At 69.6% G+C, this 57,671-nt stretch carries 51 protein-coding genes and 1 pseudogene (2 of these 52 cut by a window edge); 23 read left to right on the top strand and 29 right to left on the bottom strand.

Annotation, left to right across the window (positions count from 1 at the left end; genetic code table 11):
* From AC1P0E_RS15245 to AC1P0E_RS15295, 11 genes are all read right to left on the bottom strand, one after another.
* A protein-coding gene (locus AC1P0E_RS15245; RefSeq protein WP_482742700.1) for an ABC transporter permease crosses the window boundary here: on the bottom strand, positions 1–469 show its 5' portion. 317 nt of this gene lie to the left of the window's left edge; the window shows 469 of its 786 coding nt (coding positions 1–469); its start codon is at positions 467–469; its stop codon lies off the left edge, out of view.
* An 8-nt stretch (positions 470–477) separates the two neighbouring features.
* Positions 478–1,209 (bottom strand): ABC transporter ATP-binding protein, encoded by a 732-nt coding sequence (locus AC1P0E_RS15250; protein WP_482742701.1) that lies wholly within the window; start codon positions 1,207–1,209, stop codon positions 478–480.
* A gap of 49 nt (positions 1,210–1,258) precedes the next feature.
* Positions 1,259–3,421: a peptidase domain-containing ABC transporter gene (locus tag AC1P0E_RS15255; protein ID WP_482742702.1), complete on the bottom strand. Its 2,163-nt coding sequence runs from the start codon at positions 3,419–3,421 to the stop codon at positions 1,259–1,261.
* Positions 3,418–6,195: a type 2 lanthipeptide synthetase LanM gene (lanM, locus tag AC1P0E_RS15260; protein WP_482742703.1), complete on the bottom strand. Its 2,778-nt coding sequence runs from the start codon at positions 6,193–6,195 to the stop codon at positions 3,418–3,420. Before lanM (AC1P0E_RS15260) ends, AC1P0E_RS15255 begins: the two co-directional genes overlap by 4 nt.
* A gap of 99 nt (positions 6,196–6,294) precedes the next feature.
* A complete protein-coding gene (locus AC1P0E_RS15265) occupies positions 6,295–6,495 on the bottom strand; it encodes a class II lanthipeptide, LchA2/BrtA2 family (RefSeq protein WP_482742704.1) in 201 nt (66 codons plus the stop codon).
* A 67-nt stretch (positions 6,496–6,562) separates the two neighbouring features.
* The gene (lanM, locus tag AC1P0E_RS15270; RefSeq protein WP_482742705.1) at positions 6,563–9,586 is read right to left on the bottom strand and encodes a type 2 lanthipeptide synthetase LanM; all 3,024 of its coding nucleotides are present in this window, start codon (positions 9,584–9,586) and stop codon (positions 6,563–6,565) included.
* A 63-nt stretch (positions 9,587–9,649) separates the two neighbouring features.
* Positions 9,650–9,835 carry a plantaricin C family lantibiotic gene (locus AC1P0E_RS15275; protein WP_482742706.1) on the bottom strand — a complete coding sequence of 62 codons (186 nt, stop codon included), beginning with the start codon at positions 9,833–9,835 and terminating at the stop codon, positions 9,650–9,652.
* 432 nt (positions 9,836–10,267) lie between these two features.
* Positions 10,268–11,446: a cytochrome P450 family protein gene (locus tag AC1P0E_RS15280; protein ID WP_482742707.1), complete on the bottom strand. Its 1,179-nt coding sequence runs from the start codon at positions 11,444–11,446 to the stop codon at positions 10,268–10,270.
* A complete protein-coding gene (locus AC1P0E_RS15285) occupies positions 11,443–12,666 on the bottom strand; it encodes an MAB_1171c family putative transporter (RefSeq protein ID WP_482742708.1) in 1,224 nt (407 codons plus the stop codon). The genes AC1P0E_RS15280 and AC1P0E_RS15285 overlap by 4 nt, the downstream gene beginning before the upstream one ends.
* Complete coding sequence (locus AC1P0E_RS15290) at positions 12,663–13,097, bottom strand: regulator component (protein ID WP_482742709.1); 435 nt, start codon at positions 13,095–13,097, stop codon at positions 12,663–12,665. The genes AC1P0E_RS15285 and AC1P0E_RS15290 overlap by 4 nt, the downstream gene beginning before the upstream one ends.
* 263 nt (positions 13,098–13,360) lie before the next feature.
* On the bottom strand, positions 13,361–13,816 hold the full coding sequence (locus AC1P0E_RS15295) for a helix-turn-helix domain-containing protein (protein ID WP_482742710.1): 456 nt from the start codon (positions 13,814–13,816) through the stop codon (positions 13,361–13,363).
* Positions 13,817–14,230: 414 nt separating this feature from the next.
* Between AC1P0E_RS15295 and AC1P0E_RS15300 the strand changes: the two genes are divergently transcribed.
* The 13 genes from AC1P0E_RS15300 (at position 14,231) to AC1P0E_RS15360 (ending at position 29,404) form a co-directional block, all read left to right on the top strand.
* The gene (locus tag AC1P0E_RS15300; RefSeq protein ID WP_482742711.1) at positions 14,231–14,512 is read left to right on the top strand and encodes a hypothetical protein; all 282 of its coding nucleotides are present in this window, start codon (positions 14,231–14,233) and stop codon (positions 14,510–14,512) included.
* Positions 14,513–14,664: 152 nt separating this feature from the next.
* Complete coding sequence (gene eccD, locus AC1P0E_RS15305) at positions 14,665–16,020, top strand: type VII secretion integral membrane protein EccD (protein WP_482742712.1); 1,356 nt, start codon at positions 14,665–14,667, stop codon at positions 16,018–16,020.
* Between the two features lie 53 nt (positions 16,021–16,073).
* Entirely contained in the window at positions 16,074–17,279 is a 1,206-nt protein-coding gene (locus AC1P0E_RS15310; RefSeq protein WP_482742713.1) for a MinD/ParA family ATP-binding protein, read from the top strand.
* A gap of 45 nt (positions 17,280–17,324) precedes the next feature.
* Positions 17,325–21,299, top strand: a complete 3,975-nt coding sequence (gene eccCa / locus AC1P0E_RS15315; RefSeq protein ID WP_482742714.1) for a type VII secretion protein EccCa — start codon at positions 17,325–17,327, stop codon at positions 21,297–21,299.
* A gap of 113 nt (positions 21,300–21,412) precedes the next feature.
* On the top strand, positions 21,413–22,831 hold the full coding sequence (locus AC1P0E_RS15320; RefSeq protein ID WP_482742715.1) for a DUF6177 family protein: 1,419 nt from the start codon (positions 21,413–21,415) through the stop codon (positions 22,829–22,831).
* 309 nt (positions 22,832–23,140) lie between these two features.
* Positions 23,141–23,587, top strand: a complete 447-nt coding sequence (locus AC1P0E_RS15325) for an RDD family protein (protein ID WP_482742716.1) — start codon at positions 23,141–23,143, stop codon at positions 23,585–23,587.
* Between the two features lie 198 nt (positions 23,588–23,785).
* Entirely contained in the window at positions 23,786–24,118 is a 333-nt protein-coding gene (locus AC1P0E_RS15330) for a hypothetical protein (protein ID WP_482742717.1), read from the top strand.
* 52 nt (positions 24,119–24,170) lie between these two features.
* Entirely contained in the window at positions 24,171–24,482 is a 312-nt protein-coding gene (locus AC1P0E_RS15335) for a pore-forming ESAT-6 family protein (protein ID WP_482742718.1), read from the top strand.
* A gap of 174 nt (positions 24,483–24,656) precedes the next feature.
* Positions 24,657–25,094, top strand: coding sequence for a DUF6507 family protein (locus AC1P0E_RS15340; RefSeq protein WP_482742719.1), 438 nt, complete (start codon positions 24,657–24,659; stop codon positions 25,092–25,094).
* Positions 25,091–27,655, top strand: a complete 2,565-nt coding sequence (locus AC1P0E_RS15345) for a hypothetical protein (protein WP_482742720.1) — start codon at positions 25,091–25,093, stop codon at positions 27,653–27,655. Before AC1P0E_RS15340 ends, AC1P0E_RS15345 begins: the two co-directional genes overlap by 4 nt.
* Before the next feature lie 8 nt (positions 27,656–27,663).
* Entirely contained in the window at positions 27,664–28,308 is a 645-nt protein-coding gene (locus AC1P0E_RS15350) for a hypothetical protein (protein WP_482742721.1), read from the top strand.
* Between the two features lie 30 nt (positions 28,309–28,338).
* The gene (locus tag AC1P0E_RS15355) at positions 28,339–28,572 is read left to right on the top strand and encodes a hypothetical protein (protein ID WP_482742722.1); all 234 of its coding nucleotides are present in this window, start codon (positions 28,339–28,341) and stop codon (positions 28,570–28,572) included.
* A complete protein-coding gene (locus AC1P0E_RS15360; RefSeq protein WP_482742723.1) occupies positions 28,544–29,404 on the top strand; it encodes an immunity 49 family protein in 861 nt (286 codons plus the stop codon). Before AC1P0E_RS15355 ends, AC1P0E_RS15360 begins: the two co-directional genes overlap by 29 nt.
* 217 nt (positions 29,405–29,621) lie before the next feature.
* Here AC1P0E_RS15360 and AC1P0E_RS15365 read toward each other — a convergent pair.
* Positions 29,622–30,148: pseudogene (locus AC1P0E_RS15365) on the bottom strand (ATP-binding protein).
* 167 nt (positions 30,149–30,315) lie between these two features.
* On the opposite strand from AC1P0E_RS15365, the gene AC1P0E_RS15370 reads away from it, so the two are divergent.
* Both AC1P0E_RS15370 and AC1P0E_RS15375 read left to right on the top strand, forming a co-directional pair.
* Positions 30,316–31,230 (top strand): helix-turn-helix domain-containing protein, encoded by a 915-nt coding sequence (locus tag AC1P0E_RS15370; protein WP_482745767.1) that lies wholly within the window; start codon positions 30,316–30,318, stop codon positions 31,228–31,230.
* Positions 31,193–31,321, top strand: a complete 129-nt coding sequence (locus AC1P0E_RS15375) for a DUF397 domain-containing protein (RefSeq protein WP_482742724.1) — start codon at positions 31,193–31,195, stop codon at positions 31,319–31,321. The genes AC1P0E_RS15370 and AC1P0E_RS15375 overlap by 38 nt, the downstream gene beginning before the upstream one ends.
* A 466-nt stretch (positions 31,322–31,787) precedes the next feature.
* Here the strand turns inward: AC1P0E_RS15375 and AC1P0E_RS15380 are convergent, their stop codons facing one another.
* On the bottom strand, positions 31,788–32,171 hold the full coding sequence (locus AC1P0E_RS15380) for a nuclear transport factor 2 family protein (protein ID WP_482742725.1): 384 nt from the start codon (positions 32,169–32,171) through the stop codon (positions 31,788–31,790).
* Positions 32,172–32,240: 69 nt separating this feature from the next.
* On the opposite strand from AC1P0E_RS15380, the gene AC1P0E_RS15385 reads away from it, so the two are divergent.
* Both AC1P0E_RS15385 and AC1P0E_RS15390 read left to right on the top strand, forming a co-directional pair.
* The gene (locus AC1P0E_RS15385) at positions 32,241–34,058 is read left to right on the top strand and encodes a S9 family peptidase (protein ID WP_482742726.1); all 1,818 of its coding nucleotides are present in this window, start codon (positions 32,241–32,243) and stop codon (positions 34,056–34,058) included.
* A gap of 294 nt (positions 34,059–34,352) precedes the next feature.
* Positions 34,353–35,189, top strand: coding sequence for an SURF1 family protein (locus AC1P0E_RS15390; RefSeq protein WP_482742727.1), 837 nt, complete (start codon positions 34,353–34,355; stop codon positions 35,187–35,189).
* 107 nt (positions 35,190–35,296) lie between these two features.
* On the opposite strand, the gene AC1P0E_RS15395 is transcribed toward AC1P0E_RS15390, so the two are convergent.
* The 7 genes from AC1P0E_RS15395 to AC1P0E_RS15425 all read right to left on the bottom strand — a co-directional run bounded on the left by AC1P0E_RS15395 (position 35,297) and on the right by AC1P0E_RS15425 (position 41,806).
* Positions 35,297–36,670: a hypothetical protein gene (locus AC1P0E_RS15395; RefSeq protein ID WP_482742728.1), complete on the bottom strand. Its 1,374-nt coding sequence runs from the start codon at positions 36,668–36,670 to the stop codon at positions 35,297–35,299.
* Positions 36,667–37,326 carry a SigE family RNA polymerase sigma factor gene (locus AC1P0E_RS15400; protein ID WP_482742729.1) on the bottom strand — a complete coding sequence of 220 codons (660 nt, stop codon included), beginning with the start codon at positions 37,324–37,326 and terminating at the stop codon, positions 36,667–36,669. The genes AC1P0E_RS15395 and AC1P0E_RS15400 overlap by 4 nt, the downstream gene beginning before the upstream one ends.
* A gap of 267 nt (positions 37,327–37,593) precedes the next feature.
* The gene (locus AC1P0E_RS15405) at positions 37,594–38,652 is read right to left on the bottom strand and encodes an aspartate-semialdehyde dehydrogenase (protein ID WP_482742730.1); all 1,059 of its coding nucleotides are present in this window, start codon (positions 38,650–38,652) and stop codon (positions 37,594–37,596) included.
* A 7-nt stretch (positions 38,653–38,659) separates the two neighbouring features.
* The gene (locus AC1P0E_RS15410; RefSeq protein WP_482742731.1) at positions 38,660–39,931 is read right to left on the bottom strand and encodes an aspartate kinase; all 1,272 of its coding nucleotides are present in this window, start codon (positions 39,929–39,931) and stop codon (positions 38,660–38,662) included.
* A gap of 195 nt (positions 39,932–40,126) precedes the next feature.
* A complete protein-coding gene (locus AC1P0E_RS15415; protein ID WP_482742732.1) occupies positions 40,127–40,807 on the bottom strand; it encodes a DUF5063 domain-containing protein in 681 nt (226 codons plus the stop codon).
* Positions 40,800–41,399 carry a recombination mediator RecR gene (gene recR / locus AC1P0E_RS15420; protein WP_069927754.1) on the bottom strand — a complete coding sequence of 200 codons (600 nt, stop codon included), beginning with the start codon at positions 41,397–41,399 and terminating at the stop codon, positions 40,800–40,802. Before recR ends, AC1P0E_RS15415 begins: the two co-directional genes overlap by 8 nt.
* Positions 41,400–41,470: 71 nt before the next feature.
* A complete protein-coding gene (locus tag AC1P0E_RS15425; RefSeq protein ID WP_138896391.1) occupies positions 41,471–41,806 on the bottom strand; it encodes a YbaB/EbfC family nucleoid-associated protein in 336 nt (111 codons plus the stop codon).
* Between the two features lie 330 nt (positions 41,807–42,136).
* Here AC1P0E_RS15425 and AC1P0E_RS15430 point away from each other — a divergent pair, with 330 nt between their 5' ends.
* Positions 42,137–42,889, top strand: a complete 753-nt coding sequence (locus AC1P0E_RS15430; RefSeq protein WP_482742733.1) for an SLATT domain-containing protein — start codon at positions 42,137–42,139, stop codon at positions 42,887–42,889.
* A 264-nt stretch (positions 42,890–43,153) separates the two neighbouring features.
* Here AC1P0E_RS15430 and AC1P0E_RS15435 read toward each other — a convergent pair whose 3' ends face one another.
* From AC1P0E_RS15435 to AC1P0E_RS15450, 4 genes are all read right to left on the bottom strand, one after another.
* Complete coding sequence (locus tag AC1P0E_RS15435) at positions 43,154–43,804, bottom strand: hypothetical protein (protein ID WP_482745768.1); 651 nt, start codon at positions 43,802–43,804, stop codon at positions 43,154–43,156.
* A 94-nt stretch (positions 43,805–43,898) separates the two neighbouring features.
* A complete protein-coding gene (locus AC1P0E_RS15440) occupies positions 43,899–46,325 on the bottom strand; it encodes a dolichyl-phosphate beta-glucosyltransferase (RefSeq protein WP_482742734.1) in 2,427 nt (808 codons plus the stop codon).
* On the bottom strand, positions 46,322–47,002 hold the full coding sequence (locus AC1P0E_RS15445; RefSeq protein WP_482742735.1) for a GntR family transcriptional regulator: 681 nt from the start codon (positions 47,000–47,002) through the stop codon (positions 46,322–46,324). Before AC1P0E_RS15445 ends, AC1P0E_RS15440 begins: the two co-directional genes overlap by 4 nt.
* Before the next feature lie 103 nt (positions 47,003–47,105).
* Positions 47,106–48,464, bottom strand: a complete 1,359-nt coding sequence (locus AC1P0E_RS15450) for an aminotransferase class III-fold pyridoxal phosphate-dependent enzyme (protein WP_482742736.1) — start codon at positions 48,462–48,464, stop codon at positions 47,106–47,108.
* 151 nt (positions 48,465–48,615) lie between these two features.
* Between AC1P0E_RS15450 and AC1P0E_RS15455 the strand changes: the two genes are divergently transcribed.
* From AC1P0E_RS15455 to AC1P0E_RS15465, 3 genes are all read left to right on the top strand, one after another.
* Entirely contained in the window at positions 48,616–49,215 is a 600-nt protein-coding gene (locus AC1P0E_RS15455; RefSeq protein WP_482742737.1) for a DJ-1/PfpI family protein, read from the top strand.
* Complete coding sequence (locus AC1P0E_RS15460; RefSeq protein ID WP_482742738.1) at positions 49,212–49,673, top strand: MarR family winged helix-turn-helix transcriptional regulator; 462 nt, start codon at positions 49,212–49,214, stop codon at positions 49,671–49,673. Before AC1P0E_RS15455 ends, AC1P0E_RS15460 begins: the two co-directional genes overlap by 4 nt.
* A gap of 81 nt (positions 49,674–49,754) precedes the next feature.
* Positions 49,755–51,629, top strand: coding sequence for a serine/threonine-protein kinase (locus AC1P0E_RS15465; protein WP_482742739.1), 1,875 nt, complete (start codon positions 49,755–49,757; stop codon positions 51,627–51,629).
* 87 nt (positions 51,630–51,716) lie between these two features.
* On the opposite strand, the gene AC1P0E_RS15470 is transcribed toward AC1P0E_RS15465, so the two are convergent.
* Complete coding sequence (locus AC1P0E_RS15470; protein ID WP_451506994.1) at positions 51,717–53,000, bottom strand: adenylosuccinate synthase; 1,284 nt, start codon at positions 52,998–53,000, stop codon at positions 51,717–51,719.
* Positions 53,001–53,165: 165 nt separating this feature from the next.
* Between AC1P0E_RS15470 and AC1P0E_RS15475 the strand changes: the two genes are divergently transcribed.
* Positions 53,166–53,993, top strand: a complete 828-nt coding sequence (locus AC1P0E_RS15475) for a diacylglycerol kinase catalytic domain-containing protein (protein WP_482742740.1) — start codon at positions 53,166–53,168, stop codon at positions 53,991–53,993.
* Positions 53,994–54,038: 45 nt separating this feature from the next.
* A complete protein-coding gene (locus AC1P0E_RS15480; RefSeq protein WP_482745980.1) occupies positions 54,039–54,380 on the top strand; it encodes a hypothetical protein in 342 nt (113 codons plus the stop codon).
* Between the two features lie 41 nt (positions 54,381–54,421).
* Here the strand turns inward: AC1P0E_RS15480 and AC1P0E_RS15485 are convergent, their stop codons facing one another.
* The 4 genes from AC1P0E_RS15485 to AC1P0E_RS15500 all read right to left on the bottom strand — a co-directional run.
* On the bottom strand, positions 54,422–55,633 hold the full coding sequence (locus AC1P0E_RS15485; RefSeq protein ID WP_482742741.1) for a cytochrome P450: 1,212 nt from the start codon (positions 55,631–55,633) through the stop codon (positions 54,422–54,424).
* A 9-nt stretch (positions 55,634–55,642) separates the two neighbouring features.
* Positions 55,643–56,236: a Uma2 family endonuclease gene (locus AC1P0E_RS15490; RefSeq protein ID WP_482742742.1), complete on the bottom strand. Its 594-nt coding sequence runs from the start codon at positions 56,234–56,236 to the stop codon at positions 55,643–55,645.
* A 91-nt stretch (positions 56,237–56,327) separates the two neighbouring features.
* Positions 56,328–56,996 carry a response regulator gene (locus AC1P0E_RS15495; RefSeq protein ID WP_482742743.1) on the bottom strand — a complete coding sequence of 223 codons (669 nt, stop codon included), beginning with the start codon at positions 56,994–56,996 and terminating at the stop codon, positions 56,328–56,330.
* A protein-coding gene (locus AC1P0E_RS15500; RefSeq protein WP_482745769.1) for a sensor histidine kinase crosses the window boundary here: on the bottom strand, positions 56,993–57,671 show its 3' portion. Its footprint extends 608 nt past the window's final position; only the last 679 of its 1,287 coding nucleotides appear in the window; its start codon lies beyond the right edge, outside the window — the gene reads right to left on this strand; the stop codon is at positions 56,993–56,995. The genes AC1P0E_RS15495 and AC1P0E_RS15500 overlap by 4 nt, the downstream gene beginning before the upstream one ends.

Here is a 57,671-nt window from a genome sequence, read left to right on the forward strand (position 1 = left end):
TCACCACCACGCTTCCCGACAGGGCACCGAGCACCGAGCCGTCCAAGAGGTACGGGTGTTTCCCGTGCCCCGACAGCAGCGCGGCCGCGACCAGCGCACTCGCGCCCACCGACGCGGCCCCGTACACGAACGCCGTACCGAGACCGACCAGCACCTTGGCGCCGTACACCCGCATCCGGCGGGGCTCGGAGAGCAGCGTGGCGGTGATGGTGCGGGAGTTGTACTCCTGGGTCACCAGGGCGACCCCGATACCCAGCGGGAAGACATAGGCGAGCGCGACCGGGAGGTTGTACGCGGGTACGACCTCGTCCGCCGAGTCGAAAGTGAGCGGACTTCTGGGAGCGTTGAGGCCACCGAAGACGACAAGCGCCGTGAGACCGGCGCTGCACACGACCATGGTGAGCAGCAGGATCCACCACAGCTTGGTGGTGGTGAGCTTCCGCAGCTCGGATGAGAGCTGCGATCCCATACCCACCTTCATACTTCCACTCCAATTCCGGCCTGTGTCAGGCGCATGAAGGCCGACTCCAAACGCTCGTCCCTCTCCAGCAGACCGCTGAGCGGTTCGGCGCACAGCAGTTGCCCGTGATGCATGAGCAGTACGTCGTCGACGATCTGCTCCATCTCGCCGAGCAGGTGGCTGGAGAGCAGCACCGTCCCGCCCTCCGCGGCGTAGGCCCGTAGGAACCCCCGCAGCCACAGCATTCCTTCGGGGTCGAGGCCGTTGCTCGGTTCGTCGAGGATCAGCAGCTCCGGGTCGCCAAGGAGCGCGGCGGCCAGCGAGAGCCGCTGTTTCATCCCCGTCGAGTAGCCGGAGACCGGACGGTCCGCGGCCCCTTCAAGGCCGACGTCCGCCAGCAGCCGCGCGATCCGCTCGGGTCCGCAGCCGGCGGCTCGGGTATAGCAGCGCAGATGGCCGCGGCCCGTTCGTCCGCCCAGGAACGCGCCGCCGTCGAGACCGACCCCGATCCTGCGGGTGGGTGTGGGCAGTTCGCGGTAGGGGCGGCCCCAGAGCAGCGCGGCGCCCTCGGTGGGCCGTATCAGCCCGAGCACCATACGCAGCGTCGTAGTCTTTCCGGCGCCGTTCGGGCCGAGAAAGCCGGTGATTCTGCCGCGTGCCACATCGAAGGAGACGCTGTCGACGGCTCTCCTGCCCTGGAACTCCTTCGTGAGACCCCGGACCGAGATCACGTACTTCCCTTTCTCCACGTGCTCCTCATCTCCTCATGTACGTCTCGCCCGACGGCGTTCAGACCGCTCAAACCGCGTTCAAGTCGACCTGCGAGCGGATCAGCTCCCGGTACAGGCCGGATTCCGCGAGCAGTTCGGCATGGCGTCCGGTCTGGACGACCCGGCCGTGCTCGAGGACGACGACGAGGTCGGCGCTGACGATCGTGGACAGCCGGTGCGCGATGATGATCCGCGTGCACTCCAGCCGGTCCAGCGCGCCGGCGATCCTGGACTCGGTGACGGTGTCCAGCGAGCTGGTCGCCTCGTCGAGTACGAGGACACGCGGCTGCCGGGCCAGTGCACGGGCCAGGGCGATGCGCTGGCGCTGGCCGCCGGAGAGGCTGCCGCCCATTTCCCGTACCGGCGTGTGATAGCCGAGCGGCATGGCGGCGACATCCTCATGGACATGTGCCTGGTGTGCGGCTTCGACCACCGCTTCCATGGTGACCTCGGGAACACCGAAGCGGATGTTCTCGGCGATGCTGCGGTTGCTGAGCACGATGTCCTGAGGGACGTACGCGACGTCCGCGTAGAACGTATCGGCGTCGATCTCCTGGATCGATACGCCGTCGTAGGCGATGTCTCCGGACCGGATCGGATACAGCCCCATCAGAAGCTTGCCCAGAGTGCTCTTCCCCGAGCCCGAGCTGCCCACGATCGCGACCCGCTCCCCGGGCCGGATGTCGAACGAGATGTCCTGCAGCGCGGGGGTCTTGGCGCCCGGGTAGGCGAACCCGACCTTGCGCAACGAGACCGCACCCCGCATCACTACGGGCCGGTCGCCGAAGGCGCCCCTGGACTCGGGCTGGTGGAGGATGTCGCCGACCCTCGCCACCTGCGTGTTCGCCGTGATCAGCTGGGTGAAGACACCGGACAGGGACATCACCATGCCCAGGCTGGTGGCGGTGAGCGTCTGCGCCGCGACCGCCGAACCGAGGTCGAGCGAACCGTTCAGGACCAGCCACAGCCCCACGGCCAGCACCAGCAGCGGCCCGAACACCTGGAACACGGAGTAGCCACTGGTGGCCACGCCCTGGAGGACGATCCGCCGCTGGGTCTGCTCCATGCCCGCCGAGTACACCTTCTTCCAGTCGTGGAAGAAGGTGTCGGTCATCCCGGAGACCTTCAGGGTCTCGATCGATGACAGCGCTTCCATCTGCAGCGATGAGGACTTGGCGGTCTCGCTGATCTCCCGCTCGGTGATCCGGCGGATCGGCCGGTACGTGGACACGGCGACCGCGAGCATGGTCAGGAAGATGGCGAAAGCCGCGGACCCCAGGATGAACGAGCGGTAGAACATATAGCTGAAGATGACGATCAGACTGCCGACATCGAGCAGGACGACCGGCAGCTGGCTGGAGATCATGTCCCGGACGGACGTGATGCTGGACAGCCGGTAGAACAGCTCGCCCTGTGAGCGGTTGGCGAAGTACTTGTACGGCAGATCGAGCAGTTTCTTGAACGTTCTGCCCATCATCGCCTCGCCCAGGCCGCGGATCACCGCGGCCAGGCACACCGTACGCAGCAGGGAGAGGACGAAGAAGACCGCCATCGGGACCGTGAAGGTCAGCAGGACCAGCGCGATCGGCGACTTCTCCAGATACCCGGCGTAGTCGTTGACCGCGTACTGGGTCGCGATCGGCATGAAGATGGTGAACGAATACAGCACCAGCGACATCAAGAACGCCTGGAGCAACGGCCGTCGCGCCCCGCTCAGCGACCGCAGGAACTCCCGCCACACGCTCGGCTCACGGTGGTGCACAGGCTGGTAATCGGCGGCGGGTGTGGCTTCCAGCGCCAGCCCCGAGTAGTGCTGCTCGAACTCCTCGACCGGGTACTTCCGTCGCCCGGCGGCCGGGTCCACGACGGTGACATGCCGGTCGGTGATCTCCTCCACGACAACGACGTGGCTGTCGTCCCAGTACGCGATGAGCGGGAGGGACAGCCGGTCGAGGCGGTTGGCACCGGCCCGGAAGGCCCGTACCTGGAAGCCGCGGCCGCGCAGGATGGTCGCTATTTCCTTGATGGTGAGCCCGTCGCGGCCCACCTCGTGCTCGCGCCGCAGCGCGGCGACCGAGTCGCGTGAACCGTACGCGGACAGCACCATCGCGATGCAGCACAGGCCGCATTCGGACTGGGCGAACTGCTGGACTTCCCGGACTCTCCGGGCCCTGCGGGTACGCACAGTCATGAGCGGCCTCCGAGGCAGCGAGGAAGGACGGCTTGGGGGTGGTCCAGCATCAGTTGCGCGTAATGCCAGCCGGAGAGGCCGAGAAAGAAGGAGGGCAGGTGCGGCTCGGTCCCGATGCCGCACGACCAGCCACCGTCGGCCGTTCCGTAGCGGTCGAGGAAGGCGGTGTGCAGCGCGGCGGCTTCGGCGCGCAGCTCCAGCCAGTCGAACCGGTCGGCCAGCTGGCACAGGACGGCGATCCGGCCGGCCAGGCCATGGCAGAAGCTGATGTCGTGGCCGAGATCGCCACCGACGATCCGCTCCACCTCGGGTGCCAGGACGGCCCGGATCCGCCCGGTGGACTCGCCGAGGGCGGTGAAGAGTTCACCGGCCGCGTACGCCACTCCCGCGTACCCCTTGCACCAGCCGTTGCCGCTCACCCGGTCGCGCAGACTCTCGTCCTGCCACCTGTTCCGTACGTAGGCATGGGCGAACCGCTCCAGATGGTCCCGGGCACCGCTGTCTCCGTCGAGTCCCTCGGCGACCATGGCGCTCATGGCGGTGATGCGCCCGAACCGGCCATGGGCGAGCCCCAGTTCACCGGCGTGCTCTCCCGGGGAGCCGTCCACGGCGACCAGGCGCCGCAGCAGCCGCTCGGGCGGGACACCGGTCAGCTCGGGTGCGCCGTACTTCTGATAGGCGGCGAGGTAGACGAGGTAGCCGCCGTACCCGTTGAGGTGGTCGAAGTCGGCCGCGGTGAGGCTGTCGACATCGAGGGGCCGGTCGGCGGGGCGGGATTCCGTGACGGTGAAGGGGGCGCCGGGCTCACGGAGGCGCCGGATCTCCCAGTCGGTGACGAGCTCGGAAAGGGCTCCCGTGAACGGCGACATCGCCAGCGGTGTCGCGTCACCCGCGAACCGCGGGTGCATGGCGGCCCGGGAGACCCGTTCGATGTCCACACCGAGCGGCGATGTGCCGGTGACCGCCTCGGTCTGTGCCAGACAGAGGAGCAGGCCGCCGCCGTCGTAGAGCGGTGCGTTGACCCCGCCCAGGCGCAGCCCGTCCCCTTGCAGCCGGGGCAGCAGCCAGGTCGGCGCCGACTTCTCACCGACGACGAGATCACGGAGGGTACTGTGCCAGGCCCTGGCATCGGCCAGGTCGGGGAACACCTCGCGGCGCGATGCCCGCCGTACGTCCCAGACGTCGTCCACCGAGCCGGCGAGCGCGTACCGCAGATAGCTGAGATCCCGCTGCGGCGGCCGGGCGAAGAAGGACCGGACGGCGGCCAGTGCGGCCTCCCGGGGAGTGCTGCCGGCGGCGCTGTGGATCTCCTCGTCCAGATCGCCCCGCAGCAGACCGGAGTCGCAGTCCACCGTGAAGAACGGCACGTCGAGATCGAGCAGGGCGGCTACCTCCTCGCGGTGCAGCGCGTCCGCCGACTCCTTGGCCGCGCCCCGGTAGTGCCGGGGCAGCTTCCCCAGCAGTTCGGCCCGCGCCGCAGCGCTGCCCAGGTGCACGGGGTGGGTGGAAGCCTCCAGGAAGCGCGCGTATACATACGTCGGCCGTACGACTTGGCGCACCGCCCAGTCACCAGAAGCCCGTACGGCCGCTTCGACGCCGCCGCGGTGGGTGGCGAGCAGCTCGCGCGCCTCGCTGTACCCGGCGGATATCTCGTCCACCCAGTCCCGGGGGTCCAGCGGTTCACCCGCCGCCTTGACCATGTTCGTGCCGTGCTCGACGACGACAGGGCTGCGGTCGAAACGGATGTCGTCCGTCCCCGCGTCGACGACCGTGTACGACTGGAGGTGCTCGGAGGCTCCCGGCCGCACGCAGCCGATTCCCGAGATGTCGATGTCCAGCTTCGCGCCCGCGTAACGGACGGGAAACAGCAGGGTGTTGAGCACCGAGCGCTCGATGTCCAGGTTGAGCGCGGCCCCCGCGGACGCGCTCTGCGCCGATGTGTCCGTGGGGCCGTTGGGCAGCGACACGAGGGTCTCCGTGTCGATCACGACGGGGCCCTGGGGTACGGCGATGATGTTCTCGTGGTGCAGATCGGTCGCGCCGATCATGCTGAGCAGCGCGGCGACCCGGCCGAAGCGCCGGAAGTACTCGGCGCCGCCCCGGGTGACGTCGTCGAGATCCGTGTGCTCGATGAACTCCTGCCACACATACGTCGGCCGGACGATCGACCTCGGGTGCAACGGGCCGAAGAACGAGCCGTCCTCGTCGAGGAGCGTGCTCAGGGTGACGAGCAGGCTCTGGCAGTTGTCCTGCTGCGGCTTGTACACGACCCGCGTTCCGTCGCCGAAGCCCACCAGGCAAACGGTCCGGCCGCCCCGGTGGGCGTCACCGAGGCCAGTGGTGAGCGAGGTGATACTCCCTCGTACGCCCAGGAGTTCGCCGAGCTGCTGCCGGTCCGCGGCCGCGGCGCCCAGGACCTCGCGGACGGTCCGCGCGGTGCGGGTGGTGACCAGACGCAGCAGCCGGTCCAGTTCGGGGAAACGGGCGAGCAGCGCGCCGCGGCCCTCGGTCCGGGCGACCCGGGCGTGGAACGCCTCGTACGTCCCGCCTTCCGCGTGGAAGGAGGCGATGAGGGTCCGTACGCCGGTCTCGACACAGACACCCATCAGTGAGCGCAGTACGGACTCGGCGACACCGTCGGCGTCGGCATCGGTCACCTCGTCCAAGAACCCGGCGATCTGCTGCGCGCAGTCCCTCAGGTACGGCGTGTAGAAGGCGCCGAAGACATCGGCCCGCTCCTCGGTGATGCGCTTCACCAGCTCTTGGGGGTGCACTGTCTGCTCTCGGATCGGGGGCGGTGGTGGGAGGGTGGTGGGGGCGGGTGCCCCGGAATTACCGGTTCCGGGGCACCCGCTCCGCGCCGGTTCAGACGATCAGCAGCGCTTGGTGCAACCACTGGTGGGGCAGCCGCCCTGCAGCGCGGCGCTGGCGCCGACGACGACGCCGGTGATGGCGGTGGCCGGGATGATGGTGGGCGTGATGCCCGCGGCCAGGGACTCCGGCGCGTCGGCGAGCTCGACAAGCTCGTCGGCGGAGACGTAGCCGGTGGCGTCGTTCATGGCGATGTTGCCCATGATGGTTCCTTTCACTTGGTGGTGCTCTTATCGGCAAGGCTCCTGACGGAACCTCGTTCGTGGTGCGCTAGGCGAAGCGCAGGATGGAGGGGTAGCCCTCCGGGTCCAGGTGGTGGAGTACGGACCAGGCAAGTCCGGCCTCCCCGACCATGAGGCTGTTGCTGTACGCGTACTTGGTGTCGGACCGCTGCTCGTACCTCTCGACGACCTCGCCGAAGAGGCGCGGAAAGAGGTCGGCGGCGTCGCCGGACACCCCAGGGAGTCTCTGTTCGGCCAGGGCCACGACCTCCGCGCTTCCCAGGTCGCCGTGGCAGTACGTCGGGTTGTTGCCGAAGCCGTGGCTGAAGGTGAGCCCCGCGAGCCGGGCCAGTACGTCGACGGGCACGGACTCGGGCGCGTGCTCCACGGCGGTCAGGGCACCGAGCAGCAGACCGGGCGCACCGTGGCACCAGCCGTACGAGCGCTCCGGCTCGTCCCACGCCCGTGGCCAGTCCCGGTCGCTCTCGTCGTAGGAGTCGAGCACCGCACCGACGATGCGCAGGCCAAGGTCGCGCACCGGCGCGTCGGCGAACTCGGTTCCGTACCGGATGAGTACGGGACCGATGCCCATCGCGCCGTGCGCATAGCCGGTGTACGAGGTGACCCGGGCGTCGGCCGCGTCCCGCAGACCGAGATCGATGCCGCCCAGCGCCCGTACCTCCGCGGCGGCCACGGTCGCCGCCGCCTCGGCCACCGCCCGCTTCTCAGCCGGGCTCGTCGCACGCTCGTGCAGGGCCAGGGTGACGGCCAGGGCCCCCGCCATCCCGCTCACATAGTCGGTGCCGACCTCGGGCCCCGAGCCGCGGGCGAGTTCCCGGGCCAGCTCGCCGACGCGCGTGCCGTCCGGCTCGTCCAGGAGGTCCCGGGCGACGGTGAGGGCGTACGCGGTGCCGGCCAGGCCCGTCATGCCGCCGACGGAGACGGCCTGGCCGGCGAGTTGGCCGCCGCGCAACTGCTCCTCGACGGGGTCGAGGACGCGGCGCGCGGCGTCCGCGAAGTCACGCCGCCCGGTCTCCCGCGCCAGGCCGGCCAGGGCCAGGGCGGGCCCGGGGCTGCCGCCGTACAGGTCGTAGCCGAGGGTGCCGGGACTCCACTGGCTCTGCGAGTCGGTGGTGACCTGCGGGGCGATCCACGTCGCCGGGTGGTGTGGGTCGGTGCCGGTGATCAGGGTCGCCAACAGCCGGTCGCCGATGCGCTCGGCTTCCGCCACAAGCCGGGCCCCGCCGACGGTTACGGGCCTGCCCCCTCCCCGTACGGGTACGAAGCCCGTCTGCTCCTGGTCCGTCGGCAGCTTGTTGACGAAGGAGTAGTCGATCAGCCGGAGTTCACGCGCGATGACGGCCTCGTCGAGACCGTGCACACGAGCGCGTACGGTCTCCAGTGGGGGCTCGGCCAGGGCATCCGCCCGGACGACCCGGCCGCCCGCGTGCAGGGCGCGGCTGCGGGCGGAGTAGGAGAAGTACGGGACGTCCCCCTCGGCCATCTGCCGCACCTCTTCGTCAAAGAGCGCGGGGTTGTCACCGGTGCGCAGCACGACCCGGTTGAGGACCGCGGCACGGACCACCGGATCCGCCATCGCGTGCGGGTGGGTCACCATGCGCAGCAGCTGCGCGTAGAAGATCGTCGCCTGGTTGACGTGCCGGAACTGTGCATCGCCGAGGAACGTCTCGATGGCGCCCATGACGGCGTCCGGCTGGGCGGCCGCGTACTCCAGGACCCGCCGGAACTCGTCCTTGATGATGTCCCGTTGGGCGGTCACCGGCAGCTCGGTGGCGCGCTGCACGGCGAGGTTCGCGTTGGCCGCGGTGGTCTCCGTGGTCACCATGCCGACGTACATGTCGTCGCGGCCGGGGTTCTGGAGGCTGAGCGACTTGTACGGGGCGCGCTGGCCCGTGTCGTAGCCGATGGCGCCGATGTCCATGCCGGGGTCCTTGTCCCCGGCCCTGACGACGAGCGGCAACAGCCCGGACCCGATGATCGAGTCCTGAAGGGTGAGCGCCCCGAGCCTGGAGGCCGCGCCGTCGTCATACGCCTCGGGAGCGGTCAGCCGGGGCGACAGAAGCGTCTCGGTGTCGATGACGACGGGCCCGGCGGCGCACGACACCATGTTCTCGAAGTGGATGTCGGTGGCCCTGAGGAGGAACAGGATGCCGCCGATGGCGCCGATGCGGGCGAAGTAGTCCTTCTGCTCGCCGGCGTACTCCTGCGTGGGGATGAACTCGACGAACCCACCGTGCTCGGTGGGCAGGACGGAGACCGTGGGCAGATCGTTGCCCAACCGGTCGTTCATCCAGGAGACGAAGGAGCTGTAGCCCGCTTCGGCGGCTATGGGGTGCGGCTTGTAAAGCACGCGGCTGCCGTCGGTGAAGACGATCTGGGCGACGGACTTCCCGCCGTTGTGGGTGTCGCCCTCACCGAGGGAGAGACGCTCGACCTCAAGAGCCGCGGCGCCGCCGCCGCCTCCGGAGATCAAGGCGCCCAACTCATTGACCGCGTCCGCGACTTCGCGGAGCACCTCGCAGATGTACTGTGCGGACGCCTCGACTTGGCAGTCGGCCAGATGGAAGAGGTGGGGGTACGTGGCGAGCAGCTCGCCGTGCCCCTCCTCGCTGTTGGTCCAGCGGCGGAAGGCTGCGTACCGCTCCTCGGGCGTTTCACCGGCGAGGAGGCCGCGGGAGCGATGGCGGTGGAGCTCCTCGACCAGGGTCCGGATCATCAGACGGGAGACGAGGCCCGTCTGATGGACCAGGAAGTCGTCGACGACGGTGTTGCCGGTGGCGACGGCAGGGGACGACGCGACGGCGTCGCGCACCTGCTGTGCCCAGGGCCGTACGAAGTGCGCGAAGTAGTCATGGAAGAGGCCGTCGGAGTCGAGGGACGGATCGTAGTCCGCGGGCCGCACGGGCCGCCGCTTCTCACCCTGCGCACCGTCAGCGGTCCGGGCGGTCCGCAGCCGCTCCTCGACGTGCTTCGTGAGCTCGGGCGAGGTCAGCTCCGGCAGGTACGTCCGCAGCGCTTCGGCTATGTCGGGTGAATCGACGTGACTCTTCATGAATACCGGGTCCAGGGCGGGGAGATGGGGTGACGCCGGGATGGGGGTCCCGGCGCCATTCGGTCACTTGCAGTTCTTCTGGCACTCAGCGGTGGCAGTGCAAAGGTTTCCGTTGTTCCCCAGGACGTAGCTGGCGCCGTAGCAGCCCAGGGAGGACAGGGTCGTGCCCCAGCCCTGACCCGCGGCGCTGACGGCGTCGAGCTTCTGGTCGCTGATCTCTTCGAGGATTCCGACGTTCGCGTTCGCCATCTGGCTCACACCTTTCACACGAGCGGACGGCAGGACCGAAGCCAGGCCGTCCCGCACTGATCTTGACCACCAGAACGCTAGGGATGTGCGCCGCGAGATACCCCCGCCCAGGGGCGGGTTCTGCCCCCTACCAGAGGCGTGCTCCGGACTTCGAGACAGAGAGTGCGCGGGTTCAAATCCCGCCACCCCGACAGCTGAAACACCAGGAAGGCCCTGATCCTCACTGAGGATCAGGGCCTTCCTGGTGCATTCGTGCTTGCCCTGCTTGATCGCGTTGAGCCAGGTGCTGAAGAAGGCCCTGGACCTCGCCCGCGGCCGCCCCCGTACCCGGCGGCACAGAGGTGGGGACTACAGCCGGCACAGCAGTTCTGCACCCTCGGACACGTCACAGGGGCGTCCTGCGGGTCTGTCAGGCTTCCAGTGCCCTCGTCGTCACAGGACGAGCGGCAGAGATGTGAGGCCGCGCATCAACCGCGTGTGCCGCCAGTCCAGTTCCTCCGCGGGAACTGCCAGCCGTACGTCGGGAAAGCGGGAAATGACCGCCCGGAGTGCGATTTCGCCTTCGGCTCGCGCGAGGGGTGCTCCCAGGCACCTGTGGATGCCGTGGCCGAAGGCGAGGTGCCCGGTGGCACCTCGGTCGAGATCGAGCTGGTCCGGGCCGGGGAATCGGTTGGGGTCGCGGTTGGCGGCGCCGGGAGCGATGAGTACCGGAACGCCTTCGGGGATCTCGGTCCCGCCGAGCGTGAGTGCTTCGGTGCTGTAGCGGAACGTGGCGATCCCGACAGGCGAGTCGAAGCGCAGCAGCTCGTCCAGCGCGTTCCCGAGGAGCTGTGGCTCGGTCCTCAAGCGCGCCGGCGACTCCGGGTGTTGGAGGAGGGCCAGGGCCGCGTTGCCGATGAAGTTGGTGGTGGTCTCATGGCCGGCCACGAGCAACAGCACGGCGAGCGATACGAGTTCGTCCTCGGTCAGCTGGTCCTGGCCGTCGCGTACGGCGATGAGGTCGTCGAGCAGACTCTCGCCGGGCGAGCTGCGTCTGGAGGCGACAAGGCCGGTCATGTAATCGCCAACGGCATGCGAGGCGGCGTCGATCCGCCGCGAATCCCCGGCGGCGAACAGATCGCCCGACCACGTGCGCACGAGCCGGCGGTCGGATTCCGGTACCCCGAGCATCTCGCAGATGACGGTGACCGGCAGCGGTACCGCGAGGCCCGCGACGAGGTCCACCGGTCCGTGATCCGGCCAGGCGTCGAGCAGCTCGTCGACCAGGCCGGCGATGTAGGGGCGCAACCGCGCGACGGCCCCGGTGGTGAAGGCCTTCGTCACCAGAGCCCGCAGCCGTGCGTGCTGCGGCGGATCGGTGGCAAGCATGTTCTGGGATACGGCCGGATGGAGATCGCGCTGCGACGGCCGGCCGGCGAAGAACCGCATGGTGTTCTTCGAAAGCCGGGGATCGGTGAATGCCTCCCGGGCCTCCGCGTACCCCGTGACCAGGTAGCTGTAGCGCCCTCCTGAACCGGTGGGCACCTTCTGCACCGGAGCCGCGTTTCGCAGTTGGGCGTACGTCGGGTAGGGATCGGCGAAGAACCGCGGGTCCTGCAGCGGGTCGCTCATGCTTGCGGGTCCGTTCCCGAGGGTGCCAGTTCGTCAGTGACGGTACGTGCGATCTCATCCTGCGCGTAGGCGTGGGCGACCAGGAGCAGCCACTCGGTCTCGGCACGGAGGTTGCCCGCCCGGGAGGCAGTCCTGGGGGCCGGCGGTGCGGCCTCTGTCCGCGGTTCGCTCCCGGTCTTCTTCGCGTGTACGGCAGCTCGCAGGATCGCGGCCTCCACGATCGCGTCTCCTTCCGGGGTGCCCGCCAGGCCGCGTGTGGCGACGGCCAGCTCAGCGTCCTCCTGAACGCGCGGGGAACGGTGCGGGCGAAGGGCGAGCCCGCCGTCGTTGATCTCGATCACACGGCGGTGGAGGAAGAAGTCGGAGTCGTCCGCGTGCTCCTCCTCGTGGAATCCGGACGGGGCCAGGACCACTTCGGGTGTCGCGCCGGCGATGTCCTCCCACAGGGGGGCGAGCGCGGCAAAGGACCGCGACTCCCATCGACGGCGCAGGAACTGGCTGAACGGCCAGACGACCGCCGGCAGCGTAAGCCCCACGGTGATGAGGAGTACGGCCAGGGCCGGCGCTGTCACGCTGAACACGCAGCGGACGGGACTGACGGGCGTCGAGCACCGGACGCCGTGCGGGAGCATGCCCAGTTCGAGCCCGATGGATACCAGGCCGAACACTTTGTACGCGGCGTACAGCAGTGCGAAGAGGCAGCCGGCGGCAGTGACGCGCAGTCCGATGCGCTGGCTCTTGCGCCGTGAGTGCTTGGACTGTTTCCAGGTCTGCTTGCAGAAGTCCTTCGCGGTGACACCCAGATACGTGATGTAGACCAGCACGTAGAGCGCGTGCAGCTGGGGCGACTGGTCGTTCAGCTGCCCGGCGGCGAACAGGGCCGCCATGCCGACGACGGAGATCCCGAGGAAAAGCACACGCAGACGGATGCTTCGCCGGGCCTCGTCGGGCTCCAGATTGAGCTGGAGCATGAACGCCAGGACGGAGGTCGCGGCCGCCAGCGTGAACGAGTTGCTGAGGAGGCGACCGACGTGGGGGACGACGCTTTCGACGGTGCTTTCCACGAACGACACGTACGAGCCGAAGGCAAGGGCGAAGGACACCAGCAGGGCGACCATGGCCCACGTACCGGTCGGTCTGTGGCCGCCTCGCCCGCGAACCCAGTAACCGGCGGCGAGGAGAAGCACGATGGCCACGCCCGAGAACAACAGGTCGATCATGGCTGGCGACGGCCCTTCTTGGTCGGTTTGGCGAACAGGGCCTCCCAGCGCTCGGCGCCCTTCTCGGGCTCGCTGGGGGGAAGTTCACGTCCGCGGTAGATGTGCTGTCGAATGACGGTGGCCATCATCTCGGCCTCGCGCTCGTCGTCCGTGGAGTAGCTCGTACGTCCGTTCATACGCCGGACGAGGGTGGGGTTGAAACCGATGGCGCGGAAGGCGTCGGCGTCCAGCTCCAGACTGCCGGGGTGGTCGCAGATGATGTGACTGACCTCGTGCGCGAGTATGTGGTTCTGGTGCAGAGCGGACGTTCCCTCCTCGTAGAAGAGGAGGTCTGCGTCAGGCGTCTCCAGGCGGATTCCGCACGGCGCGTCGATCGCGCCGAGCGTGTTCAGGGGCCTGAGGATGATCGGCCGGCCGCGCTTCTCCGCCACGGCATCACAAAGGTTCCGGGTGTTGAAGCGGTGGGGGAGCCGAAGCGCGTCCACGCGCTTTTCGCACTCGCGGCGAAGCCACTCAAGGTCCATGTCCGGTCCTGACGTTGCTCGGGTCTGTGGCCCCTGAAGGCGTGACCCCGTACAACCGGAGTGCGATCCGGAATCCCGGGCACCGAATCGCTCGAAAGCTTAGGCGAATGCCCCGGGCCGGTCCAAGAGGATCTCTGCCCTCTGACCGAATGGCCGGATACCGAGAGCTGCTAGTCGTCCAGGTTGAGGGTGTTCGAAGTGGTTTCGCCCGGGAGGCCCTCCAGGATCCGGGCCTGCTCGATCACTGCGGTCACCATCTGAAGGGTCTCTGTGCTCAGGCCGTTGGCACGCAGGGCGACGGTGCGGACGTTCCGGTCCCGCATGGCGGCGAGGACGGCGATCTCCGCTCGGGTGCGATGGGCGGCCTCCTCGTCGACGAAGTAGCCGGCGGGTACGCCGAAGAAGTCGGCGAGAGCCTTGATGGTGTGCATCGTGGGGTTCTTCTTGGCACCGGTGCGCAGCTGCTGGATAGCGCTCGCGGTGAGCCCCTTGCCCTCGCCTCCCGAAGCCTCCCGGATGCCCTCGGCGACCTCGGCGTACGTGTAGGGCCCGCGACTTTCCGGGTGGATCTCTTTGAACAGGTAGTCCAGCAACTGCGCGAAGGTGCGCGGCTCGGCGTCTGTCACGTCCGGTACATCCTTGTCATGATCGTCGCTGTATCCACTCTGGTGCGTGATGCGCGTGGAAAGCGGTGCCTTTCGATCCACTCTAGTTGACGATCCCCCGCAACCACGGTGTACGTTCTTGGAGGAGTTGGTCGCACCAGAGTGTTCCGCTGCCTGTGATCAGGTGTCTCCCCCGCCATGGGGACATGAACCTCTTCGAGGCAGGTGGCCGGGTTCCACGGGGGTGGGCCCGGCCACTTGGAAGAGAGCGTCTGCACGTGGGCCGGTCGTCGGTTCGCTGTCCCCGCCTGCTGACCGATGCTTTATGTTGCAGAGGTGAAGTAAGGGGGCGCATGCCGCAGGCGGAGTATCCGCAGTCACAGGTGCAGTCGACGACTGACGGGCAACCGACCAGACCGAGGCGGCGGACGACGAATGGCACGGGATTACGACAGCCAGCTGCTGGAGTCGGTGGCGGTACGCCGGCGCAGGACGAGGGACGCGTTGCTGTTCGGCGCTCAGCGGGTGCGGCGCACGGCGGACGAGCGGCTCGGGAAGGTTTTCGCGGGCGTCGTCATCGCGGCCGTCCTGTGCGCGGGTTGCGTCGGGTGGTCCTTCCTGCAGCACACACTGGCGAAGCAGAAGGCCGAGCAGGAGAAACAGCAGCAGCGCCAGGAGCAGCAGTACGAGCAACCGGCAAAGCCGGGTAAGCAGTAGAAACCTGCCGGGCGGGGCGGAAATGACGCAGACGCCGGGCAATCGCGAAGAGCGGTTCTGGCATTTTCCTGCGAAGAAAATAGGGGAAGTTGGCAGTACGGGCGCGGCCATCGGCCCGAAGTCCTCAACGTCCCGATGATAGATTCCCGTAAGTGGTGAGCACAGCAACGACTTCACGGGCGCAACTGAGCCGGGTGACCCTGGTCGGCGAGCGACGCCGGGCCGACATCGTCCTGCCCTCCGACGCCCCGATCGGTCAACTGCTCCCCGACATTCTGCGGTTGCTGGACGATCGTGCCGCATCGCGGCCCCTGTCACGGCAGTTGATTACGTCCGACGGCTCCGCACTGCCGCACGACAGCACACTGGCGTCTGCCGAGATTGCCGACGGCGCCGTGCTCCGGCTCGTCAAAATCCACTCGGCGCCGCCCGCCCCCGTGGTGCACGACGTCACCGACCAGGTGGCCGACGACCTCGACCTGCGCGCCTGGCGCTGGCGCCCGGCCGCGCGCCGGGCCGGCGCGGGTGTGGCGTCTGTGGCCTTCGCCGTGATCGCCGCGCTGCTCGCCCGCCGCGAGCTCGCCCTCGACGCCCTGGCCGGCGCCCTCCTTGCCGTATCGATTCTCCTCCTTGCCGCCGGTGCGCTCGTCGCCAGAATCGGGCAGGGAAACCGTGGCCTGGCGACCGCGCTTCTGGTCACCTCCGGCGGACTGGGCATCCTCAGCGCGTGGACTGCCGCCGACGCGTACGACTGGTCGGGGACCCTGCGGCTCGCTTCAGTCGCGGCCACGCTGACCGTGACCATGGTGATGCTCGGCTACTTCTCGCCACTCGGCCGCGGCGGTCTCATCGGCGCCCTGGCCACCGCCGCGATCACCGTCGTGTGGGAGGGTGTCGCCGCCCTCCAGGGCGACTTGGCCCGGCTCGGCGCCGTCATGGCCGTCTTCTCCGTGGTACTGCTCGGCCTGCTGCCGCGGCTCGCCCTGATGGCGTCGGGGCTCACCGCACTCGACGACCACCGCTCGGGCGGGGCCTCCGTCAGTCGTCACCAGGTGGGCAACGCCCTCGCGGCCACCCACCGGGGCCTGGCCCTCGCGACGATGGCCGCCGCGCTCTCGGCGGCCTCCGCCGGCTGGTTGCTCACGCTGGCCGAGAAGCCGACCGTATGGACCGTGGCGCTGCCGTCCCTCGTCGCCGTGGTGCTCCTGTCGAGGGCGCGGGCCTTTCCGCTGGTAGCCGAGGTGGTGGCACTCTTCGCCGCCGCGGCGTGCCTCGTCGTACGTCTCATGATGCTGTGGATGGAGCATGCCGGGGGCGCCGGGCCGCTCGCCGTCCTGTGCGCGGCCGCGGTGCTGCCGCTGGTCGTTCTGGCGGTGCAGCCGCCCGAGCATGTGCAGGTCCGCCTGCGGCGTACGGCCGATCTGGTCGAATCCATCGGCATGGTGGGCCTCTTTCCGCTCGCCGTCGGGGTGTTCGGCGTGTACGGACAGCTGCTCAACAAGTTCTGAGTCGACGCGCAAGCGCTCCGGGCGGCGCGGCAGGACGCAAGAGAAGGGCAGACATGCCGAACGGAGACAACTGGCAGGGCGATGTGCTGCGCGACCTGAGAGGCGGCGGCGCCCAGCAGGGCGCACCCGGCACCGGTGGGCAGGCATACAGCGCCCCCGCGCCGGGCCCAGCCCTCCCCGCACAGGACCCGCCCGCGGTCCCCGCGCAGAGCGACCGGGCACCGGCCGTCACCCATCCCCATGGCGAAGGCGCGCCACAGGAAGCGGGCCATGAGGACCCTGCGCAACAGGTCCGAGCGCCGGCTGCGTACACCCCAGGGGCCCGCCCGCACCGCACCACACCCGACTCCCGGCCCGTTGTCGACGCGGACCTGGCGGGGGCGGGACGCGCCCCACGGCACGGCGAGTCCTTCGCCGCGCGCGCCGCGCGCGCCCTGCGCCGCTGCGTCGCGTCGTCGGCCGCGCGGGAGGTCGCAGAGATCACCCGTACCGCCGAGGCCCTCCAACAGCCCGTGACGACCGGCCGGCAGATCGCCGTCACCTCCATCCGGGGCGGCGCCGGCAAATCGACCGTCACCGCGCTGATCGGCACCACGTACGCGCACTACCGGCAGGACCCCGTCCTTTTCGTCGAGGCCGACCCGGCGCTCGGTTCGCTTCCGTTGCGGCTCGGCGTCGAGACGCTGCGCTGGACCACTGCCGATGTGGCGGACATCGTCGAGCCGCAGATGTCGCTGCTCGACATCACCGGCTATCTCGTCCAGCTCCCCGACAACGCCTGGCTGCTGCCCGGCAGCCAGGGCCGGATCGGCGCGATGCTCGACACGAAGGCGTACGGGCGGGTCATGGTCGCGCTGCGCCGGTACTTCGGTGTGACGGTCGTCGACTGCGAGACGCTGCCCGCCGAGGTCGCCCGCGTCGCGCTCTCCGCCGCCCAGGCGCGTGTCCTGACCACCCCCGCCACGATGGAAGGCATCAACAGCACGTATGCCGTACTCCAGTGGATGCAAGGGCTGCCCCGGCAGGTGATCGACGGCACGGTTGTCGTACTCACCGAACAGGTGCCGCATTCGGGGCTCGACCTCGACAAGGCAGCCCGGAAACTCAGGTCCACCGGGGCGAGCGTTCAGATCCTGCCGTACGACAGGCACTTGGCGGCCGGCGGTCCGATCCGTACCGAACTGCTCGCCCACTCGACCAGGGAAGCTGCCACCCGCCTCGCCGCAGAGGTCTTCCAGCTCTCCCAGAAGCGCCACTGATCCAGTGATCCGGATGCCGAGCCCGACCGGGAATGACGGACGACGATGAGTACCCGACTGATCCACCGGCCGGCCAGGACCACCCGGCCCCCGGCCGCCTCCGAGGCGCGCGTCGTCGAGGCCCCGCCCAACCTCCCCGAGGGAAAGGCGGGCAACATCGCGATGTCGTTGTTGCCCGTCGCCGGTGTCATGTCCTCCGTCGTGATGATGACGGTCGTACGCAACAGCCAGTTCGCCGCCCTCGGCGCGCTCATCCTCGTCGTCACCATCATCGGCTCCCTCGCGCTCGTCTTCTCCCAGCGCGGCAAGGCCCAGCGCACCCGCCGCACCCAGCGCGAGGCATACCTCGCCTATCTGGAGGACCTGCGCGAGGAGCTCTCCGCCGAGGAGCGCGAGCGGCGCGAGCGTGCCGGCGTACTCAACCCGCCGCCTTACGCCCTGTACGACATAGTCCGCGACCCGGCGCGCCTGTGGGAGCGCCGCCGGGTCGACGGCGACTTCCTGCGGGTGCGCGTCGGGACCGGCGAGATGCCCGTACGTGATCTACAGGTCGGGGAGCAGGGCTCGTCGGTCCTCACTCCGCCCGACCGCTTCATGCTCAACGAGGCGTCGGCGCTGATGACCCGCTTCCGCACCGGCACGGAGCTCCCGCTCACCGTGCCGCTCGACCGGGTCGGCAACGTCAGCGTCGTCGGCCCCCGCGAGGACTGTCTGCGTGTCGCGCGCGCCCTGCTCGTCCAGGCCGCCGCCCTGCACGCCCCCGACGACGTGGCGATGGCGCTCGCCGTGCCCGGCGACCGGATCGACGACTGGGAGTGGGCCAAGTGGATGCCTCATCTGCTCGACACCGAGCAGTTCGACGGCCCCGTCGCCGCCCGGCGTATCGCCCCCTCCGCGCCACAACTCGCCCGGCAGATCGGCCCGGAGCTGCGCCGCCGCGCGTCGTACGCCGCCGAGGTGCGGCGCGGGCTGGCCGGCAAGGATGCCCTGTCCATGACGTCCCGGTTGCTTGTCGTCGCAGACAGGCACGGCGCGGACGCCGTCGACCTGCCGCGCCCCGACGAGGCGGTCGGCCTGCGTGAGATGGGCGTCACCGTCCTGCACCTGCTCGAACAGCGGGTCCAGGAGCCGGGACAGGTCGGCGTGCGGATCACCGTGGACGGCACCGAGGTGATCATCGAGGACCTGCGCGAGCAGGAGCCGGTCGGCGCCCACGGCGTCGTGGACGAGGCCGGCATCCCGTTCGCCGAGGGCCTGGCCCGGATGCTGGCACCGCTGCGCCTGTCGGCCGAGTCGCTCGTCGGCGCTCCCCTGTCCGGGCCGGTCGACTTCGCCGACCTGCTCGGCATCGACGACGTGGCGCGGCTGGACCTGGCGAGCCTGTGGGCGCCGCGCGGTGAGCGGGCCTTCCTGCGGGTACCGATCGGCATCAGCGACTCCCACGAGCCGGTGCTGCTGGACCTGAAGGAGTCCTCCGAGCTCGGCATGGGCCCGCACGGTCTGTGCGTCGGCGCCACCGGTTCCGGCAAGTCGGAACTCCTGCGCACCCTCGTCCTCGCCCTGGTCGCCACGCACCCGCCGGATGACCTCGCCCTGGTCCTCGTCGACTACAAGGGCGGTGCCACCTTCGCGCCGTTCGCGGACCTGCCGCACGTCGCCGGTGTCATCACCAATCTGGAGAACCAGGCGGGCCTCGTCGAGCGCGTCCACGCCTCGCTCGCCGGCGAGGTCAAGCGCCGCCAGCAGGTCCTCAAGGACGCGGGCAACATCGCGGACATCGGTGACTATGCCGCGCTGCGTGCCGACAAGCGGCCCGACCTCGACCCGCTGCCACACCTGTTCGTCGTCATCGACGAGTTCGGCGAACTGCTCACCGCGAAGCCGGACTTCATCGACCTGTTCCTGTCCATCGGCCGTATCGGACGCTCCATCGGCGTACACCTGCTGCTGTCCAGCCAGCGGATCGAGGGGGGCAGGCTCAAGGGTCTGGACACGTACCTCTCGTACCGGCTCGGCCTGCGCACGTTCTCCGCCGACGAGTCCCGTACGGTCCTGGACACCACGGATGCCTTTCACCTTCCGCCGCTGCCCGGTTTCGGTTACCTCAAGGTCGACACCAGCCACTACGAACGATTCAAAGCGAGCTATGTCTCGGGGGGTTACCGCGGCCCCGTGCGGCGCGGGGAGGAAGAGGACACCGGACCTCTCGCACTGGAGTACCCGTCCTTCAACACCCTGGCCGAGCCGGGTGACTCCGGAACCCCCGAGCCGGCACTGCGACGCCGTGAGACCGGGCCCACAGAGATGGGCGTCATGGTCGAACAGATGGAGAACGCCGCAGGCCCGGTGCGGCGCATCTGGCTGCCGCCGCTGCCCGAGGCGATCACCTTGGACAAGGTCGCCGGCCCGCTCGATGCCGGCCCGCGCGGCATGCAGCTCACCAAGCGCCGCGGTCCGCTCCAGGTGCCGCTCGGCCTGCTCGACGACCCGACAAAGCAGTGGCAGGGCCAGTGGTACCTGGACCTCACGGTCGCGGGCGGCCACGCCGCCGTGATCGGTGGCCCGCAGTCCGGCAAGACGGCGCTCCTGCGCACCCTCGTCCTCTCGCTCGCGCTGACCCACACGCCGCAAGAAGTCGGCGTCTACGGTCTCGACCTGGTCGGCGGCGGTCTGGCGGCCCTGTCGGGCCTGCCGCACGTCGGCGGCATCGCGGGCCGGGCCGACCGCGAGCGCGCGGGACGTACCGTCGACGAAGTACGGAACATGCTCGCGACCCGCGAAGACCTCTTCCGCGAGCACGGCATCGACTCGGTGGAGCAGCTGCGCACCCTGCACGCGGCGGGCAGACTGCCCCAGCTGGCCTCCGCCGAGGTCGTGCTCGTCATCGACGGATTCGGCGCGCTGCGCGACGACTTCGAAGAGCTGGACGACGCCGTCGTCGACATCCTCAAGCGCGGCGGCGGTTACGGGGTCCACGTCGTCGCGGGCATGCTCCGCTGGAACGATGTCCGCATCGCCACCCAGTCGAATTTCGGCACCCGCGTCGAGCTCCGCCTCAACGACCCCAGCGAATCCAGCGTCGACCGCAAGCTCGCCGAGACCCTGTCGCCCGACGAGCCCGGCCGAGTCCTCACCGACGGAAAGCTCTTCGCGCAGGCCGCCCTGCCCCGTACGGACGGAGCCGCCGACAGCTCGGACCTGGGCGCGGTCCTGGAGCGCACGGCCCGTAGGATCCGCGCCACCTGGAGCGGCGAGGTCGCCCAGCCGGTACGGGTGCTGCCCCAGGTTCTGGAGCCCCACCTCCTGCCGGGGCCTGTCACCGAACCCCAGCGGGTTCCGATCGGCCTGGACCAGACGGCGCTCGCGCCTGTCCTGCTCGACCTGTTCCGGCACGACCAGCATCTGCTGGTCATGGGTGACAGCGAGTGCGGAAAGACGAATCTCCTGAAGACCGTCGCCGCCGGCCTCATCGATCGCTACGGGGAGGACGAACTGGTCTTCGCCGTCATGGATCCGCGGCGGAGCCTGCGCGGCGCGGTCCCCGAGGAGTTCAACGGCGGCTACGCGTACAACGCCAAGATGTGCGGGGGCCTCGCGGCCGGTATCGCCACCGAGCTGGCGAAGCGGCTGCCCGACGACGGCGCGCCACTGGACGACCTGGAGCCCGGCAGCTGGGGCAAGGGGCCGCGGATCGTGGTTCTCGTCGACGACTACGACGTACTGACCACCGCGGGCCAGTCGCCGCTCGCCCCCTTCCTGCCGTACATCCCGTCCGCGATCGACATCGGACTCCACTTCGTCCTGACGCGCCGCGTCGCGGGCTCGTCGCGCGGCATGTACGAGCCGCTGGTGCAGGGCCTGCGCGAGTCGGGGGCCTCGGCGATCGTCATGGCGGGCGACCGCAGCGAGGGCCAGCTTTTCCCCGGCGTGTACGCGTCCCAGCAGCCCGCGGGTCGCGGTGTGCTCGTCCGCAGGGGCCAGTCGAACCGCCTGATCCAGACCGTGTACTCCGCCGAGTGAGGCGGGGCCGGCGCACGGTGGCCGCGAACGGACGACGTACACACCCGTGCCAGTACACACGCCATGCCAGTACACACACTCATGCCACGAATGACGAAGGACCGGACGACCACATGACCAAGGACGTCATAGCCCTCACTCGGCGCATGCCCGACCCGTGGACCGTGCTCGCGGGCCTGCTCTCCGGAGGTTCCGACAAGCTGGTGGGCACGGAAGGAGAGGGCGCCGTCGTACAGCTCTGCGACGAGGACGGCCGGCCCCTCGTCTCCGTCGAGGCACCGCTGCTCGTGCAGGTCGCGGGCGAGGCCGAGCGGCTGCTCGGGGCCACGGCGCCGCCGCTTCCGTTCTGGTGGACGGAAGCCCGTGCCACGACCGGTGTCGAGGACGCCGAGCGCCTCGCCGGTACCTTCGCGGCCCGGCTGGTCTCCCTGGCCGGTGGCTCCGCCTGGCCACCGGAGGCCGCGCGCTCGCTTGCCGTTGTGCAGAGCGAAGGAGTAAGCGTCGTGCCGGCGCCCGCCGCCGCGCAGCCGGCCGTCGACGTACTCACCGACAAGGTCGCCGTCGTCATCCAAGACCGGCCGGTGGTCGCCATGACGGCCTGGCTCTCCGACGCGTTCCGGGCCGCCGCAGGCGCCGAGCTGGGCCTCCAGATCGTCAGCCCGGCGGGCAGCACGCTCTCCCCCGCCGTACGCGACAGCCTGAGCGGCTGGCCGTCACGCTGGATCGTGCAGGACGAGCGGGAGGGTTACTACGACGGGCGGTCCGGCGCCGTACTGCGCTGGCAGGACGGGATGTTCGAGGCGGTCGAGGCAGCCGACGCGACAGCCGACGACCCGCGCACTCCGATGGCCGCCTCCTTCAAGGAGGTCGCGGACACCGGCGACCGCCAGCTGGCCATCTCGTTCCGTACGGTCCACCCCGCGGACGACCGTCTGGTACTCGGCGGCGCCCTGGAGTCGGTGTGGCGCGAGCTCACCGGCGAGCCCCCGGCCGGGTGGGGAACGGCGGAGCCCGCCAACGTCCCGTGGTCGCTGCGCCAGTTCACCGACGTCGCCTTCGACAGGGCGCCCGAGCCGACGTGGTTCGTGGTGGTCGGCAGCCCGGACCGGCCCGGACTCGCCACCGTCCGTATCAGCCGTACGAAGGCGGGCGTCGAGGAAGACGTCAGGCTGGCGTTCGGCTACGGGGCCGACGAGGAACCGCCGTTGGATGCCCTGCCCAGGGCGGCGGAGACGCTCGCCACGCGCCATCGCCTCCAGTCGATGCTCGTACAGCTGCGCAAGGCCCGCCGCGACCTGGCGGTGCCGCCGCGCTTCGAGGGCCCCGGAGTGCCGCTGGCCTTCGTGCTCGGTGCGGAGGAGGTCCGCGTGATGCCCGGCGACCGCGCCCGCCGCACGCCGCTGTCCGAGCCGCCTGTCCAGCTCGGCCCGAGGACCCGTCCGGCGCTGTACTACCCGCTGCCGGGCGATCCGTCGGACCTGTCGGGGTGGCGGGATTTCGAGCGCCTGATGAGGCATCTGAAGGGCGAATGAAGGGCCACCCGCACCGACGGGCCTCTACGGGGTTGCGCCGGGGAGAGATGAGATCTCGGAAGCACGCATTCGCAGTCTGTGCGGTCTGCGGACGACTTCCCGTTACGGGAAATAGCAAGGAGTGTCCGAAGTGAGCCACCCTGGACCGCAGAGTCCTTTCACGGCGCCACAAGCGCCGGGCAGCTACCCGCCGCCGCAACAGTGGGCCGGGGCCGCCCAATATCCGCCGTCCCCACACAGCCAGGCTCCCCGTACGCCCCGCAGCACCTTCCATACGCCGGCCCGCAGCACCCCCCATACGCCGGGTGGTTGCAGCGGGCAGGAGCATTCCTCCTTGACATTCTGATCAACTTCGGTCCGATGTGGCTGCTGATGGGTGTCGCCAACGCGATCGGTGAGGGAAGGCCCGGCGACAGTGGCGAGATCCCCGCGGCGATCCTGGGCTGGGGAGGCCTCATCGCCATGATCGCCACGCTTGTCGTACAGCTGATGCGCGAGGGCCGGACCGGGCAGACCGTGGGCAAGAGAGCTGTCGGCATCCGCGCCGTACGCGACCGTGATGGCCTCGTGCCCGGCATAGGCCTGGCCCTCGGGCGCCGACTCTGCCAGTTCCTCAACTACGCGGTGTTCGGGCTGGGCTGGTGGTGGGCCATCTGGGACGTCAAGAGCCAGACGTTCGCCGACAAGATCACCGGCATGGTCGTCGTCCGTGCCGACGCCGGACCTGCACGACAGCCTGCCGGCCCCTGGCAGTAGACGCTCCTTGAGCAAGGTCGGGGATTGGCGCGGCGACTTCGGATCCGTTGCCAGTCCCCGCCGCTTCACGCCTGCATGCGGTTGTGTGGTGTGACTTTGTCGTGGATTGGCCACAGTGGCCTGATTGCTGATTGCAACTGTGACGCCTGAGTTGATAGGTATGACAGTCATCGATCGTTGTTCCGACGGGGGAGTCAGATGAAGTTCGATATGGGGACGCAGGTCCTGTCGACGCTGCAGTCGCAGTCACAGGGGTCCAGCAACGAGCTGGGGCTGCTGATCCGTCAGCTCATCCAGGCCGCACAGCCGTTGGAAGGGAAGTTCAACGGGTCCGGCAAGGTGGCGTTCGACCTGTTCAAGTCCCGCTCGGACGAGATCACGGCGGCGCTGAACGCCTCGCTGGCGGCGATTCTGGGCGGCCAGTCGGGGATGGACACGGCGTTCGGCTCGGGTGACCAGGAGCAGGACGAGAACGCGAAGTCGCAGATGTCGGCGGCGAACTTCGACGCGGCGCGTTTCTCGGGTCGCTGACCTGCTGCTGTGGCGGAAGTGCTCGGATCGGATCTTACGGGGAGTGATTTTGGTGGCTGCTGGTACTGACCGTCGTTCGTACGACACGGGGGCGTCGACGGAGGCCCAGGGCAACATCCAGGCAGTGATCGGGCGTCTGGAGCAGGTGATCTCGGCGCGTGACGCACAGGTGAAGGCGGCGATGGCAGACTTCGCGGCCGATGGCGTGGCGGATGAGTACCACGGCAAGGAGCTGCGCTGGGACCGTACGTCGCAGGAGGTCCGCAACATCATCCAGCTGCTGAAGACGACGCTGGAGAAGAACGATGTGACGGCTCAGCAGACGATCTCGCGTGCGAAGGCAGCGGTCGACAACATCGGCTGAACCGCCGCTGCGCTTCCCGGGCGAAACGATCCTTCGGGGGGCGGGCGGGAGGGACCGACGGGCCCCGAGGGCGGCCGGTGGATCGACTGATTCCGGTCGCCGTCGTGAGAATGCGTCGCGGGCCGCCGGGGGCTGCGGTGGCGGTGGGAAAGACGAGTACGCAGGGGGGCGTTCATGGCGTCGTGGGACATTCAGCCGCAGGGTGTGCAAGGCCAGTTGAAGACCACCGGCACACGTGCCGGGGACCTGGAGAAGGCCCTGACGAAACTGGTCACGGACTTGTCGGAAGCCGCTCAGGCGGCGGGCACTGCGGTGCCCGGTTCGGCGCCAGGCTCCGGGGTGCCGCTGGGTCCGGTGGCACCGAGGCAGCCCTCGGTGTATCAGGCGCCGCAGAAGGCGACGGGGCCGGTCGCCTTGGCGCTGAGCGAGTACGTGAACAAACGCCAGAAGGACTTCGGGGCGATGGCCGAGCGCATCCAGGCAGCTGTCCTGGGCGCGGCCAAAGCCACCAACGAGTACATCGAAGGCGACTTGGAGGCGGCCGCGCAGGCCCAGGACGCGGCGCGATCGGTACGTCTGGACCTTCTCAAGGACGCCGGGGGAAACAAGTGAGCAGCAACGATCCGGTCAATCCCGGTGGGGTGCCGGTCTTCACCGGCGATGCGGCCGTGCTCGAGGCGAAGGTGAAGGCGCTGTCCGGCGACGGCACGACGATCGCGACCGCCGCCGGTGAGGTCCACAGTGCGTTCGGCGGGCTGCGGGCGTTCTACAAGGCTCCCGAGGCGGAGCAGTTGTTCGCCACCACTCGGCCGGTCGTGCAGACAGCCACCGCGGTGAGCTCCGAAGTGAGCGTCATCGCGGGCGCGCTGGGCACGTACGCGAGTGACATCCGCCCGCTGGTGGCCAGGCTGAACCAGCTCAGGCAGGACGCCGCCGATTTCCGAGCCCAGGTCGACGGTGACGACAAGTGGAACGAAGACGGCGATCTGGTCGACGAGAACCTCAGCCGCCGTAATGAGATCGCCGAGGTGTGGGCCGCCTTCCAGGAGGCCGAGCGCGCCTGTCACGCCAAAATCGTTGCCCTGGTCGGTGGCCATGCCCTCAAGGCGGACGACGGCTCCAACAAGAAGAACACGTACGGCTACGACGCCGAAGCCCTCAAGCAGGCCGAGAGCCTGCCCTGGGGCGACGCGGTTCAGGAGTCGACGCGCTGGTATCAGGTGTGGGAGCACGCCTGGGACTTCGGCACGGGCTTCGTCGTCGACGGCCTCGGGGGCACCCTCGCGGGCCTGGGCACGCTGGTCGGCGTCGACGGCTGGGACGCCGCCAAGCAGGCATGGACCGGCCTGGCCAAACTCGTCACCGGAGTGGCGCTGCTCACTACGCCCCTGGCAGGCATCTACCTGGCGATGCCGGCCGACAAACTCCCCGCCTGGCTGCGGGAGTCGCGTACGGCGATGAAGGAGACGGGCAAGGCGCTGGTGGCCTGGGACCAGTGGGGCGAGAAACCCAGCCGGGCGGCGGGCGCGGCCACCTTCAACGTGGTGACCACGATCTTCACCGGCGGCGCGGGAGGAGCGGTATCGGGCGCGGGCAAGGCGGGCGCGGCCGCCAAGGCGATTTCGTTTGCGGGCAAGGCCGGCCGGGCCGTTGACCCGATGACGTACGTCTTCAAGGGTGCGGGCGCGGGCCTGACGAAGATCGGCGATGTGATGGCCGGCCTCAAGGGCATGGGCAACTTCGAGATCCCGAAGATCAACGAGGGCGCGTTCAGCCTGCCGGACGGCTCCCGCATACTGCCCGACGGAACGATTCAGCTACCCAAGGACACCGCGGTCCCCGAGGGAGCGACCAGACTCCCCGACGGCAACACCAAACTCCCCGAGGGAACGGTGACGCTGCCTCCGGGCACGGTCAAGCTGCCGGCCGACGGCCCGCCGCAGTACATGGACCCGGCGGGCAACCTCTACAACTCGGCGGGCGACATCACCCAGCACGCCAAGGACGCCAAGACCGACGTCGTGGACAACCCCAGGACGGACACCCCGGCCAAGGCCGAGGCCGCCCCGGCCAAGGTGGAGATCCGTGAACCGGCGGGCGTCGGCGCCCGCGGCGGCGACGACGTCACCCGCGTCGGCAGCGACATCTCCGACCCGGCCCGCGTCGGAGACAACCTGCCCGGAAACCGCCACGACACCACCCCGGGCGGCGGCACGTCCGACCGCACGGCCGGCGGTGGCGTCGGCAACCTCCCCGGTGGCGGCGTGGGCGACAGCATGCCGACCAACAACCTGGACAACACCTCGACCGGCGGCGGCCGCACCGGCGACAACACACCCGGTGGCGGCGACCCTGGCGACAAGGCCGCCCCTGACCGCTCGGAGAACCCCGGCACGGGCTCCACCCTCGGCCAGGACGTGCCGGGCGGCCATGACCGGCTGGGTTCGTCCGAGGCCGGCTCCGGTGGCAGCGACGGGTCGGGCGGTGGCGGTACCGGAACGGGTGGCCCCAGGACGCCTGATGAGCCTCCGGTGCACCTGGAGGGCGAACGCCTGGCACAGCAGCCCACCGGCAAGATGGCCTCGGATCAGGAGGAAGCAGTCACGGCGGCTCTAGTCGACTCGAAGGTGCCCCAGGTGGACCAGGGGCGCATGCTGACCCAGCTGCGGAAGTCGGAGTACGGGGCCGCTGTCGCCGAGTACATAGGCGGCGGACGGTTCGCCCACATGCCGGGATACAGAGAGCTGATCTTCCAGGTGAAGCAGAAAGACATGATGCCAGCTGTCCATCAGGCACTGGAGCATGCGGCCGAACTGCAGGCCAAGAACATGGACAGCATTGCATTCGAGCTGAAGCTGCCCGACCAAAAGCTTGACTTGGACGTTCTGGCCCGATCCCAGGACGGCGGCATCGAGTACGGTGCTCAGCTCAAGGATGTGCAGAGCGCCAATGGGATCAAGTCGGCGGTGGCGGGGATCGCGGATAAGCAGCTGGCAGGCCCTGGCGTGAAGGTCAAGGTGGCGATTCTCGACATCCATGATGTGAAGAGTGCCATGACGGAGCAGGTCATGAAGAGGGTCCAGAGGGCTGCGGACCGGACCAACGCCTCCTTCGAGCTACGCTTCGAAGACGGTTCCGTCACCGTGTACCCGACCAATGCGACCAACCCGTAAGGAATTCCATGCCGATTCTGATGCGCGCGCCGAGAGAATGCGGTTCGTGGTTCTGGGATCTCGACGACGTGACGGCACCGGGGCTGGAAGCAGCTCTTGAGACGGCCGCCCGCATGTCTGCCGTCTTGCAGGAAAACGAGCTGCTGGAGCCGACTTCCTTGGAGTGGCACTGGTTCGAGGTGGGCAAGGGCGGGCTCGGGATTCACAGCCGCCTCGATATCGCGGGCCGCTCCCTGGACGATGCGACGATCATCGAGCAGGCACAGGCGTGCCGACCTGTCAGCCATCCTACGGCTGAGATGTCGTCGATCCTTATCGTTGGTTCGGGCATGTGGCTCGACGCGGAAGGAAACCGCCGTCGCGAACCCCGACTGGTCGAGATCACCGTGTCTCCCGATCCGGTCGGTCCCTCGGCGGAACTGTCTGTCTACCACGACGTATGGGGCCCATATGACTTCAGAGGGACGCCACATCCCGCTGTGTATGCGTACAACGCCCCGCGCCTTGCGGCAGCACTGCGCGGTCTGGACAGCTTGCTGGGAGCAGCGGCCGAGCCCGGCGAAGCGACCTATTTCGGAGTTGCCGAAGGCTATGGGATCAAGGCTCCCGACATCATCGACGGGCGCGGGCCGGATCTCACCGACCTGCTGTGAAAGAAGCAATTCAACGCCTCGCTGGCCGAATTGCTCACGTGGCACAAGCAGTACCGGGCTAGCGACGAGGCGCGATCCCTGAACAGCGACCGCCTAGCAGCCCTCGCCCCGCTCGCTATTGCATGCATGGCCTATGACACCAACTTTCGATCGAGGTCGATTCCGAGTACCTGCCCAAAGAACTCCTGCAGTTCGGTTGGGCCGGCGAGGTCGACGTCTGAGCTATGGAGAGCGTATGGCCACGAGCATTGCCCGGCATGGTGAGTGCCGGGGGGATGACGTGAGTTACGCGGAGCGGATGACGTCCACGGCGATCGAGAGGATCGAGTCCCTGGAGAGTTCTCCGCGAATGCTCGACGCGCTGTGGAATTCTGTCCGCCTCAGCGTGGCCGCGCGCGCGGCAGTGGATGCGGATGGGTCGGGTATCGACACCTGGGAAGCAGTGGTCAATGCCATGCAGGTGGGCTCTGCTCTGTTCCGGGTTGCGGATGCCACCGAGGGAACCGTGGACTGCCGCATCCACCACGAGATCCGACGGCTTCCGGCCATGGGGCCCAAGGGGTTCGCCAATGCGCCGAACTGGCTGGACGCCTTCTGGTTCGCGGTTATATGCCGTGACCAGAAGCGGATGACCGAGTTGTGTGAAGTCCCGCTGGATATCCTCCGAGCGTCCGGGACGGCGCACGACGAGTACCTGTATCACTGGGTGGCGGCGCTGCAGGCGTATTGGACACGACGGCAGGCGGACATGGTGGGGGAATTGACGCTGGCGTTCCAGCAGTCCCAACCCGACGTGGCGCGCATCGCTCCGCGGGATTGGCTGCAGCAGATCTCGTACCCACCGATCAATCTTTTCTACCGCTTCGTCAAGCGGGACCATGACGGCTTCAACGCTGCTTTTGTCGAGGCGCTCGAGTTGCACAAAGCGTACTGGAGCCAGGAGGAGCGCGACTTCGACGTCAGTGGCCTGTGGGCGATCGGTCCGCTGGCCATGGCGTGCTTCGCCTACGACGGTGACTTCCCCATTGATGTGGTCTCGGATTACCTCCCGAGCCAGCTCCTGAATCGAAGCTGGCTCGGCGAGTTCCCCACGTGATCCCCCGCCACCAGTGTCGGCAGACAGGTCAGTTCCGGCCGACAGGGCTCGCCCCGCGGCTTTTTTCGTGGACCTGAAACGGAGCTCCTGGCCTCCGAGCCCGGCATGACGGTTGCCCCCCGCCGAAGGATGGCCTGGGGGTGTCACCGGCTCGGAGCACGGTGCTCAACAGAGCGATGCTGGGCGCACTTCGCGGCTCGTTCCCTTCAAGCGTCCGTCACAGTCCTCCCCAGTGCGCCAGCGTCGAATCGGCGGACACCTCGGCCCAGACGGTCTTGCCGATCGGGAAGCGGGGAACCGCGCCCCAGCGCGTGGCCAGGATGTCCACAAGGAGCAGACCGCGCCCGGATTCGTCGTCGGGCGAGGGCGTCGGCGAACCGGTCGGGGGGCGGGCGGCGAGGCGTCCGAGATCTCGATACGGATCAGACGTGTTCGTACGTCGAATGCCAGCCGGAGGTGGAAGTCGCGGCCAGGAACGCTGCCGTGGCGCACGGCGTTGGCGGCGAGCTCCGCGACCAGGAGCGCGACGGTGCACGAGACGTCCGACGCGGGCGGGTGCCCCCACTCTTCCAGGCGTCGCGCGGCGACTCGGCGGGCGAGTTGCGCCCCTCGCGGGGTCGAGGTGAACTGCGCGGCGAAAGTCAGGCGTTCATTCTCCGCATGGCGCCCCTGCTCGGCGTCTGTCGTCTCCCGCTCCGGGCCGTCGCCCGGCGTGGCCATGGTCTTCAGCACGGTGCCATCCATCCCAGTTCGTCGATCCTTCGCACGACCCGCAGCGTGCGCGGATCGTGACGTTCCGTGGTCAAGGATCGTCAGGTTGGCCTACGCTCGAAAGGTGATGAAGCCTTACCTTTCAGGCCGTAAGGAACGGAAGTGAGCTCATGGCCAAGGAAATTGAGCCTGCGGCGTCGATGGCCGCGCTCTTCGGTTCACGGGTTCGCAGACTTCGTACGGCCGCCGGTCTGACCCAGGCCGAACTGGGCGAGAAGACACATGTGGTCAGTACCCGGATTACGCAGATCGAGCGCTCGTCCGGGGCGAAGCCGACATTGGAGCTGGCGCGCGCGCTCGACGCCGCCCTCGGGGCGGACAGCCTGCTGGTCGATCTGTGGCCGTACGTGTACCGCGAGACGTTTCCGGACTGGTCGCGGGCGTTCATGGAGTACTCGGCGCGGGCCGTGTTCATCGGTGAGTACTCGGCACACGTGGTGCCGGGCCTGCTGCAGACGAAGGACTATGCGCGGGCTGTGCTGAGCGTCGGACGGTCCCTGACGAGTGAGGAACAGTTGGAGGAGCGCCTGTCCGCCCGGCTGGCTCGGCAGGAACGGCTGACTTCGTCCGCTCGCCCCGAGCTGTGGGTCGTCCTGGACGAAGCGGTACTGCGACGACCGGTCGGCGGCCGGGCCGTCCTACGGGAGCAGCTGGCCCGACTGCTGGAGGCAGCCACCGCGCCCCACATCACGGTGCAGGTGCTGCCGTTCGACCAGGGCGAGCATGACGCGATGGGTGGGTCCCAGACGGTTCTGACGCTGCCGGACGGCTCGGAAGTCGCCTACACAGAGGGTGCTCATTACGGCCAACTCATCAAAGAACCAGCGGAAGTCAAGCACTTCTCCGTGACCTACGATCGGCTGCGGGCAGTGGCCCTGCCCCCGCTCATGTCGCTCGACATGATCCGTTCCGCGATGGAGGGCACCCGAGGTGAAGCGAACGTCCCGTCCCGATCTGAACGGCGTCGCCTGGCGCAAGAGCAGCTACAGCAATCAGGAAGGGGGCAACTGCGTCGAGGTGGCGGACGGGTTCCCCGGCGTCGTCCCCGTCCGTGACAGCAAGTCCCCCGGCAGCCCGCCGTTGGTCTTTCCAGCAGCGCAGTGGGTTGCGTTCATAGGCGAGTTGCAGAACGGTCACCCCGTCTGACCAGGAGCGGGAACCAGCTGCCGTCGGTGTTCCAGTTCCGCCGGGCCCCTTGTGTACCAGGGTCCGGTGGGCCACACACCTGCCAAAAACCTGGGGAAAGAACCACCTGCCCTCCCTCCCGCTCCTCCGTCCCGGCCCACGCGTGCACCAGCAGCCGGCCCCGTACCGGAGCCTTCTCGGGTGCCCGCCGTTCCGGCCGTGCCCGAGTCCGGAGACGCCCCGGCCACCGCGCCTAGGTGACCTTCCCGCCGCGATTCCCGCCCAGCCCGCCAGGCCCACCAACGCCCGCGGTCGCCGTGTCGTCCTGCCCTGGCAGACCTGCGACGGCGGCTGCGAACGCGCCTTCCGCGCGGTGGAACCCGGCGTCTGCCGCGACTGCCGCGCCGACGTCGATGCGCCCACGGCGGGCCAGATCATCACGTACAACGAACTCCTGCGAAAGGCATGCTGAGCGGCGCGGGTGGGTTCAGTAGCGCTCCGCCAGGTGTTCGCGGCCGGTCGGGGGTTCGTACGGTTCGGGCCAGAAGTCGGTGATTGCCGTGATGCGGCCGTCCGCGTCGCCGGTGAAGTAGGTGATCGCGTACATCTCCTCCAGGCCGACGGCGACATGCACCCACGTGACCACCTGGGCGCTCTCGGGGTCGGCGACGACGCGGTTGATCCGCAGGAGGCGCCAGTCGGCCGGGTAGTCCCGGTTGAAGGTGAGGAAGTTCTCCCTGCCGCGGATGCGCTCGCGGGTCTGGGGGAGGTCGTAGAGGACGTCGATGCTGAGTGTGTCCGCGAATGCGGCCCAGTCGCGCGTCTGCGCGGCGGACCAGTACGTCTCAACTGTCTTGCGCAGCTCGGTCATACGGCGAGTTTCCACCCCGGCACTGACAATCCCGGGAGCTCTGTCAGTGGGGCGGCGCAGAATGGGGGGATGACTGACAACGACACCGGGTCCGCCGCACAGGACATGCCCATGCCCATGCCCGACTGGGAGAAGCGATTCCGGGCGCCGCGCGTCTCGCTGCCCGACTGGGCCGAGGATGCTCCCGAGCGTGCGCTGTTCGTCTCCAATGCAACGGGGACGTACGAGCTGTACGCGTGGGACCGGGCCACCGGGGTCCAGCGGCAGGCCACCGACCGGCCGAATGGGACCACTGATGGGGTGCTGACGCCCGACGGGGAGTCGCTCTGGTGGTTCAGCGATACGGACGGGGACGAGTTCGGTGTGTGGATGCGGCAGCCGTTCGCTGGGGGTGAGGACGAGCCCGCCGCTCCCGGGCTTGAGGCGTCGTATCCCGCCGGGCTCGCGCTCGGGCGGGACGGGACGGCGGTCGTGGGGCGTTCGACCGACGAGGACGGGTCCACGGTGCATGTCGTACGGCCCGGCTCCGAGCCCGTCGAGATCTATCGGCACCGGGAGTCGGCGGGTGTCGGGGACCTGTCGCACGACGGGACGCTGGTCGCGATCGAGCACACCGAGCACGGTGACGCGATGCACTCCGCGCTGCGGGTGCTGCGGCCGGACGGCAGTGTGGTGAGCGAGCTCGACGACACCGACGGCGGGGAGGTCGAGCTGGGGCTGGAGGTGCTCGGTTTCGCGCCCGTCGACGGGGACAGCCGGCTGCTCGTGAGGCACCAGCGGCGCGGGCGCTGGGAGCCGATGGTGTGGGACGTGGCGTCGGGCGGGGAGACGGAGCTCGGGATCGAGCTGCCGGGCGACGTATCGGCCGAGTGGTACCGGGACGGGTCCGCGCTGCTCATCGTGCACAGCTTCGAGGCGCGCAGTGAGCTGTGGCGGTACGACTTCGCCACCCGGCAGCTGGTGGAAGTGGAGACGCCGACCGGCTCGGTGTCGGGTGCGACGGCCCGGCCGGACGGGGCTGTGGAGTTTCTTTGGTCTTCGGCCGCCGAGCCGCCGGTGGTGCGGTCGACTTCGGGGCGCGTCGTGCTCGATCCGCCGGGGATGAAGGCCCCGGTGTCCGTGCCGGTGGAGGACGCTTGGGTGGAGGGGCCCGGCGGGCGGATCCACGCGCTCGTGCAGAGGCCCGCGACGGGCGAGGGGCCGTTCCCCACGGTCTTCGAGATCCACGGCGGGCCGACCTGGCACGACAGCGACGCGTTCGCTGCCGGACCGGCGGCGTGGGTGGATCACGGTTATGCCGTTGTACGGGTCAACTACCGGGGGTCCACGGGGTACGGGCGTGAGTGGACGGACGCGCTCAAGCACCGCATCGGGCTGATCGAGCTGGAGGACATCGAGGCGGTCCGTGAGTGGGCGGTCTCGTCAGGACTCGCGGACCCGGCGAAGCTGGTGCTGGCCGGTGGTTCGTGGGGCGGGTACCTGACGCTGCTCGGGCTCGGTACGCAGCCGGAGGCGTGGGCGGTGGGGCTGGCGGCGGTGCCGGTCGCCGACTACGTGACGGCGTACCACGACGAGATGGAGGCGCTGAAGGCGATGGACCGCACGTTGCTCGGCGGCACGCCGGAGGAGGTGCCGGAGCGCTTCGCGGCGTCGTCGCCTCTGACGTACGTCGATGCCGTGCGGGCGCCGGTCTACATCTCGGCGGGGGTCAACGATCCGCGCTGCCCGATCCGCCAGGTCGAGAACTATGTGGACCGGCTCGAGGCTCGGGGGGCGGTGTACGAGGTGTACCGGTACGACGCGGGGCACGGGTCGCTGGTGGTGGAGGAGCGGATCAAACAGGTCCGTCTGGAGATCGAATTCGCGTCGCGGTACCTGGCGGGCTGACCCCGGCTGACCCGGGCTGACCCGGGCTGACCCGGGCTGACCTGGGCTCGGTGCTTGGGTGGGGTGGGCTCGGGTGGGGTGGGCTGCGGTGGGTTGGCCGCTGTGCGGGCGGGGTCGCGGCGCTGCGGACGCGCGGGCCCTTTTCCCAACCCGCCTTCCCGAATCGGGGCTCCGGCCCGGCCCCCGGTTCGGGAACGACGGGCTGGATTTTCCGGCGCCGCTGGAATTCCGGTGCTGCGGCTTGGGGCGGACCCGGGCTGTGGATGGGGAGGGGTGGGCCCGTACCTTGGTGGGGTGTACCGGTTCCTGCTGACGCCCCGCTGGTGGGGGATCCACCTCTTCGTCGTGCTGGCCATTCCCTTCTGTGTCTTCATGGGGTCCTGGCAGCTCGGGCGGTTCGAAGACCGTGTCGAGACCCACCAGGCCGCCGAGGAGAAGCCCGACCCGGGCAAGCAGGCCGCCGTACCGCTCGACGAGCTGTTGCCCGTCGACAAGGAGACTTCCGGGCGCCCCGCCACCGCGACCGGGCGTTACGCCGAGCAGTTCGTCGTGCCCGAGCGGGAGATCGACGGCAAGCGCGGCTCGTACGTGCTGACCCTGCTGCGTACGGACGACGGCAAGGCACTGCCCGTCGTCCGCGGCTGGCTGCCCGCCGGGGGCAAGGTCCCCGCCGCTCCGTCGGGCGAAGTCACCGTCACCGGGGCCCTCCAGGCGTCCGAGAACGAGGGCACCGACGGAGTGCACATGGGCGGCGGGCTGCCGGAGGGACAGTTGGGGATGATCAGCGCCGCTTCACTCGTCAATCTCGTTCCGTACGACGTCTACGACGCCTGGGTCACGCTCACGAACAGTGATTCGGGGATGCTGCCCGTCCCCGCCGTCGCGCCGCAGGGCAGCGGGCTCGACCTCAAGGCCTTCCAGAACCTCGGCTACACCGGCGAGTGGTTCGTCTTCGCCGGCTTCGTGCTCTTCATGTGGTTCCGGCTGATGCGCCGCGAGGCGGAGGCCGCCCGGGATCTCGCCCTTGGCATCCTGCCCGAGGACGAACCCGACGACGTACCCGAGGACGAAGGAGAGCGGGCTGTCGTGGGCGCCGCCGGTGCGGGGTCCGGGGCCGAGCCCCGCGGCTGACCACTGACGCGAGCGACGGGGGGGCGATGGAGCGGGGCGGGCGCCGTCTCCGGCTGCGCCCGCCCCGCTCCATCGCCCCCCCGTCGGGCCCCTCCGCCATTACGCCGTTACGTCGCTGCCAGCACGCCCGTGCGGTAGATCGTCCCCGCACAGGCGTTCGGAATCGTCGTCACCGCCGTCGACCCACCCGCCTCCGGGGTGTGGCTCAGCGAGACGCTGCCGTCAGCCGTGCCGCCGTCCTCGGTGCCGAGCTGCGGCTGCGTGCCCGCCTGCTCGGCCTCGCCCTCGCCGCCGCCTGCTCCACCGGCCCCACCGCCGCCGGCACCGGAACCGTCACCGGTCCCCGTGCCGCCGTCCGTCGTACCACCCGCACCGGGGTCTGGCGTAGGAGGCGTGGGGTCGGGCGAGGTGCCGGTCGTCGGGCAGGTTTCCGTCGGCACCCAGGCGAACCTCACCTCGTACGCCATGTCCGGCTCCAGCAGCAGGCCGGTCGTCTCCATGGACGGGTCCGGCAGGCCGGCGGCCGCGTCACCCGAGGTGTGGTCGACGACGTTGATTCGGGCGGGGTCGGCCGCCCCCATCGGCTGGGCGTACACCGTGCCTCGGCCGGCGATCAGACAGGCCATTTCCGAGACGTTGGAGATCCGGAACGCCCCGTACACCTTGCCCTCGGCGTCGGCCGGTTGCGCACCCGCCGAAGCGACAGCGAGCTGGCTCGCGACGCACGTCGGCGCGGACGCGGGCACGCTGCCGGAGGTGTCGGCGCCACCGGTTCCGGTGCCGCGGTCCTGACCCGTACCGGAAGAACCCTTTCTCGGGCCCTTCTCCTTGTCCTTCCGCTTTTCCTTCTCGCTCTGGGAGGTCGACTTGTCAGAAGGCTTCTCCGCCTCGTCCTTGCCGCCCTCGGCGCCCTTCTGCCAGCCGGTGCCGCCGTGCGTGTCCCGGCCGTGGCCCGCTATCGAGGGGCGGTCGTCGGCCGCGCTGCCGGAGTTCGCCACGTGGACGAAGGCGGGGACTGCCATACCCACGAAGAGCGCGGCGGCCGCCATGCCGACGATTGCCTGACGCCGCCTGGCGCGCCTGGCGGGGACTGCCTTGCGCAGATGGTCCAAGGCGTTCCGCGAGGGCTCCAGCTCGTCCACGGCGCCGCGCAGCATCCGGCGCAGCGCCAGCTCGTCGGACCCGTCGGAGCTGAATCCGTCGGATCCGAAACCGCCGGAGGCGTCGGGCCCGTCGGAGCCCGACCCGCCCTCGTCGGCGCCGCCGGGCTCGACGGCCCGCTCGTTGCTCGTCCCAGTGGCCTGATCGTCGGCCGACTCGGCGGCCTGCCCGACGACCTGCTCGTTGTCCGGCTCGACGGCCGGCTCGGTGGCCGGCTCGTTGCCCTCTTCGCGCTCGTTCGGCCCGTCGTTCACAATCGCTTTTCCAGTCAGGTCGTTCAACGGCCCGTCCGGCCCGTGCCGCTCTTGCTTGCTGCTCATGCCGAGGCCTCCATGGCGACGCGCAGCGCCGCGATGCCGCGTGAGCCGTACGCCTTCACCGAGCCCAGGGATATACCCAGCGTCTCGGCGCACTGGGCCTCCGTCATGTCCGCGAAGTACCGCAGGACCAGCACCTCGCGCTGACGCCGCTGGAGTCCGCGCATCGCCTTGATCAGCGCGTCGCGCTCCAGCTGGTCGTACGCCCCCTCTTCCGCGCTCGCCATGTCCGGCATCGGCTTCGAGAGGAGTTTCAGACCCAGAATGCGACGGCGCAGCGCCGAGCGGGACAGGTTCACCACGGTCTGGCGCAGATACGCCAGGGTCTTCTGCGGGTCGCGGACGCGGTTGCGGGCGGAGTGCACCCGTATGAACGCCTCCTGTACGACGTCCTCGCAGGAGGCCGTGTCGTCGAGGAGCAGCGCCGCCAGACCCAGCAGGGAGCGGTAGTGGGCTTGGTAGGTCTCGGTCAGGTGATCAACTGTGGTGCCCGCGGTCATGACGTCTTCAGCGCCCTCGCGCGGGGACGGTATGCGGGCGGGACGTGCCGTCGGCATGGGGGCGATCACCGGCATGCCGCCGGGCGTGCGGGGCCGCCGGAGCGGACGCACTGCCGCGCCGCGAACCGGGACCACTGTGATGTCGAGAACCTCTGCCACGCCTGTTGGACACGCTTCCCCCCGACAGGGTTGTACGCCCGAGGCACCGCTTTTGACGGTGTCGCAAAAGCCCCCATGCGTACCCACCCTCCTGAATGCCCCATTTGTCGCGACCATTCGACGGGGCGACCGCAAAGACGCTCCCCTCCCAACTGCGGTTGCAGTAAGGCGGAGAGCGAATAAACGAACAGAGTAACGCCCCAGTTCAAGTAGTACAGACTTCGACTTACTCACAGAGCGTTCACAGATTCTACGCAGCGTTCCGGTTTACGCCGCCCCGATTTCAGCGGCCACCAGCTCGGCGATCTGCGCGGTGTTCAGGGCGGCACCCTTGCGGAGATTGTCGCCGCACACGAAGAGTTCGAGCGCCGTCGGGTCGTCCAGCGATCTTCGCACCCGCCCCACCCACGTCGGGTCCGTGCCCACCACATCGGCCGGCGTCGGGAATTCCCCCGCCGCCGGATTGTCGAACAGCACCACACCCGGCGCGGTGGCCAGGATCTCGTGCGCCCGGTCGACCGACACCTCGTTCTCGAAGCGCGCGTGCACGGAGAGGGAGTGCGTCGTGAGTACGGGCACCCGGACGCAGGTGACGGACACCGGCAGGCCGGGGCGGTCCAGGATCTTGCGCGACTCGGCGCGGACCTTCATCTCCTCCGACGACCAGCCGTCGTCGGCGAGCGAACCGGCCCACGGCACCACGTTCAGCGCGATCGGCGCGGCGAAAGGCCCGGTGTCGTCGCCGACCGCCCGTCGTACGTCGCCCGGGTTCGCGCCCAGCTCCGTACCGGCGACGAGTGAGAGCTGGGTGCGCAGCGTGTCCACGCCGGCCCGGCCCGCACCGCTCACCGCCTGGTACGAGGAGACGACGAGGCCGGCCAGGCCGAACTCGGCGTGCAACGCGCCCACTGCCACGATCATCGAGAGGGTCGTGCAGTTGGGGCTCGCCACGATGCCGCGCGGACGGACCCGTACAGCGTGGGGATTGACCTCGGGAACCACCAGCGGGACGTCCGGGTCCAGGCGGAAGGCCGCGGAGTTGTCCACCACCACCGCGCCCTTGGCGGCGGCGATCGGCGCCCATTGCGCGGCCACCTCGTCGGGTACGTCGAACATGGCGACGTCGACGCCCTCCAGGGCCTCCTCCGACAACGCCAGGACCTCGGTCTCCGCCCCGCGCACGACCAGCTTGCGGCCGGCCGAGCGCGGGGAGGCGAGGAGTCTGATCTCGCCCCAGACATCGGCGTGCTGGGACAGGATCCGGAGCATGACGGCGCCGACGGCTCCGGTCGCTCCGACGACCGCGAGCGTCGGCTTGCCCGTCACTTGCGAGTCACCTTCCGGTGCCGCCGTAGACGACTGCCTCGTCGGAGTCGCTGTCGAGACCGAAGGCGGAGTGCACGGCGCGCACGGCCTCGTTGACGTCGTCGGCGCGGGTGACGACCGAAATGCGGATCTCGGACGTCGAGATCAGCTCGATGTTCACACCCGCGTCGGCCAGTGCCTCGAAGAAGCCCGCCGTAACGCCCGGGTTCGTCTTCATACCGGCGCCGACCAGGGAGATCTTGCCGATCTGGTCGTCGTAGCGGAGGGAGTCGAAACCGATGGCGCTCCTCGTCTTCTCCAGGGCGTCGATGGCCTTGCGGCCCTCGGTCTTGGGAAGGGTGAAGGAGATGTCGGTCAGACCGGTCGACGCTGCCGAGACGTTCTGCACGACCATGTCGATGTTGATCTCTGCGTCCGCGATGGACCGGAAGATCGCCGCGGCCTCGCCCGGCTTGTCCGGCACACCGACGACGGTGACCTTGGCCTCGGAGACGTCATGGGCGACTCCGGAGATGATCGCGTGCTCCACCTGCTGGTCCCCTTGCGGCTCGTTGCTGACCCAGGTGCCGCGCAGTCCCGAGAAGGACGAGCGGACGTGGATCGGAATGTTGTATCGGCGTGCGTACTCCACGCAGCGGTGCAGCAGCACCTTGGAGCCCGAGGCTGCGAGCTCCAGCATGTCCTCGAAGGAGATCCAGTCGATCTTCTGGGCCTTCTTCACGACCCGGGGGTCGGCGGTGAAGACACCGTCCACATCGGTGTAGATCTCACAGACCTCGGCGTCCAGCGCTGCCGCGAGGGCGACCGCGGTCGTGTCCGACCCGCCCCGGCCGAGGGTGGTGATGTCCTTCTTGTCCTGGGACACACCCTGGAACCCGGCGACGATGGCGATGTTGCCCTCGTCGAGGGCGGTGCGGATCCGGCCCGGCGTGACATCGATGATGCGCGCTTTGTTGTGGACCGAGTCGGTGATGACACCTGCCTGAGAGCCCGTGAACGACTGGGCCTCGTGGCCCAGGTTTTTGATCGCCATGGCCAGCAGGGCCATGGAAATCCGCTCACCCGCTGTCAGCAGCATGTCGAATTCACGTCCGGCAGGGATCGGGGATACCTGCTCGGCGAGATCGATCAACTCGTCCGTCGTGTCGCCCATCGCCGAAACCACGACAACGACCTGGTGGCCGTTCTTCTTGGCATCGACGATTCGCTTGGCGACCCGCTTGATGCCTTCGGCATCGGCAACGGAGGAGCCTCCGTACTTCTGCACGACAAGGCCCACGTGCGCTCCTCGTTAGTCATTACTGCGGTCGGCTCAGTTTACCGAGCGGACCGGGCCCGCCCACGTGATATCGCATCGTGAGATGTCCCGCTCACGATCCGATCATGGCGCAGCCCTGCCCGCTCGGTGGGGATGCCTGCCCCGGACGACGCGGCGTACGCGGAACGTGGCCCTCCTCACACAGCCGCAGGGGCGTCAGGTCACCGTGCGCAGGCCCAGCGGGCCCGCCAGCTCCTCGGCCATGACCTTGCCTGCTTCCTTCTCCAGGTCCTCCTCGCCCAGGTCCTCGTCCGTGTCCAGGCCGTCCAGCTCCTGCAGCGGCTGGTCGAGACGGACGTGCGCCACCAGGGACTGGAGGGCGCGCAGGCAGGCGGAGGCGGTGGAGCCCCAGTTGGAGAAGTACGAGAACTGCCACCACCACAGCGCTTCGGTGGTGCGGCCCGCCCGGTAGTGGGCCAGGCCGTGGCGCAGATCGGTGATGACGTCGGCCAGGTCGTCCGAGATGCGGCAGGGGACCGGCGCCTTGCGCGGCTCGTACGGGTCGAAGACCTCGGAGTACACGTCGATCGGGTCGAGCATGACGGCGAAACGTTGCCTCAGGTCGTCCGGGTCCGGCTCCGGGCCGAGGTCCGGCTCGTACCGCTCGTCGGGGACGATGTCCTCGTGCGCGCCCAGTCTGCCTCCCGCGAGGAGAAGCTGGGACACCTCAAGCAGCAGGAACGGGACAGCGCTGTCCGGCTCGTCGCCCTTGGCCACTTCCGTGACCGCGACGATGAAGCTCTCGATCTGGTCGGCGATCTGGACGGCGAAATCGTCCGGGTCCTGCGCGACCGCGTGCAGCAGCTTTGCGTTGGCGTCAGGCTTTACGTCAGACATCGAGCAATCGTCTCCCCTCGAAGGCACGGCCCAGCGTGACCTCGTCGGCGTACTCAAGATCTCCCCCGACGGGGAGTCCACTGGCCAGGCGTGTCACCCGCAGACCCATCGGCTTGATCATCCGGGCGAGGTAGGTGGCAGTGGCCTCGCCCTCCAGGTTCGGATCGGTGGCCAGGATCAACTCGGTGACGGCACCGTCCGCGAGGCGCGCCAGCAGCTCGCGGATCCGCAGGTCGTCCGGGCCGACGCCCTCGATGGGGCTGATGGCCCCGCCGAGTACGTGATAGCGGCCGCGGAACTCGCGCGTCCGCTCGACCGCGACGACATCCTTGGGCTCTTCGACGACACAGATGACCGCCGGGTCGCGGCGCGGGTCACGACAGATCCCGCACCGCTCCTCCTGCGCGACATTGCCGCACACCGCACAGAAACGGACCTTGTCCTTGACCTCGAGGAGGGCATGGGCGAGGCGGCGTACATCGGTCGGCTCGGCCTGGAGGATGTGGAAGGCGATCCGCTGCGCGCTCTTGGGACCGACGCCGGGCAGCCTGCCCAATTCGTCGATGAGGTCCTGGACCACGCCTTCGTACAACGGATTGCCTTCCTTGCCCTGCCGGTCTTGCGGTCTTGCCTGGTACGTACGGTAGTTGCTGCGGGGCCGCCTTAGAAGGGCAGGCCCGGCATGCCGCCCAGCCCCTGGGCGAGCGGGCCGAGCTTCTCCTGCTGGAGCTGCTGCGCGTTCTCGTTCGCCGCCTGGACCGCGGCGACGATCAGGTCCGCGAGGGTCTCGGTGTCTTCCGGGTCGACCGCCTTGGGGTCGATCACCAGGCCGCGGAGCTCCCCCGAGCCGTTGACGGTCGCCTTGACGAGGCCGCCGCCGGCCTGGCCGTCGACATCGGTCCTCGCCAGTTCCTCCTGGGCCTTGGCTAGGTCCTGCTGCATCTTCTGGGCCTGCTGAAGCAGCTGCTGCATGTTGGGCTGGCCACCACCGGGAATCACTGTCACTCCTGGCACTTCGACGACGGTTGTTTCGGTAAGGCGAGCCTACGTGTTCGCCGGGCACCGTGCCCCATGCCGTACGAAGCGACTCTTTCGAGTGAGACCTGCGGGCTCCTATACCTGACCACGGCGTGGTTGCGGCCGGAAATACCCGTATATCGTCCCCACGGCCCACCATTCGGCGGTAGGAAGGGCATGCGTATGTGTGTGCGTGGCGCGTGGTGCGACTTGCGTATCGGTACGCACGCGCGCATCGCACGTCGCGTCACACCACGTCACACCACTTACTCGCAATGTCACGGACAGAGCGCAAGCGCAGAGGAGTGCCCGGTGAGCCAGCCGGAGATGCAGCCCGAGGGGCCCGCCCGGAAGGAGGGCGGGGGTGCCACCGAGCAGTCGCACGACGAGGACGATCTGACCGGCAGGCCGTTTCCGCTCGGCGACTGGGGCGAGCCGGCGGAGCGTCTCGACGAGCTCTACCGGTGGGTGGAGGCCGGCGCGCTGCACACGGCCGACTGGTACCTCGCCGACCGGGCCCGCAAGCGCCGCGCGGCGCGGGTGCTGCGGGGCGGGACGGCCGCCGGCGCCGTCGTCGGGGCCGCGCTGCCGCTCGTCGACCTGGCGGGGGCGGTGGACGGCGCCGCGGGGTGGGGCTACCTGTCGCTGCTGCTCGGAGCCGCGTGCCTGGCCTGCGACCGGTACTTCGGGCTCACGTCGGGGTGGATGCGGGACGTGGCGGCGGCGCAGGCGGTGCAGCGGCGGTTGCAGGCGCTCCAGTTCGACTGGGCGTCGGAGAGCGTACGGGAGATGCTCGGGCCCACGGAGGGCACGGCCGGCGAGGCGGCCGAGCGCTGCCTCAGTGTGCTGCGGCGTTTCTCGGAGGACATCTCGGAGCTGGTGCGGGCGGAGACGGCGGACTGGATGGTGGAGTTCCGGGCGGGGCCCGCGCCGATGGTGATGCAGTCGGCGGGCGGGCCGGGCGCGGCCCGCCCGGACGGGGGCGCGCCGGCCGGGCGGTACACGCTGCCTCCGGGGACGCGGCCGAACATGCCTCGGCAGCGGCCTCCGGAGTCGCCGCGCTGAGCCCACTCCCGTGCTTCGGCAGGGGCGTTTGGGCAGTGGCTTCGGGGTCGGTGCCCTTTGCGGGAGCGACGGGGGCAGTGGCGTTGGGGTCGGTGCCGCGCCGGGGCGTCTCCTCGGGCGTCGAACGTTCGGGTACGTCGGGTTTCGTTGGGGTGGTGCGTTCAACGCCCTGCGGGGAGCGCCCCGGCACGTCCCCTCCCGGCACCGTGCGTGCGAGACCGGGGGCCCTGCGCGTTCCCGCCCGGCACCGTGGTGTGCGCGGGGTCAGCTGAAGATGATCATGGAGCCTTGGCCCAGGCTCCGGGTCGCCGCCGCGTGCAGGCCCAGCCAGACGTGACGTTCGCGGGCGAAGGGGCTGTCGTCCGGCGGAAGCGCGTCGGCCGGCTCCTCCAGGGTCGTCGGGCGCTCGGGTGGCCGGGGGGCCGACGGCGGGTTCGCCGGGTCGATGCCGATCGAAGGGGCGACGAATTCCAGCTCCCGCAGCAGGCCCTGGGTGGAGCCCAGAGGGCCGCCGCCCGCCAGGAGTTCCTCGTTGGACAGGGGCGCCGCGTAGTCCACCGGGACGTACGCGCCCGCGTGGTCGTAGTGCCAGACCAGGTGCGACTGCTGGGCCGTCGGCTCGAACATCTCCAGGAGCTGCTCGTAGTCGCCGCCCAGCGCGTCCACCGGCGTCACCTCCAGGCCGCAGAGCTGGAGCAGGTACGCGCGCCGCAGGAAGTGCAGGGCGTCGTAGTCGAAGCCGGCCACCGGGGCGACGTCGCCCGAGAGGCCCGGCATGTAGGCGAACACGGGAACGGTCGGCAGGCCCGCGTCGGTGAGGGCCTTGTCGTACGACGCGATCTCTTCGGCGAAGGGGTTGTCGGGGCTGTGGCACAGCACATCGACAAGGGGGACCAGCCACAGGTCACAGGCCACGTACGGCTCGCTCTCCACTGGGTTCGTGCGACAGTCCAGGCAGCGTAGTGCTACCAAGTCGCCGCGCACAGTTGGCGGACAGGTCCCAGTCCCTTCACTTGGCGCCGCCCGTGTCCCAGATCCAGGCTCCGCCCACCGGCTTTCCCGGCTCGCCGAGCAGCTGCGACACCACGTTGCGCAGGGCCGGGGCGTTGTCCTGGGGCGCCAGTACGACCACTCCCGCCCGCCAGAAATCCAGGTCCGCGCGTGCCTGCGCCTGCCAGTTGGTGCCGATCTCGGGGATCGCCCCGCCGTACCGGATGTCGCGCAGGAGGTTGGAGGTGTGGCGGGGGGACGCGCCGTAGATGCCGATGCGGTCCGGGCCCCACGGGCCGTTGAAGTAGCCGCCGGGGACGGCGAAATCGGGCGTTGTGGCGGACTGCCAGTGCAGGGCCTCCGCGTTGCCGGCGTCCGGGAGCGGGACGGGGACGACCGATTCGCCCTCGGCCACGTACGACTTCCACATCCCCTGCGCGATGAACGCCGGGACGTCGGGGCGTTCGCCCACCGGCATCGGGGTCGGCACGATCGGCAGGAGTGCGAGGGCGATCGCCGTGAGTCCCAGGGTGCGGGGCAGACGGTCGGGAGTGGTGCGGATGCGGTCCGCCGCCAAGGCCACCAGGATGCCCAGCGCGGGGGCGCAGATCATCGCCACGCGCGACTCGATGACCGACTCGAAGAGCGGCTGATGGGCCAGCACCCGCCACGGTCCCGGCAGGATTGTGTCGGTGTACGGGATGCGGAACTTCGGGCCGAGCGAGAGCAGCGCCGCCACCAGACCCGTGAAGGTGAGGGCCTTGACCAGCGGGAGCCGCCACAGGGCGAGCGCGATGGCGAAGGCGAGACCGGCCAGCGGCCAGCCGTAGAAGGCGTTCTGCTCGGTGCGGTTCATGGCCAGCGGATCGGCCCGCGCCTCGTCGCCGAGCAGCGCGCGCCCGGAGAACTCCAGGAAGGCCAGCGGGCTGTTGCCGGCTTTGTCGCCGTGCAGCACGCTGTGGTAGCTCTGCGGGCCGAAGAATTGCCAGTAGAGGGGGAAGGCAACCAGCGGTACGCACACGGCGGCCGCCACCCCGAGCCCCTTGAGCAGCGGACGCCGGGCCGCACGGGCCGCTTCGCGGTGCGCGAGGGCGTACGAGAGGGCGAAGAGCAGCATGCCCATGGCGGCGAGGAGGAGGGGTTCTTCGCCCAGGAAGATCTGGTACGTCGCGAACAGGCCCAGCAGGACCCCGTTCCGTACCACTCTCTCGCCGTCGCAGAGCCGCAGGGCCCGGTCGATGATGACCGGGATCATGAAGAGGACCGCGAAGTTGGGGTGGGCGTTGGCGTGCGAGATCATCGGCGGCGCGAAGGCGCACAGCGCCGCCCCTGTGGCCGCCGCCCAGCGGCTGCGTACGAGCCGCTTGGCGATCAGCCAGTACCAGGCGATCGCGGTGGCGGCCAGGCCGACGGTCAGGACGAGTGCCCAGGTCATGGTCGGCCCGAAGGCCAGTGTCACGGGGATGAGGGGCGCGGACAGCCCGAGCATGGTCGTGTTCGCCATGAGGTTCACGCCGTCGGGGTAGTTCTGGACGGTCGTGAAGAGCGGGTTGCGGACGTGAGTGATGTTGTCGGCCGTTACGGCGAAGAACCACTCCCACTGGTTCTGGTCCTGCCCGGAGTCGGCGAGATACCGGTGGTCCAGGTCCGCCCAGAGGCCCTTGTAGAGCAGCACGGAGGCCAGGAGGAAGAGCGCGGTGACCGCCAGGTCGACGCGCCGTACCTGCCGCGCCTTCAGCTTCACGAGCTCGAAGAGCACCTTGCCGTAGTCGGCCGGTCTGACCTTGGAGCCCTCCTGGTGCGCCCAGCGGACGGGGACCTCGGCCACCTGCCACCCGGCCCGCCGGAAGAACTGCAGGATCTCCACGTCTATCCCCCACCCGTCGAGACGGGCGTCGGCGAAGGCGGCCCGCGCCTTGTCGCCGTCGAAGAGCTTGAAGCCGCACTGGGTGTCCCGTATGCCGGGCACGGCGACGGCCCGTATGAGCCGGTTGCCCATCCTCCCGAGCCACTCGCGGACGCGCCGCTGGTGTACGTCGATGGACGACTCGGGGTGCGCGCGCGAGCCTATGGCGGCGGCTGTCCCCTCGTCCTGGGCGAGCTCCTTGTCGAGGCGGTCGAGTTCCTCGACGGGGGTGGCCAGGTCGGCGTCCGTGACCAGCACCCGGGCGCCGCGCGAGGCGATGACGCCGCGCCGCAGGGCGTGTCCCTTGCCGCGGTTGCCGGTCTCGTCTGCCTCGATCAGCAGGATGCGCGGCTCCCGGGCGGCGTACGCCCGTACCGCGTCGGCCGTACCGTCGGTGGAGCCGTCGTCGACCACGATCAGCTCCCAGCCGCCCCAGCGGCCGGGATTCGCGTTCAGGTGGGCGCAGATCGCGTCCAGGGTGGGGCCAAGTCGCCGTTCCTCGTTGTACGCGGGAACGACGACCGTCAGGTCGGCTCTCACTGCCGCGGACGCTCCAGCCGCTCGGACCACGCCAGCGTCGCCGCGTGATACGCCCCGACGACCGCCCGTACCTCCTCGGTGTCACCGCGCGTCACCGCGTCCACCACCAGCGCGTGGTCCTTCCATATCCAGTCCCTGAGGTCCGGGTCCCCGCGCAGGTACGGGACGGAGAAGACCCAGCAGCGCAGGCGCAGCTGGTGCAGGAAGCCGGAGATGTGCGGGTTGTCGACGAGGGCGCCGAGCTCGCGCCAGAAGCGCAGGTCGTACCCGATGAAGATGTCCAGGTCCCCCGCGCGGGCCGCACGCGCCGCCTCGTCGGCCCTGCGCCCGATGGCCGCCAGTACGTCGGCGCGCGCGCCGCTCCAGCCGTCTTCCGCCAGCTTGCGGAAGATGCCGTCGGCTATCAGGGACCGGGCTTCGACCATGCCGCGGAAGTCCGCCACGGAGATCTCGCAGACACGGAAGCCGCGGTGCTGGTCGGAGTCGAGCAGGCTCTGCGCCGCCAGGTCGACGAGCGCTTCCCTGACGGGCGTCGCGGAAACGCCGTACTGGTCGGCGATCTGCTTGACGGTGAACTCCTGCCCCGGGCGCAGACGCCCCGCGAGCACTTCGTCACGCAGCGCGTCGGCTATCTGCTGCCGCAGGGTATTGCGGGTGACAGGTCCGCTCGCGGGCATGGCGTCTTTCCCCTTCGTATGGCTCCGGACACCTTAGGCGGTGCGGCCGGGAGCCTGCCGGAGGGTCGTGCGCGGGCAGGGGTCCGCCTGCCCGCGCGACCACTCATGCCGTGGTGTGCTCGTCCGCCGCCGACAGGGCGATGTCGAGGGCTGCCAGGCCTTCCTTCGCCTCGGCCTCGGTGACATTGCAGGGCGGGACGACGTGCGTGCGGTTCATGTTGATGAAGGGCCACAGGCCGTTCTTCTTGCAGGCCGCGCCGAACGCCGCCATCGGGGCATTGGCCGCGCCCGACGCGTTGTACGGGACGAGCGGCTCCCGCGTCTCACGGTCCTTGACCAGATCCAGGGCCCAGAACATGCCGGTACCGCGGATCTCCCCGATGCTCGGGTGGCGCTCCGCCAGCTCGCGCAGGCCCGGGGCGATCACCGTCTCGCCGATGTGTGCGGCGTTCTCGACGACGCGCTCCTCCTCCATCACCTGGATGGTGGCGACGGCGGCGGCGCAGGCCAAGGGGTGGCCGGAGTACGTCAGACCACCGGGATAGGGCCGCTTCTCGAACGTCTCGGCGATCGCACCGGAGATCGCCACGCCGCCCAGCGGCACGTATCCGGAGTTCACGCCCTTCGCGAAGGTCATCAGGTCCGGTACGACGTCGAAGTGCTCGGAGGCGAACCACTTGCCCGTACGGCCGAAGCCCGCCATGACCTCGTCGAGTACGAAGACGATGCCGTACCGGTCGCAGATCTCGCGTACGCCGGCCAGGTAGCCGGGCGGCGGTGTCATGATGCCGGCGGTGCCGGGAATCGTCTCCAGAACGATCGCGGCGATGGCGCCCGGCCCCTCGAAAGCGATCGTGTCCTCAAGATGCTGAAGCGCGCGGGCGCACTCCTCCGCCTCGTTCTCGGCGTAGAAGGCCGACCGGTAAAGGAACGGCGCCCAGAAGTGGACGGTCCCCGACGTGCCGTTGTCGGAGGCCCAGCGGCGCGGGTCGCCGGTCAGGTTGATCGCGGTCGTCGTACCACCGTGGTACGAGCGGTAGGCGGCCAGCACCTTGTTGCGGCCCGTGTGCAGACGGGCCATGCGGACGGCGTTCTCGATGGCCTCGGCGCCACCGTTGGTGAAGAAGATCTTGTCGAGGTCGCCGGGGGCGCGCTCGGCGATGAGGCGTGCGGCCTCGGAGCGCGGCTCGACGGCGAAAGCGGGCGCGAAGGTGGAGAGCTTCGCGGCCTGCTCCTGGATCGCGGCGACGACCTTCGGGTGCTGGTAGCCGATGTTGGTGAAGACGAGGCCGCTGGTGAAGTCGAGGTAGCGGTTGCCCTCGTAGTCCCAGAAGTACGACCCCTCGGCGCCGGCGACGGCGAGCGGGTCGATCAGGCCCTGGGCGGACCAGGAGTGGAACACGTGCGCGCGGTCGGCGGCCTTGACGGCGGCGCCTGCCTGGGGGTCGACATGAGGGGTCATTGCCTCAGGGTAAAGACGCGCTGGTGGGGGCCGACATGGCCACCTTGTATGGCCTGCGCCACTTTGGTGGGCAGGGTGTCGAGAACACTCTTGACAACAAGCTGTCAATTGGACAACATACTGTCATCAGCTTCGAACCGAGGAGACAGCCATGGCAGACAAGACCGTGCACCTCGCCGTTTACGACACCTTCGCGGACTGGGAGACGGGCCACACCACCGCTCACCTCACCGGGAACGGCTACACCGTCAAGACCGTCGCCGCGACGAACGCCCCGGTCACGACCATGGGCGGCGTACGCATCCAGCCCGACCTGACGCTCGACGACGTAAGCCCCGAAGACAGCGCCCTGCTGATCCTCACCGGCGCCACCCTCTGGGACACAACGGACGACCTCGCCCCCTTCGCCCGCAAGGCACGCGCGTTCCTCGACGCCGGCGTACCGGTCGCGGCCATCTGCGGCGCGACCGCCGGAGTGGCCCGCGAGGGCCTGCTCGACGACCGCGCGCACACCAGCGCGGTCTCCTTCTACCTCGCAGCCACCGGCTACAAGGGCGGCGACCACTACCGCGACGAGGACGCCGTCACGGACGAGGACGGCCTCCTGATCACGGCCGGCCCCACCGAGCCGGTCGCCTTCGCTCGTGAAGTCTTCTCCCGTCTCGGCGTGTACGAGGGCGAGAAACTCGACGCCTGGTACCGGCTGTTCCACGACTCGGACGCGTCCGCCTTCGAGGTACTGGAGTCGTGAGCGGCATCCGGGAGCAGGAGCTGTTGAGCCGTACCGCGCTCGGCACCTTCCGCCTCAATGGCCAGTTCCTCGCGATCTCCGAGGAACTGGCCCGCCCGGCCGGCCTGACCGCCGCCTGGTGGCAGGTCATCGGCGCCGTCCTGCACGAGCCGCTGCCCGTCGCCGGGATCGCCCGCACCATGGGGATCACCCGCCAGAGCGTCCAGCGCATCGCCGACCTGCTCGTGACGAAGGGCCTCGCGGAGTACGCCCCCAACCCCGCCCACCGCAGGGCGAAGCTTCTCCGCCCCACCGATACCGGCCGCGACGCCGTACGGAAGATCGAGCCGGGACACGCGGCACTGGCGGCGCGGCTCCGGTCCGAGCTGGGCGAGGAAGGCCTGGCCGAGACGGTGCGCGTACTGGAGCGCCTCTCCCAGGCCCTGGAAGCAGTAACGGAACCGATCCCGGAACCGTGAAACACCGGGGGCCCGTCGTTGTCGTAGCGGCGCACTATTCTCGGTTCGTCGGGGGACGTCTCGGGGAGGGGTGGCGCTGCCATGGAGAAGCTGGGACCGGCCGATCCGCAACAGATCGGCGCCTACAGGCTCTTGGCACGACTCGGCGCGGGCGGAATGGGCCAGGTCTACCTGGCCCGCTCGGCCCGTGGCCGTACGGTCGCCGTCAAGCTGGTACGCCAGGAGCTGGCCGAGCAGGAGGAGTTCCGCTCCCGCTTCCGCCAGGAAGTGGCGGCGGCCAGACGGGTCGGAGGCCGCTGGACGGCGCCCGTGCTCGACGCCGACACGGAAGCGGTTGTCCCCTGGGTGGCCACGGGTTACGTCGCGGGCCCGGACCTCCACACCGTCGTGTCCGGGGACGGCCCGCTGCCGGAGCGCTCCGTCCACATCCTGGCAACAGGTCTGGCCCACGCGCTGAGAGACATCCACTCAGCAGCACTCATCCACCGCGACCTGAAACCGTCCAACATCCTGGTCACCATCGACGGCCCGCGCGTCATCGACTTCGGCATCGCCCGCGCCCTGGAAACGGTCACGGGCGCGGCAGCCCTGACCAGGACCGGCTCCCTGGTCGGCTCTCCCGGCTTCATGGCCCCGGAACAGATCCGCGGCGAGCGAATCACCGCACCCTGCGACATCTTCTGCCTGGGCTCGGTACTGGCATACGCGGCAACGGGCCGCCTCCCCTTCGGCACGGCCGACAGCGGAGTCCACGCGCTGATGTACCGCATAGCGACCGAGCCCCCGACGCTGGACGGAATCCCGGAGGGCCTCCAGGACCTGATCCGCTCCTGCCTGCGCAAGGACCCCGAAGCACGCCCTTCCCTCGACGAGGTACTGGAGAACACGCGCGGCGGCGACGGCGGCGACCCCTGGCTCCCGGCAGCGCTGGTGGCCCAGCTGGGCCGCCACGCGATAGAGCTGCTGGACACGGAAGACCCGACCACCACGCCCGCACCCCCCGGAAGCACGCTGCCGACAGCGGACAACGGGACCACAACCGACGCCGCGCCGCGACTCACGGTGCCGGGAGGGGACGTGCCGGGGCGCTCCCCGCAGGGCGTCGAACGCAACCACCCCGACGAAAACCCAGTACCCGAACGTTCGACGCCCGAGGAGACGCCCCGGCGCGGCACCGACCCCAACGCCCCCGGTCCCGCCCCTGCCCCCGGTCCTGCCCCCGCGCCCGCCCCCGCCCCGCACGCGACGCCGACGATCGTGTCGCCCGGGCACACCCACCCCCGGCCGCCCCAGCCCCCCGCCGCACTCCCCCCGCTGCCCCCCGGCTACGGCTACCCCCCGCCGACGCCGCAGTACCTCTACCAGCCACCGGCCCCCGAACCACCGCCCCGCAGCGCCCGTTCGACCGCCGCGCTGATCGCGGTGGCGCTGGTCGTGGCGCTGGGTGCGGGCGGCTCCGTATACGCCTTCATGAACGCGGGCGACGAGAAGCGGCACACCGACAGCCGCAACGAAGACTCCCCACCACCATCCGTGGACACACCACAGCAGCAGAAGACCACCCCGGCCCCCACCAGCCCACCCCCCACCAAGAACGCCACCGTCCCCACCCCGTACCTCGGTACATGGAGCGGCGGCCTGGACAGCGCAGCCGGCCACAGCACCCGACGCCTGGTCATCCAGCAGGGAGAGGTGGGCGACACAGTGCTGTCCCTGACCGCAGAGGGACCGACGGAGGGCGGCGGCACGTACCACTGCGTCTTCCAGGCAGAACTGTCCGCCGCCCCCACCGGCAACGGCCCCCTGAGCATCGGCCCGTCCCGGGTCGCCGTCGGCGAGCCCATGAGCTCCTGCTCCCCCGGGGCCGCCACCGAGGTGACCCTGCTCCCCGACGGCCGCCTGCGCAGGGTGAACCCGGCGAACGGCGAATCCCTCACGTACTCGAAATCGGACTGAGCACACCGGCCCCGGACAGCCCGGAGGGCCGTGGCGCGAACTCACGCCACGGCCCTCCGGTCGCACAGCCAGGGGCCCGCAGGCCGACTAGATGAACGAGTTGATCTCGATCGTCTCGGTGCGGCCGGGACCGACACCGATCGCCGAGATCGGCGCGCCCGACATCTCCTCCAGAGCCTTCACGTACGCCTTGGCGTTCTTGGGAAGCTCGTCGAAGGTCTTGGCCTTGGAGATGTCCTCGGACCAGCCGGGGAAGTTCTCGTACACCGGCTTCGCGTGGTGGAAGTCGGTCTGGCTGTACGGGAGCTCCTCGACGCGCTTGCCGTCGATCTCGTACGCCACGCACACCGGGATCTGCTCCCAGCCGGTCAGCACGTCCAGCTTCGTGAGGAAGAAGTCCGTCAGACCGTTGACCCGCGTCGCGTAGCGGGCGATCGGCGCGTCGAACCAGCCGCAGCGCCGGTCACGGCCGGTGGTGACACCGCGCTCGCCACCGATGCGGCGCAGCGCCTCGCCGTCCTCGTCGAACAGCTCCGTCGGGAACGGACCGGCGCCGACGCGCGTCGTGTACGCCTTGAGGATGCCGATGACCCGGCTGATCTTCGTCGGCCCCACGCCCGTGCCCGTGCAGGCACCGCCGGCGGTCGGGTTCGACGACGTGACGAACGGGTAGGTGCCATGGTCCACGTCGAGCAGCGTGCCCTGGCCACCCTCGAAAAGGACGACCTTGTCCTCGTCGAGCGCGTTGTTGAGGATCAGCGTCGTGTCGGCGACGTACTGCTTGATGTTCTCGCCGTGCGTCAGCAGCTCTTCGACGATCTGGCCGGCCTCGATCGCGCGGCGGTTGTAGAGCTTCGTGAGCAGCTGATTCTTGATCTCCAGAGCCGCCTCGACCTTTTGGGTCAGGATCGACTCGTCGTAGAGATCCTGCACGCGGATGCCGGTCCGGTTGATCTTGTCCGCGTACGTCGGGCCGATACCCCGGCCCGTGGTGCCGATCTTGCGCTTGCCGAGGAAGCGTTCCGTCACCTTGTCGACCGTGACGTTGTACGTCGTGATGACGTGGGCGTTGCCGCTGATCAGGAGCTTGGACGTGTCGACGCCTCGCTCGTTCAGACCGCTCAGCTCGGAGAGCAGGACCGACGGGTCGATGACGACGCCGTTACCGATGACCGGCGTGCACTCAGGCGAGAGGATTCCGGAAGGGAGAAGATGCAGCGCGTACTTCTGGTCGCCTACGACGACCGTGTGGCCGGCGTTGTTGCCGCCCTGATAGCGCACTACATAGTCAACGGATCCACCGAGCAGGTCGGTGGCCTTTCCCTTGCCTTCGTCACCCCACTGAGCACCGAGCAGCACAAGTGCGGGCACAGGCGTACACCCCTTCCGGGCGGGGCATGTCCAAGGTCAGGGGGCGTACGTACGGCGTACACCTGATACTGAGCCGTCGGACCGGTTGCCCCGGAATAGACGAAGCCCCTGGCGCAATAGCGCAAGGGGCTCTTGCACAAAGATGCTACCCGAGGAAGGACCGAGGTGTCGGCTCCAGAGGCTCCTGAGCCCACCGCGATCACCACGCAGCCGCTGCTGGTGGTCATCGACCCGGTCGCCAGGCGTACGGACGGCGAGTCCGTACGTATCGCCAAGGACGTCCTGTGCGCCGGCGCCAACGTAAGAATCTGCCTCCCCGAGGGGCCGGAAGAATTCGCGCGGGCCCTTGCCCGCCGGGGCAGTCGCCGCCCCGTGGTCGTCGGCGACGACCGGGCGCTGCTGCGCGCGGTGGCCCTGCTGCACCGGGAAAGGGAACTGGGCGCCGGGGCGCTCGCGCTGGTCCCGGTGGGGGCGTCCGTGGACATCGCCCAGGCGCTCGGCGTGCCGATAGGGGCGGTGGCGGCGGCCCGTGCGGTCCTGGAGGGAGTCGTACGGCGGCTGGATCTGCTGGTGGACGACAGCGACGGGGTGGTGCTGGGCGCCCTGCGGATCCCGGCCGCGCCGTCGCCGGCCGCCGCCGCCGCGTCCGTCTGGGGTACGTGCCGTTCGCTGGTACGCACGCTGGTGCGGCCCGCGCCGCAATGGGCGCCGCCGCCGCTCGTCCGTACGTACCGGCTGCGGGTCGAGGCGGACGGGGTCCTGCTCAACGACCTGGACCGGCCGGTGGAGGACGTGTCGGTGTGCTCGCGCGCCGGGCGCGCCGAGGTGGTGATCCGCCCGCAGGGCGGTGAGCAGGTACGGGTCGAGGCGCACGCGGTGACGGTGTCGGGCCCGGACTTCCGGTACCGGGCGGACGCGCTGGTGGCGGGCCCGGTGCGCAGGCGGACGTGGACGGTACGGCCGGGGGCGTGGTCGCTGATGCTGCCGGCCTGAGCCCTCCCGCCCAGCACCGGGTTACGTGAGATCCAGCGTGGCCCGGTGCTCCTTCCACCGCTCCAGCAGCTGCTGCAGCTCCTTCTGCAGGAACTCGAAGAACGCCGCCGTCCCGGCCGCCCGCGCGCCCGCCGACGTGTCCGGGCCCAACATCTCGGCGCCGTCCCGCGGGACCTTCTCCCACCGGCTCAGAACCTGGTCGCGGCAGGTGAAGGTCTCGTACCAGAGCTCGAAAGCGCGCGGCTCGCGAAGGGTCTGACCGCCGGGGTGCTGGGCGCGGCCTTCGTCCTGCGGGCGGCGGGCGACTCCGCGACGAACGACGGCTCGTCGGTGCTGACGTGGCTGTCGCCGCTCGGCTGGGATGTCACAGCGGGAAGGGGCGGGTAGGGGAAAGCCCGCCGCAGGCGTTGCCCACCCCGCGGCCGGGGTCAGATCTCGACGCGCAACTCCCGCAGTCCCCGGATCACGAAGCCCGGCTTCCACTCCGGTGGGTCCGCCGCAAGCCGCAGCCCCGGAGCCTGCCGCAGCAACTCCCCGAACGAAGCCGCCAGTTCCAGCCGGGCCAGCGGCGCCCCCAAGCAGTAGTGGATGCCCGCCCCCAGCGACACATGCGGGTTGTCGGACCGGGAGAGGTCCAACTCGTCGGGGCGGGCGAAAGCCGCCGGATCCCGGTTCGCCGAACCGAACAGCAACGCCACCTCCGAGCCGCGCCGGATCACCGTCCCGCCGACCTCGATGTCGTCCAGCACCCACCGCTCGAAGAGCTGCAACGGAGTGTCGTAGCGCATCAACTCCTCCACGGCGGTGGAAAGAAGCCCGTGCTCCGCGCGCAGCGCCGCCAGCTGCTCCGGATGGCGCAGCAGCGTCCGCCAGCCATTGGCCGTCGTGTTCACCGTCGCCTCGTGCCCCGCGTTCAGCAGCAGCACGCAGGTCGAGATCATCTCCTGCTCGCTGAGCCGGTCACCGCCCTCGTCGTGCGCGGCGATCAGCGCCGAGATCAGGTCCTGGGCCGGGCTCTTGCGGCGTACGGCGATCAACTCCCTCAAGTAGGAAGAGAATTCCACCGACGCCCGCACCGCCCGCCGCGCCGTCTCCTCCGGCGGGTTCAGCTCGTACATCCCGCAGATGTCCGCCGACCAGGGGCGGAGCAGCGCCCGGTCCGATTCCGGGATGCCGAGCATCTCCGCGATCACGGCGACCGGGAGCGGTTCCGCGACGGCGGACAGGAGGTCACCGCCGCCCTCCGCGACGAACGCCCCGACCAGCTCCGCCGCCAGCCGCCGCACGGTGGGCGCCAGCTGTTCGACCGTACGCGGGGTGAAAGCCTTGGAGACCAGCCGCCGGATGCGGGTGTGGTCCGGGGCTTCGAGGTCCAGCATGCCGTGGTCGTTCAGGACGTGGAACGGCTCGTGCCCGGGCGCCGGCGGCGTACGGTCGAACTCCTCGTGCGTGAAGCGGTGAAGGTACGTACGGCCGAGGCGGCGGTCGCGCAGCAGGGCCGAGACATCGGCGTGGTGCGGGATCAGCCACTGCCGCGTCGGCTCGTACCAGTGGGCGCGGCCACGGGCGCGCAACTCGGCGTAGGCGGGGTACGGGTCGGCGACGAAGGAGGGCGACCAGGGATCGAACGTCTCTGCCATAAGGAGACGCTAGCGGACGTACTTCTTCAAGCGCTCGGTGTCGAGTTCGATGCCCACGGGATCCGGGAGAGTGATCTTCGCTCCGAATCTCACGGTGTGATTGTCGCGATAGCCTCCGCCGTCCGGGTCCGGCTCGCTGAAAACAGTGACGGTGCAGGCGTCACGGTCGATCAACAGGTGTACCGGAATTCCGGCGGCGGCGTAGGCGGGGGGCTTCTCCTGCCGGTCCCGTCGGTCGGTGTCGGAGTCGTACGACGTGATCTCGACCGTCATGAGCACGCCCTCGGGGTCACCCCAGTCCCCCTGCCCGTCAAAGTGGTCGACGGGTGCGAGCACCCCGTCGGGACGGGCCCGGCCTTTGCGGTACTCCTCGACCTTGAGACCCTGGGTCGGGTTGAGATCCAGTTCGGGCCGTGCCTGCATGCACAGGCGTACCAGCCACATAGTGATCGCCCCGTGAGCCCCGTCCGTCATGCCCTTGATCCCGATCCGTCCGTCGATGAACTCGAACCTGACGGCATCGGTTTCACTCTCGACGAGTGCGGCGATCCTCTCGAACTCCTCGACCGGAATCTGAACCGTGCGCTCTGCCATAACCGTCATGGTGCACCCCCTTCTGTGCGGACACCAGTGTGGCCACGCCCAGGCCCGTTCAAGTCGGCTTCCCTCCCTGATCACCCACGTGAGCGATCGGCTACCCCGGCGTAACCAGCCGCGCCTCATACGCGAACACCGCCGCCTGCGTCCGGTCCCGCAGGCCCAGCTTCACCAGCACCCGGCTCACATGCGTCTTGATCGTGGACTCGGCCACCACCAGGTGCGATGCGATCTCCGCGTTCGACAGGCCCTGGGCGATCAGCACCAGCACCTCCGTCTCGCGCTCCGTCAGGTCGCCGATCTGGGCGAGCGCGGGCGGGCGCGGGGCCTCCGACAGCTTCGAGAACTCCGAGATCAGGCGCTTGGTGACCGTCGGGGCCAGCAGCGCCTCCCCGGCCGCCACCACCCTCACCCCGTCCGCCAGCTGCCGCGCCGACGCGTCCTTGAGCAGGAAGCCCGACGCGCCGGCCCGCAGCGCCTGGTAGACGTACTCGTCCAGGTCGAACGTCGTCAGGACCAGCACCTTCGCGTCCGCGTCGGCGGCCACGATCTCGCGGGTCGCGTCGATGCCGTTCAGCTCCGGCATGCGGATGTCCATCAGTACGACGTCCGGCCGCAGCGCCGCCACCTGCGCGATCGCCTCGCGGCCGTTCACCGCCTCGCCGACGACCTCGATCTCCGGCATCGCGTTGAGGAGGACGGTGAAGCCTTCGCGGACCATGATCTGGTCGTCGACGATCAGTACGCGGATGTCCCGGGCGGTCATGCGGTCGACTCCGGGGCCGCTACGGGTGCGGCCGGCGCCACTGGTATGAACGCCGCCACCTCGTAGCCGCCGTCCTGCGTCGCCTCCGCCGTCATCTCACCGTTCAGCATCGACACCCGCTCCCGCATCCCCGTGATCCCGTGCCCCGCCCCCGGCGACGGCTTGGCCAGACCCTGCGGCGCGGTGTTGACGATCCGCAGGCCCAGGCCGCCCAGTACGTACGACACCTCCACCTTCGCCGTCGAACCGGGCGCGTGGCGCAGCGCGTTGCTCAGTGCCTCCTGGATGATCCGGTACGCCGAGAGCTCCACGCCCTGCGGAAGCTCCCGCACGGAACCCGTCACCGTCTTGTCCACCGTCAGGCCCGCGTCCCGGACATTGGCGACCAGCCCGTCCAGCTCGGCGAGCGTGGGCTGCGGGGCGTCCGGTGCCTCGTAGTCCTCCGCCCGTACGACGCCCAGTACGCGCCGCAGCTCGGTCAGCGCCGCCACCGCGTTCTCGCGGATCGTCACGAACGCCTGCTCCAGCTCGGGCGGCGGGTTCTCGACCCGGTACGGGGCGGCCTCCGCCTGGATCGCGACCACCGACATGTGGTGCGCGACGACGTCGTGCAGCTCCCGCGCGATCGTCGTCCGCTCCTCCAGCAACGTGCGCCGGTCGCGCTCGACGGCGGTG

Source organism: Streptomyces sp. TRD_SC_5, assembly GCF_056836825.1.

What these genes read in the sequence shown, in the direction of transcription:
- AC1P0E_RS15360 (WP_482742723.1), top strand. Translation starts at nt 28,544, where the DNA reads ATGGCCACGAGCATTGCCCGGCATGGTGAGTGCCGGGGGGATGACGTG.
- AC1P0E_RS15385 (WP_482742726.1), top strand. Translation starts at nt 32,241, where the DNA reads ATGACTGACAACGACACCGGGTCCGCCGCACAGGACATGCCCATGCCC.
- AC1P0E_RS15490 (WP_482742742.1), bottom strand. Translation starts at nt 56,236, where the DNA reads ATGACGGTTATGGCAGAGCGCACGGTTCAGATTCCGGTCGAGGAGTTC.
- AC1P0E_RS15350 (WP_482742721.1), top strand. Translation starts at nt 27,664, where the DNA reads ATGCCGATTCTGATGCGCGCGCCGAGAGAATGCGGTTCGTGGTTCTGG.
- lanM (WP_482742705.1), bottom strand. Translation starts at nt 9,586, where the DNA reads ATGAAGAGTCACGTCGATTCACCCGACATAGCCGAAGCGCTGCGGACG.
- AC1P0E_RS15465 (WP_482742739.1), top strand. Translation starts at nt 49,755, where the DNA reads ATGGAGAAGCTGGGACCGGCCGATCCGCAACAGATCGGCGCCTACAGG.
- AC1P0E_RS15275 (WP_482742706.1), bottom strand. Translation starts at nt 9,835, where the DNA reads ATGGCGAACGCGAACGTCGGAATCCTCGAAGAGATCAGCGACCAGAAG.
- AC1P0E_RS15300 (WP_482742711.1), top strand. Translation starts at nt 14,231, where the DNA reads ATGGCACGGGATTACGACAGCCAGCTGCTGGAGTCGGTGGCGGTACGC.
- eccCa (WP_482742714.1), top strand. Translation starts at nt 17,325, where the DNA reads ATGAGTACCCGACTGATCCACCGGCCGGCCAGGACCACCCGGCCCCCG.
- AC1P0E_RS15320 (WP_482742715.1), top strand. Translation starts at nt 21,413, where the DNA reads ATGACCAAGGACGTCATAGCCCTCACTCGGCGCATGCCCGACCCGTGG.
- AC1P0E_RS15455 (WP_482742737.1), top strand. Translation starts at nt 48,616, where the DNA reads ATGGCAGACAAGACCGTGCACCTCGCCGTTTACGACACCTTCGCGGAC.
- AC1P0E_RS15495 (WP_482742743.1), bottom strand. Translation starts at nt 56,996, where the DNA reads ATGACCGCCCGGGACATCCGCGTACTGATCGTCGACGACCAGATCATG.
- AC1P0E_RS15340 (WP_482742719.1), top strand. Translation starts at nt 24,657, where the DNA reads ATGGCGTCGTGGGACATTCAGCCGCAGGGTGTGCAAGGCCAGTTGAAG.
- AC1P0E_RS15380 (WP_482742725.1), bottom strand. Translation starts at nt 32,171, where the DNA reads ATGACCGAGCTGCGCAAGACAGTTGAGACGTACTGGTCCGCCGCGCAG.
- AC1P0E_RS15265 (WP_482742704.1), bottom strand. Translation starts at nt 6,495, where the DNA reads ATGGGCAACATCGCCATGAACGACGCCACCGGCTACGTCTCCGCCGAC.
- AC1P0E_RS15415 (WP_482742732.1), bottom strand. Translation starts at nt 40,807, where the DNA reads ATGTCTGACGTAAAGCCTGACGCCAACGCAAAGCTGCTGCACGCGGTC.
- AC1P0E_RS15370 (WP_482745767.1), top strand. Translation starts at nt 30,316, where the DNA reads ATGGCCGCGCTCTTCGGTTCACGGGTTCGCAGACTTCGTACGGCCGCC.
- AC1P0E_RS15395 (WP_482742728.1), bottom strand. Translation starts at nt 36,670, where the DNA reads ATGAGCAGCAAGCAAGAGCGGCACGGGCCGGACGGGCCGTTGAACGAC.
- AC1P0E_RS15310 (WP_482742713.1), top strand. Translation starts at nt 16,074, where the DNA reads ATGCCGAACGGAGACAACTGGCAGGGCGATGTGCTGCGCGACCTGAGA.
- AC1P0E_RS15485 (WP_482742741.1), bottom strand. Translation starts at nt 55,633, where the DNA reads ATGGCAGAGACGTTCGATCCCTGGTCGCCCTCCTTCGTCGCCGACCCG.
- AC1P0E_RS15450 (WP_482742736.1), bottom strand. Translation starts at nt 48,464, where the DNA reads ATGACCCCTCATGTCGACCCCCAGGCAGGCGCCGCCGTCAAGGCCGCC.
- AC1P0E_RS15255 (WP_482742702.1), bottom strand. Translation starts at nt 3,421, where the DNA reads ATGACTGTGCGTACCCGCAGGGCCCGGAGAGTCCGGGAAGTCCAGCAG.
- AC1P0E_RS15280 (WP_482742707.1), bottom strand. Translation starts at nt 11,446, where the DNA reads ATGAGCGACCCGCTGCAGGACCCGCGGTTCTTCGCCGATCCCTACCCG.
- AC1P0E_RS15330 (WP_482742717.1), top strand. Translation starts at nt 23,786, where the DNA reads ATGAAGTTCGATATGGGGACGCAGGTCCTGTCGACGCTGCAGTCGCAG.
- AC1P0E_RS15445 (WP_482742735.1), bottom strand. Translation starts at nt 47,002, where the DNA reads ATGCCCGCGAGCGGACCTGTCACCCGCAATACCCTGCGGCAGCAGATA.
- AC1P0E_RS15285 (WP_482742708.1), bottom strand. Translation starts at nt 12,666, where the DNA reads ATGATCGACCTGTTGTTCTCGGGCGTGGCCATCGTGCTTCTCCTCGCC.